The sequence below is a fragment of the Sagittula sp. NFXS13 genome (assembly GCF_040148795.1).
GTDB classification, from domain to species: Bacteria; Pseudomonadota; Alphaproteobacteria; order Rhodobacterales; family Rhodobacteraceae; genus Sagittula; species Sagittula marina.
In genome coordinates this window covers 509,220-566,890 of the sequence record NZ_JAGEMH010000001.1, presented here as the reverse complement: position 1 = coordinate 566,890, position 57,671 = coordinate 509,220, and the positions used below count along the sequence as shown (strand labels likewise).

Genomic DNA, 57,671 nt, shown 5'->3' with positions numbered 1-57,671 from the left:
GGACCAAGCACCACTGCACAAAAGTCGCCCGCGCGCCTCAGCGCTGCTGTGTCACGTCGTGCTGATAAAGCCAGTCAAACTGATGCAGCAGGCGATCCGGCGCCAGCCGACCGATCATGCCCAGCCCCAGATGCGCGACGCCGCGCACCACCGGATCGCTCAGATGGTATTTCCAGGCATTGCCGTTGGCGGCCTCGATCACCTTGACCACGCGCGCGCGTCGCAGTTGCTGGTAGCGCGCAAGATCGCCATCTGCGGCGGCCAGGGTCCAGGCGTCTTCCAGAGCCATGTTTGCCCCTTGCGCCAAAAACGGCAACGTCGGATGCGCCGCGTCCCCAAGCAGCGCCACCCCGTGGTCATGCCAGCGCGCCGCCACCGGATGCCGAAACAACCCCCACAGGCCGGGCGCTTCCACCGCGTCGAGCAATCCGCGCGCCTTGCCGGTAAACATGCGAAACGCGTGGCGCAGGTTGGCCGCATCATCCGTGTGGGCCCACCCTTCTTCGGCCCACTCACGACGCTCCTCCACCGCGACGAGGTTCACGAATTGCCCATCGCGCAGCGGATAGCTGACCATATGTCGCTTTGGCCCCATGTGAACCCAGGCCTGCGCCGGATGATCCACCACGTTGGGCACCACGGCCCGCCACGCCACCTGCCCGGTGAAAAACGGCTGGGCCGGTCCGTTCAGCACAGGCCGAGCAACCGAATGCAACCCGTCAGCTGCGACCACCTGGCTGGCCGTCATCTCGGCTCCGTCCTGCAAGATCACCCGCGACGGTGTGCCGGGTTCGATCTGCGCGACCTTCTGTGACAGGCGGATCTCGACGCCCGCCTCGCGCGCCGCATTCGCCAACAGCTCCACCAGATCGGCGCGATGGACAAAGCGGTAGGACTGCTGGTCGCCCAATCCCCCCACGTCCAGCCGCGTGACCTCGCGCCCGGACAGGCCGTCGCGAAGGCTCACCGCCTCGGCCCGGACACTGATCGCGCGAAACCGCTCTGCCAGCCCCAACGCTTCGAGCACGCGTAACCCGTTCGGGCTGATCTGTAGCCCGGCGCCCACTTCCCGGATCGCATCGGCCTGTTCCAGCACCACGACCGACGACGCGCCCCGCGCGCGCAGTGCAAGCGACACCGCAAGCCCGCCAATACCGCCGCCGACAACAATGGTATCTTCCATCATCTTCATCTCCCGACACGAAAACGCCGGGGAAAACCCCGGCGTAGTCCTTGCGATCGGCCCGCCGAGCAGGCCCCGCGCTGTTTCGGTTTCAGACCCGTAGGGGTCAGTCGTCGCGATGCACCTTCTCGCGGCGCTCGTGACGTTCTTGTGCTTCAAGGCTCATGGTCGCAATCGGGCGCGCGTCCAGCCGCTTCAGGCTGATCGGCTCACCGGTTACTTCGCAGTAGCCATATTCACCTTCGTCGATGCGACGCAGCGCGGCGTCGATCTTGTTCACCAGCTTGCGCTGTCGATCCCGCGTGCGCAACTCCAGCGCGCGGTCGGTTTCCTCGGACGCACGGTCATTCACGTCGGGTATGTTCCGCGTGCTGTCCTGCAATGTCTCGATGGTATCCCGGCTGTCCTCCAGCAGTTCCGACCTCCAGTTGAGCAGCTTGCGACGAAAGTACTCCGTCTGCCGCTCGTTCATGAAAGGTTCATCTTCTGCGGGACGATAGTCATCGGGCAAGAATGTTTCGGCCTTCATGTCCGCTCCCTCATCAACGCCAATATCTGCCATCACGAAATTCCCTAGATATCAGGCACCCCTACGGGCAGCACTTAAACAAATCAGTAGGCATTGTCACTACACTTTAGCATGGTCCAGACGGTCATTTCCCGCTCTGGATGAAACGATTTGTGAGCGATGCCGCGCAGCAGCGTGACGCCTCGACCGGCACAGCCTCTCCCTGCACCCTGTTAGCGCAATCACCGCCAACTGACCGGTAAGAACGCTCCCAAAACTTGCCCTATCCACACGCCCTGCGTGCAAGCCCATGCGAGCCTCAAATAGTTAAAATGCGACTCAACCCGCACAGTTTTGCGTCACACGATTAACCAGTTTGCACCCTTGGTCCCCCGGCGTCACATGGTCGCGCGCTTGCACCCCTTGGCACAGCCCGCTACCTCTGACCTTAACGAACAGGAGTGACCCATGCGCTTTGACGGCACAGACGACTATGTCTCAACCGACGACCTGACCATGGCCGTGAATGCGGCCATCACCCTTGAACGCCCGCTGCTGGTGAAGGGAGAGCCCGGCACCGGCAAGACAGAGCTTGCTCGCCAAGTGGCCAGCTCGCTTGGGGTTCGGATGATCGAATGGAACGTGAAATCCACGACGCGCGCACAGCAGGGTCTTTATGAATACGACGCCGTCAGCCGCCTGCGCGACAGCCAGCTTGGCGAGGAACGCGTGCATGACGTGTCCAACTACATCAAGAAGGGCAAACTCTGGCAGGCCTTTGAGGCCGGCGAAAAGGTTGTTCTGCTGATCGACGAAGTTGACAAGGCCGATATCGAGTTCCCCAACGACCTGTTGCAGGAGTTGGACAAGATGGAGTTTCACGTCTACGAAACTGGTGAGACCATTCGCGCCGAAACGCGCCCCATCGTCATCATCACCTCCAACAATGAAAAAGAGCTGCCCGACGCCTTTTTGCGGCGGTGCTTCTTTCACTATATCAAGTTTCCTGATGCAGAAACGCTGCGCCAGATCGTGCGCGTCCACTTCCCCGATATAAAGGACCAGCTTCTCACCGTGGCTCTGACGCAGTTCTTTGAAATGCGTGATCAGCCGGGGCTGAAGAAAAAGCCCTCCACTTCCGAAGTGCTCGATTGGCTGAAACTTCTGCTGGCAGAGGACCTCACGCCCGAAGATCTGAAACGCGACGGGGCCAACGCCCTGCCAAAGCTGCACGGTGCCCTGCTCAAGAACGAGCAGGACGTGCATTTGTTTGAACGCCTTGCCTTCATGGCCCGCCGCGAGCGGTAGACCACAGGCCGTGGCCCTCAGACCGGGGTTTTGCCCTCGGCCGCGGCCACGGTTTTCATCGCCTCTCGTGCGTCGCGCGTCATCACTTCGGCGGCGTCCGCCGATTTGCCCGCCGCGTTCTCGGCCAGATCACGCGAATGGCCCATGGCCGTCTGCATCATCAACTGCGTGGTGTTGATATATTGCGACCAAATCGCCTGCGAAAACTGGATCTGCGCCATCATCATCTGTTGTGGCAAAAACATCATTCTGGTCATGAGACATCTCCCCTTTAGGTAGATTGACGCACAAGGCGCGGCGGAAGTTCCGTCACAATGTGTCTGATCGCCAGAGGCCCCTTCACTCAGGCGAAATCTCCAGCATCCGCTGCTCCAGCGCCTTGCGCTGACGGCGCGACGAAATCTGTTCGGTCAGAATACGATCCGGCCTGAATGACAGGTTCGCGCTTTCGTCCCCCTCGATGGAAAAACTCTTGTGTGCGCCCAAGATGCGATGCGCCTGCTGGGCGGCGATGGCGACCGTGATTTCCACCTTCGTGCAGTTGTCCAGATCCAGATCCTGACCCAACCGATAGGCCGCCCGGCTGCACAGGTTGCGAAAGCTGCCCACATCCAGGGATTCCCCCGGCGCCAGTGGCCCTTGCAGGGTCTGCCCGCGAAACTCCTTGTCCACTGCCAGCGTATGCTCGGACCTGTCGCTCACAAGGCTGGCGACAGTCTTGTCGCCGTCCGTCAGCTTGACCTGCACGCCCACCACGTAGACCGCTTCCGACCCCATGTTGGCAATGATGCACCGGGCGTCACGCCCGTCCTGCACCGCACTGTCAATGTGGATCATCGCCCGGTTTGCGCGCTGAAAACTCATCAGGAAAACTTGCAGATAGCCGATCCAGACCAGCAACATCGCAATGTTCAGCAGCGTATTCAGTCCTGAGGAATTCGATACGACCCAATCCCACATGTCAGCCTCCTGTTGTCGTGCGTCATCACCCAACAAAACCAGGCGTGCAGAGGTTCCTGGGGCAAGCGGGATGCGGTGATGTCAGGCCGCGCTGTCCAGATCCTTGCGCATGGAGGCCATGCCACCGCGACGGCTCAGCTCCTCGTAGCCTGCCGCTTCGTAAATCCGTAGCGCCGCCGGATTGTCCAGCTCGCATTTCAGCGTCACGGTCAGTGCCCCCAGATCGCGTGCGGCCTCCTCGACCCACTGTACCATCAGATGCCCGGTGCCACCGCGCCATTCCTCGGCCACGAAAACATATGTCAGGTGACGCACCTCAGGCCCGACGCCCACCCGCAGGGCAAAGAACCCGACCTCTCGCCCCTGCCCGTCCAGCAGATAAAAGCTCTCGTCGTCCAGCTCCTGTAGCCATTTCTCCTGCCATTCGCGCGGATCGAACGGATGCCCGGCGCTGGGGTTCACCAGCAAAAGATCATCGGGATCGGACAGCAGCTCGATCAACGGGGTCAGGTCGCGCGCACGGTTCCGGCGCAGGGTCAGCTCGGTCATCTGGGCCTCCTTCGGGGCGGTCAGGGCGTGTTGCGCGCGTCCCACCACAGCATCATGCAACCACGCAACCCAGCCATCGGGCATAGGCGAGAAACCGCTTGCCTCGCAATCCGGGCCAATGGTCGTCGCCCTCATGGGCATCAGACGGACGATCTGAACGAAAACGCATAAGATCACGCGTTCCGGGGCATTGATTGCGCCGAACGCGAAATCGCCCAAGGTAGTCCAAAAGACGCCCCACAACATACCAACAGGCGCGAAAGCCAATTGATTTGGGCCACAACCCTTGGAGTGAAGCGCAGAATGCGCGCGCAGCGCCTAAGCTTCGCCGATGCGACACCTGCCAAACAGAGGCCGAAAGTCCATCGTTTCGAAAATATCCCCAAACTGAAACGTCCAGCTGACAATTGGCCAGTATGTCAAAAAGCCTCCGGTTGGTGAATCAACATGCCTTGGAACAGGAATCGCAACACCAAAAAGCGAGGGGCTGTTGGTGCCTAAAATTGGCCCCGAATTGTCGTAAATTTCCATGCGCGCTCCCGCCCAAACGCCTCAATTCGGACACTATCTGGGCGATTAAACAACCCTAAACAATGGCCGTTCAACCTATGAATGTTGCTTCTGTGCACAGGTTAACAAACTGTTAAACATGCACATTTACCCATAACTCCCGATGGCGGGAATATTTTAACCGCCTCGCCAGATCCATCTGTCCAGAAACCCTGCTTTTGCCCTATAGTGTTCAAACAGAGGACAGAAAAAACTTGGATGCTTAGGACATCCGAGCAACCAAAAGCAGGCAGGCTTACTAGTGTCCCATAAAAAGGCCCCGCTCGTGCGCGCCCTGCGTGCCGAGGATGAACACGTGTGGCGAGAACTCTGGACGGCATATCTCGATTTCTATGAATCGAGCGTCCCGGAAAACGTCTATTCCTCCACGTTCCAGCGTATGCTGGGCGACGATCCACGCGACTTCAACGCGCTGATCGCAGAGCTGGACGGCCGCATCGTCGGGCTGACGCATTATGTCTTTCATCGCCATGCGTGGAAGGTCGAAGACGTCTGTTATCTTCAGGATCTTTATGCCGTTCCGGACGTGCGCGGCCTCGGCATTGGCCGGGCGCTTATTGAGGGCGTCTATGCCGCAGCCGACGCCCATGGCGCCTCGTCGGTCTACTGGTTGACCCAGGAGTTCAACGACACGGCCCGCCGTCTGTACGACCGCGTGGGCGTGCTGACCCCCTTCATCAAGTATCAAAGGTGAGAATGATGCGCAGCAAAGCCCGCCGGTTCATCCTCCCGCTGTATCTCCTGCTTGGCGCGTGCATGCCCGTTGCGCCCAGCAATGAAACCGCCACCCGCGCCGCCACAGCGACTGAAACGTCCTCCAGCCTCCCACCGATGAAAAGCTTCTCGGTGCCGCATCCCTATGCGCCGGTGGCCTCCAACACCGACATGGCCCGCGACTTCCTCGACTTGTCCTTCTCATTGGAATCCGGGCGTCCGTTGCCGATCTTCACCCGGTTCGAGGGACCGATCACCGTCCGTGTCACCGGCACGCCGCCGGCCTCGCTTGCCCCCGATCTCAACCGCCTGATGCATCGGCTGCGCACCGAGGCGGGCATCGACATTTCCGCCACCTCTGGCCAGAACGCCAACATCACGGTGCAGGCTGTCTCCCGCCAGCAGATCCGCGAAACTCTGCCCTCTGCTGCATGCTTCGTGGTGCCGAATGTCTCCTCCCTGAAGGAATACAAGGCCGCCCGCCGCACCAAGCAGACCTCCTGGTCACAGCTCAAGACGCGCGAACGCCTGGCGATCTTCCTCCCCGCAGATGCCGCCCCGCAAGAGGTCCGCGATTGTCTGCATGAGGAACTCGCCCAGGCGCTCGGCCCGCTCAACGACCTCTACCGCCTGCCGGATTCGGTGTTCAACGACGACAATGTCCACACGGTGCTGACCGGCTACGACATGACGATCCTGCGGGCCTACTACGACCCTTCGATAAGAACCGGCATGACCCGCAATCAGGTGGCCGACCGCCTTCCCGCGATCTTTGCCCGGATCAATCCGCGCGGCCAGGGCGGACGCGCGCAGCGTCTGGCCAAGACCCCGCGTGTCTGGATCGACGCCGTGCAAACCGCGCTTGGCCCGGGGATTAATGCCGCGCAGCGCCGTCAAGCCGCAACAAGCGCCTTGAGAACAGCCACCGCGATGGGCTGGACGGATCACCGCCGTGCATTCTCGCATTACGCCATGGGTCGATTGCTGCAATCGGTGGATCCGGCGCAGGCACAGGATCACTTTGTCCTCGCGCAGCGCTATTTCGGCACCCGGCCTGACACCGCCCTGCACCGCGCCTACGTCGCCTCGCAGTTGGCCGCCTATGCGATCAGCGCTGGCCGGGCAAATGATGCCATCTACCTGCTGCAACCCCATCTGGACACGGCCGCGCGGCATGAAAACGCGGCTTTGCTGGCGACGCTCATGATGCTGCGGGCCGAAGCGCTGGATCTCGCCGGTCGCCCAACCGAGGCACGCGCCGTTCGGCTGGACTCCCTGGGCTGGGCGCGATACGGGTTCGGCTCTGACTGGGCTGTCCGCGCCAAGCTGCGCGAGGTCGGGTCACTGAACCCCGCCAGAGGGAGCCTTGGCGCGCTATGATCGTACTACTCGCGGCGCTCGCTGGCGCCATCATCGGCGGGCTGACTGCTGCCCGCCGCAAGGGCAACAAGCTCGATATTCTGCAATACGCGACGATTTACTGCATCGCGTTCTCGCTCGTGGGTCTGATCGTTACGATCATCATTCACCGCATCGCACTGGGGTGATTAACCAATTCTGACGCTACGTCATCCATGCGCGGCATCAAAAGGTTAACAACCGACCGGTTTTTGCCAGAGTTCCGGTCGGTTCACGTCTTTCCAAACCGTAAACGCATGTCTTGCACAGGTTAACGCCTCTGCCGGCAAGGTCTATGCGCACAACATGTGGTGGACCGCGCGCCGCCTTAACCCGGCCGTGCGCAGGATGAACCTGCCATTGCCCCGCCTGTGACGGCACGCTACCACTGAGGCATGTTCGTACCCTTCTTCGATACTCTGCGTCGCGCCGGCGTGCCGGTTTCCTTGCGTGAATACCTGTCCTTCCTCGAAGGCATGCAGGCGGGCCTCGCCACCTATGATGTGGAGGCGTTTTACTATCTGGCGCGAACCGCCATGGTAAAGGATGAGCGTCACCTCGACAGGTTCGACCGCGCGTTTGCGCATTCTTTCAAAGGGTTGGAGGACATTCCCGTCGATCAGGTGATGAACGCCATGGACCTGCCGGACGACTGGCTGCGCAAGATGGCGGAAAAGCATCTCTCGGACGAAGAAAAGGCCGAGATCGAGGCCATGGGCGGCTTTGACAAGCTCATGGAAACATTGAAGAAACGGCTTGAGGAACAAAAGGGCCGTCACCAAGGCGGCTCCAAATGGGTCGGCACCGCTGGCACATCGCCCTTCGGCGCCTACGGCTACAATCCCGAAGGCATACGGATCGGGCAAGATGAATCGCGTCACCAGCGCGCGGTAAAGGTTTGGGATAAAAGAGAATTCAAGAACCTGGATGACGGTGTCGAGCTGGGCACAAGGAACATCAAGGTTGCCCTGAAACGGTTGCGCCGCTGGGTGCGCGACGGCGCTCACGAAGAGCTCGACCTCGATGGCACCATTCGTGCCACGGCACACAATGGCTATCTCGATGTGCAAACCCGGCCAGAGCGCCGAAATGCCGTAAAAGTTCTTTTGTTTCTGGACGTTGGCGGCAGCATGGACCCGCACATTCAGGTCGTCGAAGAGCTTTTCTCCGCCGCCCGTGCGGAATTCAAACACCTCGAACATTTCTACTTCCACAACTGTCTGTACGAGGGCGTCTGGACGGACAACCGACGTCGCTGGGACGCCCAGACCGCCATGTGGGATGTCCTGAACACCTACGGGCCTGATTACAAATGCATTTTTGTTGGTGACGCGTCCATGTCACCCTACGAGGTCGCCTACCCCGGCGGCGCAAGTGAGCATTGGAACAAGGAAGCTGGGCAGGTTTGGCTTCAGCGCGCGCGCGCACAATGGCCCGAGCATCTCTGGATCAACCCCGTGCCGCCAAACCATTGGCAATACACGCAAAGTATCCACATGATCCGAGAGATTTTCGAGGATCGGATGGTGCCCATGACGCTCGACGGCCTCGACCGAGGCATGAAGATGCTTGGCTGACGTCGTCTCGATGAAAAACGCCTAAAATCCTGTACAGCAATCGGATTGTGTTAACCCGATAGGCACCCATCTTGGCCACCCTGCGCCTCAAATGATGGAGATGTCCATGTCGCTGCGTGCCCGAATCATACTCGCGATCCTATTCTGCTCAACCCTGGCCATCGCCTGCGTCGGGACACCACTCTATCTGGGGTCTCAACAGATCGCCAGCGAAGGCGCGGATCGTGAACTGTCAGCACTGTGGGGGCGGGCCCAGAATGTTCTGCAGGCCCGTGTCCAGAGCGCTGAGAGCTTCACCGCCATGGTTGCCGGAATGCCCCGCGTGCAACGCGCCGTGGACAAAGAAGACCGAAAAGGTCTCCAACGGCAATTTCCCAAGGATTTCGATGCATTTTCCGAGGCTACCGGGATTGCGCAATTCCAATTCCATTCGCCAGAGGCAATTTCCATCCTGCGCGTCCACGATCCTAGCACCTACGGTGACGATCTTTCCAGTTTTCGCCCGATTGTGGTCGAGGCGAACGCATCCCGGCTGCCGTTGGCGGGCCTCGAACGTGGCCGCAGCGGGCTTGTGATCCGCGCAATTCACCCAATCGAGGCAGGTGGCGATCATGCCGGCTCAGTCGAAGTTGGTCTGCCGCTCGATCAGAGCTTGCTGGAGCAGATGATCGACGGGACCGACGCCGCCATTGAACTTTACCTTCTGCCGAGCGATCTCTTCACGGATTTTGAAGATCCGGACATGTCCAGCACCCGTCTTCACGCAGGCTATGACGGCGAGGCAATCATTCCTCTTGAGGATGTTCCCGATGCTGTAAACCAGCCCCGCGAACCGCAGAAAATTACTCTAAGCGAAAAGTCTTACATGAGCGACATTCATGTCCTCAAGGACTTCGCCGGAAGGCCTGTGGCCATGGTACATATCCTGTTGCCACGAGCGCCGTATCAGCAAATCGAATCGCAAATTGCGATGGTCACCGGTCTCGCCGTGCTCTGTGCATTGATTGTAGGCGGAGCCTTGGCATGGATCATCGGCCACCGCCTCACATCGTACCTGACGCGCGTTGTGCAACGGATGCGCGTATTGGCGGCGGGGGACACAAACCTCGCGTTCGATGATCTAAAGGGCCACGGGCGAGAGATCACCGAGTTGGCAACTGGTCTCGAAGCGTTCCGCGACAGTTTGGTTGAAGCAGAGCAGCTTCGGGATGCCGATATGATCCGTCAAGCAGAGCAGGGAATGGTGGTGACCAGACTGGCCGAAGGCTTGCAAGAGGTGGCAGCTGGCAATCTCACTATCCGTCTCAACGACGATCTGGGGCAAGGATACGGGCAGCTGGTCGCAGATTTCAATACCGCCGTCGAACAGCTCTCAAATGTTATCTCGGACATCGCCTTTAGTTCGGAAACGGTGAACACTTCCGCCAGCGAAATCGGACGCGCGGCGCAAGACTTGTCAAACCGAACCGAAAACAGCGCCGCTACGCTGGAACAGACCGCCGCCGCGCTTCAGGATATCACCAACGCCGTGCAAGAAAGCACACGCGGCGCCCGCTCCGCAGACAATTCCGGGAAGGCAGCAATAGACAAGGCGCAGGCCGGAAATGGCGTGGTGAGCGCCGCAGTGGACGCAATCAAGGAAGTGGAACGGTCTTCTGAAGAAATTGCGCAAATTATCAGTATGATTGATGACATTGCCTTTCAAACCAACCTTCTGGCGCTCAACGCCGGGGTCGAGGCCGCCCGCGCAGGCGAAGCGGGCTCAGGCTTTGCGGTCGTGGCCGCCGAGGTCCGTGCACTTGCGGCTCGAACAGCTGAATCTGCCCAGCAGATCGGCGGTTTGATCGAACAGTCCGGCGACAAGGTGCAACATGGTGTGTCTCTCGTCATACGAACGGGTGAGGCTCTAAAAGACATCGTCACCGCAATTGACGAGGTTACCGGTCAAGTGGCACGCATCGCAACCTTGGCGGAGGAACAAGAAACCAGTCTCGGCGAGATCAACGTTGCGGTCATGCAGTTGGACAAGGATACTCAGACCAACGCGGGCATGTTCAACCAAACCTCGGCCGCAAGCGACAGCCTCACGGCCGAAGGAAAGCGGCTGGCGCTTCTGGTGGGACGGTTTCAGTCCGGCGAAACGCAGGCCCCGCATGCACGACTTCTCGCTGCTGAATAGCTGCACAACGTCTGATGCAGTAGGAAAACCAATCTATATTTTCCCACACGTGGTCTGGTGTTGAAACACTATCCAAGTCTTTGACTTTATACGCGCAGCATGGCGCTGCTGAAACTTTGCAAGCAGTCTACCCGTTCGCAATGAAGTCATACCACACGAACGATCTCGATCGCGTTCAGTGCTGAGAAGCGGTTCATTCGCGCGATAAGTTTTTATTTCTCCTGTCCAACGGAAGTCATCTCTTGCGGCGATGCGTTTCCGAAGGCTTGCAGGCGGCGCATCAAGTGACCGGTCGTTCACAGGATCGCCATGTCACGAGAGGTTTCGCCTTGCTCCGGCTACGGGCTTCGGTTTCGAACCAGTGTTACCAGAACGCCCTACCATAGCTGTAGTGCGCGCACAGGATTTCGTTTCGGGCGCAGGCCAAGAATAAGTCCGGCGCCTACAAATGACCGATCTTGCAGATAGATATGATAGTGACAGCGTCGCACTATGTGACGGTAAAGTAGCAACTTGGCGTATCGTTCAAGCGCTATTCACTGGCCGTCCGACGATTGCGACGCAATCTACCGAACGGACGCAAGCACCTTGCAGATCTGCTCGCCCTAAAGAATTTGGCTGAACAGGTCCGTCGGGGTCGTACTAACGCCTTCACAGTTGCGGGTGAGTTCTACAGCGCGGATGTCCAACATGGTGCGCTCCACTTCCATGACCCTGTCGGACTTGCACCCAACACTTGCGGGCCCGCCACGCGCCGTCTCCAAGAAATTTGATGCCTGCGCAGTATACGAGCACGTTTGTTGACCATCGGTTCGGCGGCATGGGGCCAGCGTCGCCATACTCCTCCACCGGGTCGAGACGTCAGGCACTGGCCTGACAGCCCAGGCAGCATGTCAGCGGACGCGCAAGTGTGGCTTGAACGAGTTCTGGGTGAAGAGGCACACTCGGATCCCGGCGTCGAAAAAGACCAGCGGACGCTTGGGCTTGCCGCCGTGACGCGTAAGTCAGGCCACCTTCGTAGATCGTTGGATCGAAGTTGGCTCCAAGGCAAGCCGTCGACTTTTCTTTCACCTGAAAGGCAGGTTGCGTCACGAAATCTGAGTGTCTAGTCCGAACCGCGATGTAGGCTCAAGACTTCTGAAGTTTCAGCCGAAACAGGTCGGGTTGCCGCGAGTGTCACGTCTGACAGGAAAACCTTCGAGCATCTGGCGACGCGGCGCCAACCCTTCAGGCGTCCGACCTGTCGCGTCGTTTGTAGCGGAGCTTTTGGGATTTACCAAGCTTGACCAGAGACGTTCGCCTCGGAGTGCAGGGATGATTGTCTTTGTCCGTGAAACCTTCCCGAAACCAGATCGCGTCGTAACCGCGATCTCCCAACGGCCATTCGGCGCATGGCAGGCTGTTCTATCATGGCTCTGCTCCCGGTGTCGTCACTGGCGTGGCCAGCGGCCGGGAAAACGCCGGATCGTGCGGCCCTTGAAGTCCGCGACTGCATGCAACCTGCTATTAATGACACCGATGTTCCGGCCCCTATGGTTTCGACCTGAGGGCAGACTGCGAGGGGGTACGGGGTGTGAAGCGCAGCGGTGCGAAGGGGGCAAGCTCCTGAACCGACCGCAGCGCTCCAAACTTACGTCATTCTGTTCACCGAACATCACCCCCAACCGCGCAAGAGGCTCACGCCCCGATGTCCACCGCCTTCACACCTCTTCAGTCATGCGCAAACGTCGCGCCTGAAGGCCGCGCCGTCTGAGTTTTGTTTTGCAGGGATTCGCGGCTTCTAAAGACCTGAGGTGCGTCAGCGTTTCTTCATCGCGGCCAACAGCGCGTCGCCAAACGCACCTGTGCCACCCGCACTGCCGCCTTTGGGCGCGCTACTCATCGGCCCCTTGTCACGCGGGCCGCCGCCACCGGGACCACGGCCCTTTGGCCCCTGCCCTGCGCCACCGCGCGCTCCACGTGGCCCCGTGTCGCGCGCAGACCGATCTTCCTTGGCCGAAGCACCCCCGTCTTTCTTCATCGTCAGACCGATGCGCTTGCGCGGCACGTCCACTTCGGTCACCGTGACCTTTACCACGTCGCCCGCCTTGACCACCTCGTGGGGATCTTTGACAAAACGATCCGCCAGCTGGCTGACGTGGACAAGGCCGTCCTGATGGACGCCGATGTCCACGAACGCCCCAAAGGCCGCGACGTTGGTCACAGTCCCTTCCAGCACCATCCCGGATTTGAGGTCTTTGATATCCTCAACCCCATCGGCAAAGGTCGCGGTCTTGAACGAGGGGCGCGGGTCACGGCCGGGTTTTTCCAGCTCGCCCAGAATGTCGCGCACTGTCGGCAGGCCAAAACTGTCATCGACGAATTGCTCTGCCCGCACGCCTTTCAGAGCCTCCGGCTGGCCCATTATGTCACGGATGTCGCGCCCACAGGCTTTGACGATGCGGCGCGCGACCGCGTAAGCTTCAGGGTGGACAGAGGAGGCATCAAGCGGTTCGTCACCTTCGCGGATGCGCAGGAACCCCGCGCATTGCTCAAAGGCCTTGGGACCGAGCCCCGGCACCTTGAGCAGCGCCTTGCGGGTAGCGAAAGCGCCGTAGGTGTCGCGGTATGACACGACGGCTTCGGCCAGACGGTCAGACAGGCCCGCCACATGCGAAAGCAGCGGCGCTGAGGCCATGTTCAGGTCCACGCCCACGCCGTTCACCGCGTCTTCGACCACACCTGCCAGGGCCTGGGCCAAACGGCGCTGATCCACGTCGTGTTGATACTGGCCGACGCCGATGCTTTCGGGCGTGATCTTGACCAGCTCGGCCAGCGGATCCTGAAGACGTCGCGCGATCGACACCGCCCCCCGCAGGGAAACATCCAGATCAGGGAATTCCCGTGCCGCAAGTTCCGACGCCGAGTAGACGGAGGCCCCGGCCTCAGACACGACCACCTTCGTCGGTTGCGTGCCTTTCATCAGCTTCATCGTGTCGGCAACCATGCGCTCCGTCTCACGGGACGCGGTTCCGTTGCCGATGGCAATCAGCTCGACCTTATGGCGGGCAACCATCTCTGCGATCTTTGCCTGTGCACCCCGCAGGTCCATCCTGGGTTGAAAGGGATAGAGGGTCGCGGTTTCCAGAACTTTGCCGGTGGCATCCACGACGGCGGCCTTCACACCTGTGCGAATGCCAGGATCAAGGCCAAGCGTTGCCTTGTTGCCCGCAGGTGCCGCGAGTAGCAAGTCCTTCAAATTGCGCGCGAAAACGTTGATTGCTTCCTCGTGAGAGCGGCGGCGCAGCTCTGACAGAAGGTCGACATACATGGACAGCGACAGTTTCACCCGCCAGGTCCAAGCGGCGGCCTCCCGCAACCAATTGTCACCCGGTGCCTGGCCCGGAACGCCAATCGCGGCGGCGACCATGTCTTTGGCGCGCTGCTGACCGGCCTCGGGATCCGGCGCGATCTCGATGGTCACGATCTCTTCCTTGGCCGCGCGCAAGATGGCAAGCGCCCGGTGCGAGGGGATCTTGGACCAGTCTTCCTCATGCTCGAAATAGTCGGAGAACTTGGCACCTTCCTGCTCTTTGCCCGGCACAACCCGGGCCGTGATCTTGGCCTCGCGCATCATGAAATCGCGCAAGCCGCCCAGAAGCTGCGCATTTTCCGACAGCTCCTCGGCCAAGATATCACGCGCACCGTTCAGCGCGTCCTTGACCGTTTCGACCGACGCGCCGGTAAACGCTTCGGCAAGCTGTGCGGGGTCCTTGCCCCGATATTCACGGATCTGCTCCAGCAGGGGCGCAAGGCCATTTTCTCGGGCGATCATCGCCTTGGTCCGGCGTTTGGGCTTGTAGGGCAGATAGATGTCTTCGAGCGTGGCCTTGGTGTCGGCTTGCATGATGGTGCGCGCCAGATCGTCCGTCAGTTTACCCTGCCCCTTGATCGTATCGAGGATGCTGGCACGGCGGGCTTCCATTTCGCGCAGGTAGGTCAGCCGGTCGCCCAGTGTACGAAGCTGAGTGTCGTCCAGCCCGCCGGTGGCTTCCTTGCGGTAACGCGCAATGAAGGGCACGGTTGCGCCCCCGTCCAGCAGGTCCACCGCCGCGACGACCTGCTTCGGGGCGGCAGCGATTTCGGTGGCGATGGTGCGGGCGATACGCTCTGCGGTCTGGTCCAAGACGGGCACTCCTGATCTGCGGGAGGTCCCTCATACCGCCATGCGGATAGGCCGCCAAGCCCCCGCGGACGCATCGGCAAAGGGTCGCGAAACAGCGGCAAGGCAAGTCATCGCGATGCCAAATTCCTCTGTCCCGCAGGGCCACGCCAAGACGCACATACAGGCTTCCGAACAGGGGTTTCAGCACCCTGCCAATTGCAAGCGCCGCGCATCGGTGTGCCCGCGGACCTTTCGCCCGGCACATCCGCGCCGGTCATAGGACAGGGCCAATCGTGGCAATCACGTTATGCCAGATACGCTTGCGTCGAGGCCATGCGGTCACCTGTTCAAGGGTCATGAGGTCTGATCGAGCGATGTATTCCTGCTGACGTTCACGCACGGCATGGGTCACACCGTGATCTTGCAGAAGAATGTTGTTTTCATAATTCAGATCAAAGCTGCGCAAATCGATGTTGGATGAGCCGATCATGGTCACCTTGCCGTCCAGCGTCAGGGTCTTGGCATGCAAAAGCCCATCTTTGAATTCGCGTATTTCGCATCCTGCCGACAAGAGCTTTCGGTAATAGCTGCGGCTCGCAGCTGCGACGATCCAGCTATCGTTCACTTTGGGAAAGATAAGCGTCACTGCGACCCCGCGATGCGCCGCAGAACACAAGGCCTCCAAGACTGTCTCATCCGGCACAAAATACGGGGTCGAAAGCGTCAAAGTCTCCTGCGCACTGGCGATCAGGACCGCAAAAAGCTGCGGCGTCGCCCCCTGACGTTCCGTCGGCCCATCCCCCATCACCTGCGCGGGAAAACCGCCCTCGACAGGATGAGACGTCAGAGTGATGTCATCTATTATGTTTCCCGTCGCCATCATCCAGTCACTGATAAAAAGCAATTCATTCTGCGCCACGACAGAGCCTTCGAACCGCAGCATGATATCGACCCAAGGCGCATACTTGGCTTTGACACGAAATTCCGGGTCGGCGGAATTTCGGCTGCCGCAATAAGTGATCTTGCTGTCGATCACCGTAATCTTGCGGTGATTGCGCAGATCAACGCGGCTTTTCAAGATTGTGCGGATCGGGTTGTCCAACGGCATCGCCACGGCCATCTGCACCCCTGCATCCTTCATCTGTTGCCAGAGGGGCGACTTGATAACACCACGCGACCCCAAACCGTCTGCAATGGCCCGACATGTCACGCCCCGCTGTGCTGCACGGATGAGCGCATGTGCAATGGCCCTGCCAGTGTTGTCGTCCAGCCAGATATAATAAAGCACATGAACATGGCTTTGCGCCGCGTCTATATCCGCAACGAGATGTGTATTCGTGGCCTCAGCATCGGCCATTAATTCAGCGCGGCTTTTGGCGACCGGATAAAACCCGTTGATCGACGCCGCATACAGGAAGGCTGGCCTGTACAGCGGATCGATGAGCCTTTCCGTATCTTCCGGCACCCCCATCAGATGGGACGCCTTCGCTCGAATTTCGTCGAAAACCTCGTTGTGGCGCTTGGTCGCCTTGTTCCAGGGGTCGGTTTCGCCCAGCAGAAAATAGATGATGCTTCCGACATATGGCAGCACCACCAACACGACAAACCACGTCAACCGCGCCTGTGGGGAAAAGTCATCCCGCAACAATATGCGAAGCGTCACCCCTATGACGATCAACACATGGAAAATGAGCAAAAGCGCCTGAATCATGTGATCCCCGTAAAGGCAATGTCGATAACGATAGGCAGATGATCGGAAGCCTTTTTCGCCAAAGCCGATTGATGTACATATGCCGTTTCAGCGCGCAACCCCGGCCCGAGAACAAACCGATCAAACGCAACTTTTGGCCGCTGTGCGTGAAAGCTCAGCCCCGGAGAAACAACAGTTATCGGTGCATCAAACGGGAAACGCGCGGCATTCCATTCATTGAAATCACCCGCCAGCAACACGGGATGATCTCGATCGGCCAATACCTTCTGCAAAGCACACATTTGCTTGCGTCGCATGCCCGGCGTGAGCCCAAGGTGAACACCAATCACTTCAAGATCCGGATGCTCCAACCGAACCGAAACGGCCCCGCGTGGTTCCACCATCGGCAACTCGATCCGCTCGGATAAATGATCGGCAAAGCATGATCGCACAAGTATCGCGTTGCCGTGCCAGCCATGACTGAGCGGGCGAAGCGAAACGTCCGTCATGATGTAGCCAAGTTCACTTTCCAGACGGTCCAAGGGCAAAACGCCGGCACGAGTGCCGATCCGTTTATCTGCTTCTTGCAACACGACAACATCCGCATCGATTTCGCCCAGGATATCGACTATCCTGTTTGGATCCCGTCGCCAATCAAGCCCCACGGCTTTGCGAATATTGTAGCTCGCTATCCGCACACATCCCCCCCGGTTAAAACAATTATAGTCATTCAACCTTGGCTCCCCGGTCACGCCGTATAACCTGATTGTTGGTGGCAAGCCAAACAACCCGGCCGCCAGTCGGATCAACCTTTGCCAAAACAGATTGTGCTCTCACTGAAGAAAAGAAACCCTCCACCGACAAAAAGCACCGCTGCCAATAAATCGACGATATTGCAGGCGATTTCGCACACAGTCTGGCCTGACCCCAAGAACGTCCGCCTAAAATATCGTCTCCGCGAGATCGCGCTCGACCTCGATGATCTGCGACATGACCGTCCTTTTGCGGACCATCGCAGTCTCACCTTGGCACATCGACGTCGCTTGGGCGGTCTCATCATCAGAGCCGATCAAATGCCAGCCGCTGTTTTAAGATATCAAACTCTCTCCATGGCTGAGGGAGGCTTTGAACACAGGTCATCAAGCTCAAGGCTACGTTTCTGCTATTAACTCAGAAATTCCAAGGGGTTCTCGACCGACGCTGGACAGTGAAACAATTGACCGCCTATGCCTGAGGCACCATCTCGTTGATTGTTTTGACCAAATCTGCGCTACGAAATGGCTTGGCTATCCTTTTGGTGTCCGAAAGATTATTGGGCAAAGAGACTGTCGCGTCGGTATATCCGGTCAGGAACACAAACGGGACACCATGACTTTTCAGCTTTTCTGCAACTGTCAGGCTGTTTTTACCATTTCCAAGATTGAAATCTAGAAACGCAGCCATAGGCCTGCACTCGTCAATCCGATTGAGCGCGGACTGAGCATTTGAATGAACTGAAACCTGCTTGAACCCTGCCTCGGCCAAGGTCATTTCAATATCCATCGCGATCAATGCTTCGTCTTCCAGAACAAGTATCTCGGGGTTACTCATTCGTTCCCTCCAGCTCGAAATCTATTTGAAAACAAAGGCCCTCTTCGTTGAATTCTATTTTAACCTCGCCTGAAAGATCACTCCCCAAGACCCTCTCCAGCACGAGGGTGCCAAAACCTTTTTTGTCCGGCGGAGATAAAATCGGCGGGCCGTTAAACTCCTTCCAGACAATGCGCGCTTTGGTTCCAGCTTCGCTTGTATCGCACTGTGTGCCAATAACGATATGACCTCCTTCGACAGACAGTGCTCCATATTTGGCAGCGTTGGTGGTCAACTCATGTAGCGCCATTCCAAGAGCCAGGGCCTCTTTCGAGCTCAACCGAAGGTCGGGGCCTGTAATCCGTATACGTTCAAAGTTTCTCTGTTCATACGGCGCGGCCTCGTTGCGAATGATCTCGGACAATTTGGCCGTTGACCAGTCGGCGTCCGTCAGCAGATCGTGGGTGCGAGAAATTGATCCGAGGCGATCTTCGAGACGCGCCTGATATTCAACTGCGCCAGCCACGCCCTTGAGCAGCAATTTGGAAATCGAACTGATCGTGGCGAGCGTGTTCTTGACGCGGTGTTGCAATTCTCCGAGCAGCAAATTCAGGTGATCGTTTTGCTTTTGAATGCGCTGCATCATGCGCGCCTGGTCCGTCACTTCGCGCACACAGACACCCACAGCAAAGACCTTGCCGTCCTGCCAGACCGGGTAATAATCGCCGATCCAATTGCGTTTGTCCCCGGGCGCGGCGCCGGTTTCACCCTCGATTTCAATCTCCAGCAACGGGTCACCGGACTGGATGACGTGATGGCAGACGTTTTCCAACGTATCCGCGAGGGCCGGCAGCAGATCCTTGAAAGACTTTCCAATATGATCAGCGACGGAGAAACCGTTTATTTCAGCGAGGCATTCGTTTACACGGACCCATTTATAGTCGGTGTCAATCAGCGCCAGTCCGACCGGCGTGGTGTCGTAAAGGTTTTCCAATTCGGCATATTGCCGTGCCATAGCCCGCTCATTCCGCTTGAGGGTTTCTTCGTAGCTCTTGCGATCCGTGATATCGATAAAAGACAGGACATAGCCGTCGAGCCGATTGTCGGTTGTGCGGTAGGGTTTGATCCGCAGCAGAAACACCTGACCGGAGGCGGGTATAGTGACCTCGCGTTCAAACGATTGAAGCGTTTCGTCGACTTTGTGCGCATCGGCTTCCAAGTCGGGGTAATCAATACGTGACGACAAATCGGATATCGGCCGCCCGATATCGCGCTGCCTGATGCCGAACAGTGCCACGGTCGAGGGCGTGAAATTGCGCACACAGAATTCGCGGTCCAAAAACAGCACCGCCAAATCGGTTGCCTCAAACAGGTTCTTCAGGTCCGAGTTCGCTCGGATCAGCAGCCGGTTATTTTCCTGCAGCTCCGCATTTACCGTTTCCAACTCTTCGTTGATCGACTGCAATTCCTCCCGCGAGGTTTCCAATTCCTCGTTGGATGACTGAAGTTCCTCATTCATGCTCATCAGCTCTTCGTTGCTGCTTTTGAGCTCCTGGCCAGAGGATTCATATTCCTGCATCGTTGCCGTCAATTGCTTGCGCAACTTGACGTTTTCGGTCTCCAGGATGTCACGGTCCGCTGTCTCCCTTTCACCGACAGCCTCTCCGATATCGTCGACGTCGAGGGCGCGGACTTCGGTCAACACCAGGATAAAATTCGAGCCGCTGGGGCTGACCTCCACATCGAAAAGGCGGCGCGTATCACCCTGCACAACAACGATGTTCTCGATGCGCATTGGCTCGCCGGTCTTGATCGCTTCGGACAAAGCCGTGCGCACCGGAAGACGCAATTCGTTCGCCAGGTAGGCGTCAACCAAGGTGGAGGGTGCACCCTGCGTCGGCCGCACCAATTCGGTCATCTTCCGGGAAAGGTACAGAACCTCCCCTCTGCTCGATAGGAGCGCAAATGGCGCGGCATGGTTTCGTAAAAATTCCTGCTCGACCGCTGTCTCGCGTGACAGGTCGAGCGCCATGTTCGGCTCCGGTGCAGGTTGCTTGATCTCGACAGGCAGTGCCTTCGGACGGCCCGGTTTTTGAAGCAGCGTCGAAAAGCTGGTCGTGGCCTTGGCATTTCTGCGAAAGATACGATGGGTCTTGTCCACCACATCAAAGAGATTGTCGTCACCGGCAAGCCCCTCGGACGGCCCCAGGAAAAGATGCCCCTCACCGCGCAGCGAAAAATGGAACCGCGGGATCACTTTCTTTTGCAGGTTGGCCGAAAGATAGATCAGCAAATTGCGACACGAAATCAGATCGAGCCGCGAAAACGGCGGGTCCTGCAACAGGTTGTGTGGCGCGAAGACGCAAACTTCGCGCAACTTCGGGTCGGCCCGGTACTCACCGTTCTCGATATGGAAGAAGCGCTCGCGACGCTCCGGGCTGAGTTTCTCAACCGTATCCGCTGAATAGAGACCATAGCGCGCCGACACGAGAGACGGCGTGTCTATGTCCGTGCCAAACGCCTGCAGGACACGCCGGTCACCGCGGGCCTCCATTTCCTCTATGAAAAGCATGGCGAGTGAATAGGCTTCCTCGCCAGTCGAACATCCAGGCACCCAGATGCGGATCGTGCTTTCGGAGTTCGATAAAATAGAGTCGACGACTTTGTCTTTGAGGACCTCGAAGGCTTCGGGATTGCGGAAAAACTGCGTGACCCCGATCAGAAACTCCTGCGCCAGAAGGCGCGCTTCATTGCTGTCCTCCAGGGTCTTGATGAACCGCTCCACATCCAGAATGCGCAGCACCGCCATCCGGCGTTCGATGCGACGGACCAGAGTGCCAGGCTTGTAGTCAGAAAAATCATTGCCAACAACGGCCTGCAATCGCTCGCTGAAACGCGGCAACGCGGCTTCGATTTCTTCCTTCAGACTTTCCTGATTATCGCTACGGCTCAGACGCAGGTGGTGCTGAATAATCTCATCCAGACGCGCGGAGATTTTTTCCACCGGCAAAATAAAGTCGACCAACCCGGTCGCAACCGCACTGTCCGGCATACCCGGGAACCGCGCGCCCTTGCTTTCCTGCACCAGGGCAAACCCGCCCGACCCTTTAACCTCTTTCAGACCGGCCGAACCGTCATTGCCGGTCCCCGACAACACCACGCAATAGGCATTACGGCCACGCGCCGCCGCCAGCGATTTGAAAAACGCGTCGATGGGGCGATGCAACGCGTCTTCGCTGTCGCGCTCTACCAGATACAGGTGATTATCCTTGATGCTCGCGACTGTGCCCGGCGGAACGACGTAAAAATGGTTGGCCTGTATCGCTTCGCCGTCTTCGATCTGGCTGACGGGCATATCGGTTTGCCCCTGAAGAAGCTCATGCAGAATGGATTTCTGGTCCGGCGACAGATGTTGGACAATCACGAAAGCCGCTCCGGTCTGCGGAGAGGTATTTCCGATCATGATTTTCAGGGCTTCCAACCCTCCGGCGGATGCACCGATACCAACAATCGGGATGACTGACATGACCGTGTTCCCCCAAGAACTTTTAATAACTTAATAACAAGAACCAGCTTCAATGAAAGCTATTAGACGGTTCAGCATGCTGTCACGCATCAACATTCGTCGATGTCTCAGGCAAAGACCTTCAATCCATTTCAACACTGCATGCTACCGACATCATCTGATGGTCAGCTGGCAGCTTCACCGCCCTGCGCGGACTGCTTGTCGACCATCCAGAAGACCGCCCGCCGTGGTCGGGACCTTTCAACTTTTTGAGCGCGGGGGAAAGCCGTGCCGCCGATGTGTTGCATGCCAGGACCACACTCCCATTTCCGGGCTGAGGATCGGACGGACACTGGACACGGCCAAATCGTGTTTGCGGACCGCGGTTCACATGATGCAGTCGCCGCGCTTCTTACGTCCATAGGGGGCGCGACAGGCTGCCCTTTGAGGTACGCGCAAGCTCACGCAGCCGCATGGCCTTCGCCTGCTCACTTCCATCACCACCGTCTTTTCCGCGCCGTACTCTTTGGCAACCTCTATCGTCACCCGCGAGAACATGCCCTTGTCAAACCGTCGCATTCAATCGGTATTGATCGCCGTGCAATGGCCATTCCCTCAGCACACCCTGCCATCATAAGGCATTGGAATTGTGAAATATAATTCCACTCAAAAGCCGTCTGTCGTCTAATCTTGGTTTAACGTGAACGTTTGAAAAGCAAGGTAAAAGATGCGCCATCCGCACGAGATCGCTCATCAAAATTCTGATCTTGCGACAGAAAACGGCCCCAACGCCACTGCGAAAATCTTGAGGGGTTTAGCGGGCCAAGGGTTGCCTCGACATGCAAGCTGACCGCGTCCGACCTTAATCCGTTCGGAATACGGTCTATCTTTTCCTGTATACGGCAAGCCGCTGAAACACTGTCCGGATCTCGCCCTGTCCAGCACGTGTTCCAGCAAAAAGGCCGGAACACATACGTGCGCCGGCCTCACAATTTCAAATTGGCAACACGCATTTAGCCAATTCGGTAGTTCGGCGACTCCCGCGTGATCTGCACGTCGTGAACATGGCTTTCCTTCAGTCCCGCCCCGGTGATTTTCACAAAGGTCGCATTTGTGCGCATCTCAGCCACAGTGGCATTGCCCGTATAGCCCATGGCCGCACGCAAGCCGCCGACCAATTGGTGCACGACATTGCCTGCAGGACCTTTGTAAGGCACCTGACCTTCGATGCCCTCCGGCACCAGCTTGTCGCTGGCCGCGTCCTTCTGAAAATACCGATCCGCCGAGCCGCGCGCCATAGCGCCAAGCGACCCCATGCCACGATACGATTTGAAGGAACGCCCCTGGTACAGGATCACCTCACCGGGAGATTCATCGGTGCCTGCGATCATCGACCCAACCATCGCGCAGGACGCGCCAGCCGCGATGGCCTTGGCAAAGTCGCCAGAGAACTTGATGCCGCCATCCGCGATGATCGGGATGTCACCCGCTTCTTTCGAACAGTCCATGACCGCGGTGAGCTGCGGCACGCCAACACCGGCGACCATGCGCGTGGTGCAAATCGAGCCCGGCCCGATCCCAACCTTCACCGCGTCCGCGCCTGCGTCGATCAAGGCGCGCGTAGCAGCGGCGGTGGCCACGTTCCCGGCAATCACCTGAATGCTGCTCGACAAGGTTTTGGCCCGCGTCACCGCTTCCAGCACGCCGGCCGAATGACCATGCGCCGTATCCACCACCAGGATATCGACGCCCGCGTCCACCAGCATGGCAGAGCGTTCAAAGCCCGCATCGCCCACGCCCGTCGCCGCCGCAACACGCAAACGGCCAAGGTCGTCCTTGCATGCCGTCGGGTTCAGAACCGCCTGTTCGGTATCCTTCAGGGTCAGCAGACCGGTCAGCTTGCCCGTGCCATCGGTGACCAGAAGTTTCTCGATCCGGCGCGCCCGCATGAGGGAAATCGCCTCTTCCCGGTCGGCAGGCTCCTGCAGAATAGCAAGGTTTCCCGAGGTCATCATCACCCGAACCGGCGTGTCGTCCTGCTGGGCAAAGCGCATGTCACGGTTGGTGACGATGCCCACAACCTTGCGGTCCTCGTCGACCACCGGAAAGCCGGAAAACCCGTAGCGTTCGGTCAGCGCCTTGGCATCCGCCAACGTCTGATCCGGGCGCAGCGTGACCGGATTGTAGACGATACCGGATTCAAACCGCTTCACCCGGCGCACTTCGCGCGACTGCGTTTCCGCATCAAGGTTCTTGTGGATCACCCCCATGCCACCGGCCTGCGCCATGGAGATCGCCATGCGCGCTTCCGTGACCGTGTCCATCGCAGAGGACAAAAGCGGAATATTGAGGGAAATGCTCTTGGTCACCCAAGTGCGCGTGTCCGCAGTGGACGGCAGCACGCTGGAGGCGGCAGGAACAAGCAGAACGTCATCGAAGGTCAGAGCCTCGCGAATCTCCATGGGGGGTCTCCTTGGGAGGGATCGGTTGGCACGTTCCTTTCTCATGACCGGAGGGAAATGAAAAGCCGTGGAATCGCATATCGGCATCATGCCGGCTGATGCGACAAACGCAGTCAAACCGGTTTGAGCAGCTCATCAACGGTGGCCTGCGCAACCTGTTCCGATTGCGCAACCGGGCGTGTACCCGGGCCGGACACCGGGACAAACTCGCCGCGGGCTTGCTTGCCGGCACGATAGAACGCGAATTCCTGGTCGCTGATCGTGCCATCCCCGTCGGTGTCAAGCTCCTGCACAATCCTGGACGCGTCAAAAACCTCGTCGAACGTGTCGGAGAGCGCCCGCTGCTGTTGTGGCTTTGCGGGCTGCGCCGCGACAGGTGGCAAAGGACCTGAAACGGGTGTCATCGACATATCGGTCTCCTTTCAAGGACGTCATCGGGCCTTTGTACACGTCACGCGTTAATATGATGTGATCCGCGGATAGAATCGGCATCGCATGACAAGGCTTCGCCAACGGGCGATCTCGTTCAGAAAATGCTCGAACCAAAAGGACGTGTATGACCAATCACTACGACACCGGGCGTCTGAACCTGCCCTTCACCGGGATCTGCACCTTTGCGCGCGGGCCCTACCAACCGGATTGGTCGGCTTTGGACACCGATGTTGCGGTGCTCGGCGCGCCGTTCGACGCAGGCACCCAGTGGCGGTCCGGCACCCGCTTCGGCCCGCGCGCCATCCGCGAGGCCTCCACCCTGTTCAGTTTCGGCCACGCCGGGGCCTACGATCACGAAGATGACACCACTTACCTTGACGGCGTGCGGATCACCGATATGGGCGACGCGGACATCATCCACACCGACACCCTGCAAAGCCATGCGAATATCCGCAAAGGTGTCGAAGCCGCGCTGGCCGCTGGCGCCTTGCCCGTCACGCTCGGTGGCGATCATTCGATCAACATCCCCTGCATCGAAGCCTACGAGGATCAGCCGCCCTTCCACCTGCTGCAGATCGACGCGCATCTGGATTTCGTCGATGAACGCCACGGCGTGACTCGCGGTCACGGCAATCCCATGCGCCGCGCCGCAGAGAAGCCCTGGATTACTGGCTTGACCCAGGTTGGCATCCGCAACGTGTCTTCCACCGCACGAGAAGGCTACGAGGACGCCCGACACCGCGGGTCCGACATCCTCTCTGTGCGCCAAACCCGCGCCCTCGGATCCAAGGCGGCCGCCGCGCGTCTCCCGCAAGGTGCCCCTGTCTACATCACGATCGACATCGACGCCTTCTGCCCCTCGATCGCGCCCGGCACAGGCACACCCAGCCACGGCGGCTTCCTTTATTACGAGGTGCTCGAACTGCTGCAACAGGTCGCAAAAACCCATCCAGTCGTCGGCATAGACCTCGTCGAAGTTGCACCGGACTATGATCCGACCGGATCAACTTCGATCCTTGCCGCACAACTCCTGCTCAACCTTCTGGGCTTTGTCTTCCACGCCCGCAACAAAGGCCTGACCCCTCAAACCTCTGGCTAAGCCTTTTCCCCGGAGCCATCCGTCGCCTGAAGACGGACAGGCAGAGGACGGCGCGGCGGGCAAGCACAATTGCCGAGGGGCCCCGGCTTGCCGGGGAGACGGCCATTGTGCTTTCGCGACGTGACGCCCTCTGTCAGGCACGGATGAAGCGATGGATGGCCGCCGCAAGGAAAAGGCGGGCTTTTCCTTGGTGAAGCCCGAGTAACCGAACCCGAAAAACAAAGCGTGCGCAGCACTCATTCGGGCCACGTCCCCTCTCCCACTCTGATCAGGATCAAACGCATCGGCCACACTCTGCCGCAATGCAGCGACGTTGCGCACTCCTCCCTTGCTGTCACGCGCCCTGCACGTTCTTGTGTAAGGCGAGCAGCATCACAGGAGCCCGACCGCATGACCGCCCCCCTCAAAGGCTACACCATCCTTGACCTGACCCACGTGCTGGCGGGCCCGTTTTGCACAATGACCCTCTCGGACCTTGGCGCCGACGTGATCAAGGTTGAGCCTCCCAAAACAGGCGATGACACACGTGCCTTCCCCCCCTTCAAGGACGGAAAATCGGCCTATTTCGCGGCCATAAACCATAGCAAGAAATCCATTGCCCTGAACCTCAAAGAAGACGGCGACAGACAAATCTTCGAGAAGCTGCTGGCGCGGGCCGACGTGGTCGTGGAAAACTATCGCCCCGGCGTGATGGAACGGCTCGGCTACGGCTGGGACGATCTCCACGCTGCGTTTCCCAGGCTGGTCTACGGGGCGGTGTCCGGCTTTGGCCACACAGGGCCCGATGCGAAGCGACCCGCCTACGACATGGTCGTGCAAGCCCGTGGCGGTGTCATGTCGATCACCGGCGAGAAGGACCGCGAACCGGCGCGGGTTGGGGCCTCCATCGGCGATATTGTAGCAGGCATGTATCTGACCCAGGGCATCCTTGCTGCGCTGATGGACCGCGACCGCACCGGCAAGGGCCGAAAGATAGACGTGGCAATGCTGGATTCCATCCTCGCCATCCTGGAACATGCGGTGGCGCTCACCACCACGACCGGAAAGGCACCAGGACCATCGGGCGCACGGCACCCCTCGATCACACCATTCGAAACCTTCCATGCGGCTGACGGACTGTTCGTGATCGCCGCAGGCAACGACAAACTGTTTGAAAAACTCTGCATTTGTCTGAACCTCCCGCTGTCGGACGACGAGCGCTTTGCAACCAACCCGGCGCGCTGCGAAAATGCCCGCCTGCTGAAACGGTTGATCGAGGCCGTGACGCTCGACAACACCTGCGCCTTCTGGATTGCCAAGCTGACCGCGGCCGGCATCCCCACAGGCCCGATCCAGACCATCGATCAGGTTCTCAAGGACCCCCAGATCCTTGCCCGCAACATGGTCGTGGACGTCATGGATAAGAATGGACGACAAGCGTACAAGGCGGCGGGAAATCCCATCAAGATGACCGATGCCCCCGACCCGACCTCGCGCGCGCCAGCACCGGATCTGGATGGCAACCGGGGTGAAATTTTGCGATGGCTCGAACAGGGCTAAGGCGTTCGGTCAGCCTTTGGACTGGCCAAACACCGGCGGGCCAGCCCCTCCGTTCCCCCGGAGTATTTAACCAAGCAGCGAAACATGCAAAGCAAAGGACGGTTTTACGCACCCCCCGGTCGTGAAGCGGCTTTCCCTTGCGTCTCAAACCGCTATGTTCCGCGACGAACGTGCAGGAGCCTCCCATGTCGCAAGACCCACTCGTCATTTTCACCCCCTCCGGCAAGCGCGGGCGCTTTGCGGTTGGCACGCCTGTGCTCACTGCCGCGCGGAAGCTGGGTGTGGACCTGGATTCCGTCTGTGGTGGGCGCGGGATTTGTTCGAAATGTCAGGTACAGCCGTCTTATGGTGACTTTTCGAAACATGGGGTCACTGTTGCCGATGACGCCCTGTCGCAGGTCAACGCCGTTGAAGACCGCTATGACCGTGTGCGGGGACTGAAGCCGGGGCGACGTCTGGGCTGTCAGGCAACGGTACAGCGCGACGTGGTGATCGACGTGCCGGCGGAGAGCCAGGTTCACCGGCAAGTGGTGCGCAAGGCGGCCTCGGCCAAGCCGATCATCATGGATCCGGCAACACGGCTCTATTACATCGAAGTGGCCGAACCGGACATGCATGATCCCACGGGCGATTTGCAGCGCATCAAACACGCGCTGGCCACGCAGTGGGAGATACCAGACGTCACTCTGTCGCCTGCCTTGCTGCCCGTGTTGCAAAAGGTGCTCCGCAAAGGCGGTTTCAAGATCACCGTGGCCTTGCACAAGACAAATGCGACTGCGGCCCCGCAGATCATCGCATTGTGGCCCGGGCTCCATGAAAGCGGCCTGTACGGGCTGGCGATCGACCTGGGGTCGACCACCGTTGCGGCGCATCTGGTGGACCTCGACACCGGGGAAGTGAAGGCATCCGCCGGGATCATGAACCCGCAGATCCGCTTTGGCGAAGACCTCATGTCGCGTGTGTCCTACGCCATGATGAACCCCGGCGGCGAGGTCGAGATGACCCGCGCGGTGCGCGAGGCCATCGACCAATTGGCCCAGGACATCGCGGCTGATGCAGAGGTGGACACCAGCCTCATCCTCGAGACGGTGTTTGTCTGCAACCCCGTCATGCACCACCTGTTGCTGGGCATTGATCCCGTGGAATTGGGTCAGGCGCCCTTTGCCCTGGCGACTTCGGATGCGCTGTCCCTGACCGCACGTGATCTGGCGCTGACCGCCCTGCCCGCGGCCAGCCAGATCTATATCCTGCCCTGCATCGCGGGCCACGTCGGGGCCGATGCGGCTGCCGTAGCCCTGTCCGAGCAGCCCGGGCAACAGGAGGAGCTGACGCTCGTGGTCGACGTGGGCACCAACGCCGAGATCCTGCTTGGCGACACCACACGCGTGCTCGCCTGCTCCTCGCCCACCGGGCCCGCTTTCGAGGGGGCGCAGATCAGCTCTGGCCAGCGGGCCGCACCCGGTGCGATCGAGGCCATTCGCATCGATCCCGCCACCCGCGAACCACGCTTTCGTGTCATCGGCTGCGACCTTTGGTCGGATCAGGAGGGCTTTGCCGAGGCCACCACGGCAACCGGGATCACCGGGATCTGCGGCTCCGGCATCATCGAGGCCGTGGCAGAAATGCGCATTGCCGGGTTGCTCGATCCATCCGGCCTGATCGGCTCGGCGGAGAAGACCGGGTCCGACCGATGCCTCGCCACGGGCCGCACCCACGAATACCTGATCTTCGACGGCACCGCCGAGGGCGGCCCGAAGATCACCGTCACCCAAGGGGACATCCGCGCCATTCAGCTGGCCAAATCGGCGCTCTATGCTGGCGCGCGTCTGCTGATGGACACCCGTGGCACCGATACGGTGGACAAGGTCGTGCTGGCAGGCGCCTTTGGCGCGCATATTTCGCCGCTGCACGCCATGGTGCTGGGCATGATCCCGGATGTGCCGCTTGAAAAAGTGACCAGCGCGGGCAATGCCGCCGGTCACGGCGCCCGCATTGCCCTGTGTTCGCTGGCCGCGCGCCGCGAAGTGGAAACCATGGTGAAGCAGATCACCAAGGTTGAAACGGCGATTGAGCCGAAATTCCAGGAGCATTTTGTCAACGCCAATGCGATTCCGCATGCGACGGACCCGTTTCCGAACCTGCTGACCCATGTGACGCTGCCGGATGTCAGCTTCAACAGCAACGGCGAGGACTCGGGCGGGCGTCGCAGACGGCGGCGTTAACTGTTTTCGAAGCGGGCGGCGCCGCGTAGCTGACGCACCTTGCGCTGCTCGCATCGCGGGCGTGCCGCTGCTCGGGACCACATCCATGTTTCTGGCCAACTGGTTTCCCATATCTCGCCGTTTTGTGCGCGCGCGACTGACCCATTCGGGTCTCGCCCGCGCTCACACCCGCATTGATGCCACGGTTCACGAACTGGCGGATCACCTGATGAACCACCATGCGAATGATATGATCGACGTTCCTATGTCCCCGCTGCCCGCCTTTCACGTGACGGCCTGAAACGCTGCCGTACCAGATCTCAGAATGCGGGTGCGCGCCGAAGCGCCTGCCAACGCTCCCTGCTTTGCCGCGATTTGTCGTCAAAACACGCCTAATGTTTGGCGATCGCGGTGATTGCCCTCAATCTTCGAACAGTTCGGATTGGCCTTCCCCGGCCTCCAGAGCATCTGCGTCGTCTTCGTCCTGTCCCGTTGCGGCCAACGGCGAGGGTCGATTGTCCAGCAACCCAGCCGCGCGCAAATCGGCAAGGCCGGGCAGATCGCGCGCCGATTCCAATCCAAAGTGGTCGAGGAAAGCCTGCGTGACCACAAAGGTCACCGGCCGCCCGGGGGTCATGCGGCGGCGACCAAAACGGATCCAGTCCATCTCCAGCAGTTGATCGACCGTGCCACGAGATACGGCGACACCACGGATTTCCTCGATCTCGGCGCGGGTGACCGGCTGGTGATAGGCGATGATCGCCAGTGTTTCGACCGCCGCACGGGACAGCTTGCGTGTCTCCGTCACTTCGCGCTGCATCAGATAGCCCAGATCGGCTGCGGTGCGGAACGCCCAGGCGTCGCCCACACGCACCACCTGCACCCCGCGTCCCTCGTACCGCTTGCGCAAGGAGACCAGCGCTTCTGCCGGATCGGACCCGTGGGGCATCCGGTCGCCCAACTCCTTGACGGTCACAGGGTCCACCGTCGCAAAGAGGATCGCTTCGACCATGCGCTCCTGCTCCGCCATGACCGGCGGCTCGAACAGGCTGTCGCGTGGGGCATTGTCCGTATCACTCATCGCGTGTCTCCGTCCGGCGCAACTGGATCGGGGCAAACAGATCCTCTTGCCGGATTTCCAGATGCCCTTCCTTTACCAATTGCAGGGAGGCCGCAAAAGTCGCTGCGGTGGCAGACCGCCACATGCCTTCTTCCTCGCCCCAACCAACCGGAAGGTATGAGGAAATATCCGTCCACGTTCCGGCAAACCCGATCATGCCCCGCATCCGCTCCAGCGCTTGTTCCATGGTAAATACCTTGTCGCGATCCATGACAAAGGGCCGAAACTCATCGCGCGTGCGCAGCCGGGCATAGCCTTGCATCAGGTCCAGAAGCGTCGCGGTGTAGACTACCTTGCGGGTGCGCTCCATCTCCTCCGGCAGGCCTCTGGCAAAGAAGTCGCGCCCCATCTGGTCGCGCGCCATCAGCTTGGCGGCTGCCTCGCGCATGGCTTGCAACCGCTCCAGTTGGTAGGCCAGATGCGCGGCAAGCTCTTCGCCGGAGGGGCCGTCTTCTTCCGGATCGGGGGGCAACAGCAGGCGTGATTTCAAAAATGCCAGCCACGCGGCCATCACCAGATAATCCGCCGCCAGTTCGATGCGCAGCGTCTTTGCCTTGTCCACGAACGCCAGATACTGCTGCGCCAACGCCAACACGCTGATCTGCCGCAGGTCAACCTTTTGCGTCCGTGCCATGTTCAGCAGCAGATCCAGCGGACCCTCAAAGCCGTCCACATCCACGACCAAAGCCTCCGCCGCCATCCGATCGGCGACAGAGATAGGCTCTTGCGGCTCTGGCTCTTGATCCTCGGCCATATGGCCCTTTCGCGGGTTGCGAGCGGTCAGGGATCGCTCAGGCGATCAAGCCGTCTAATTCCGCATTGAGCGCGTCAATGTCAACATCGTCGGGCGCGCGCCGGGCCGCCAGCGCGGCCTCTGCGCGGGTCTGCGCCGCATCCGACATCTCTCCACAGCGCTCCCACAGGCCGCGCATCTCGCCCATGTCGCCATGGCAGTGCAAGACCACATCACATCCCGCCGCCAGTGCCGCGGCACCGCGTTCCTGGATAGTGCCGCAGAGCGCTTCCATGTTGATGTCGTCTGTCATCAGAAGCCCGTCAAAGCCGATCTGCTGGCGGATCAGTTCCACCATGACCGGCGAAATCGTCGCCGGACGCGGGTCGATCTGTTCGAACACCAGATGCGCCGACATGGCGAGCGGCACATCCTTCAACGCCCCAAAGGCTGCGAAATCCACCGCGTCCAGATCAGAGCGCGCAGCCCCCACACGCGGCAATTCCTTGTGGCTGTCCAGCGTGCCAAGCCCGTGCCCCGGCATATGTTTCATCACCGGCAGCACGCCCCCGGCCAGCAGTCCATCCACCACCGCGCGCCCGTGCCGAACCACGGTGTCCACGTCCGTGCCGTAACAGCGGTTGCGCAAAATGGCGTGTGTCTCATGGCGGGCCACGTCGAGTGTCGGGATGCAATTGCCATCAATGCCAAGCGCCCGCAGCTCATGCGCGATGATCCGGGCCCGCAGGTAAAACGCCCGCGCGCCGAGCGAGACATCCTCCAGCGGCGGACGAAACTCTCGCGCCAGCGGCGGACGCAGACGCTGCACCCGCCCGCCTTCCTGATCGATGAAAATCGGCGCGTCATGGCCCGCCGCATGCCGCATCTCGTCACACAGCGCGCCGATCTGGTCCGCGTCGCTCAGGTTTCGACCAAACAGGATGAACCCAAACGGCCGCGCCTCGGCAAAAAAGCGTTTTTCGTCTTCGTTCAGCCGCTCCCCGACGCAGCCAAAGATGGCCGCGCCAAAGCGGCTCATCGTGTGACCACCGGGATGCAATCAACCTTTTCCGCCACGAAGGCCGCGCAGAACCGGCGCGCATCGGCCAGGTCGACAAACCCTTCGGCACGAAGACGGAAGAAGGTGCGTCCGCCGGATTGCGCCTTCTGGATCACGCGGCCCTTCCCGTCGAGGAATTGACCAAAGCGCGCCTCCAGCCGGGTCCATTCGCCGCGCGCGGTCTCGGCGCTGTCAAAGGCACCGATCTGCACGAGGCGGGTGCCCGTGGGCAGAGAGGCCGGATCAATCTCGCGCGTGGCGCTGGCCGCTGCCGCGACCGTGGCCGCATCCACCGGCCCCATGGAGGCAACCTGCATCCCCGAAGGACGCACACGCGGCCGCAACGAGCGTCGGATTCCCGGGCCCGCAAACGGTGTGCTGTCGACGATTTCGTCGTCCTCGGCCTCTGCCCCGGCAGAGCTGACATCCTGCGCATCCGCAAAGGGCGAGTCGGCACTCGGTTCATACTCTTTCAACGGCGACAGAGGCTCGTTTTCAGCCGCAATCTGTGCCGCAAGCGTCATGATCGCATCGTCCTCCGGCGATGCCGCCGTGGTGGAGGTCGAGATCTCGACTTGCTCAGATGGCTCTTCGATCGGCTCCATCGAACCGGCGGCCACATCCTCGGCGGCCAATCCGGCAGGAACAGGCGCCAGCAACAACTGGTCCGCCGGTCCTTCGGTTGCGCCCAGGCCCGCCACCACGTTCACCGCCAGACCTTGATGGTCCGCCAGCGTGCCGCCAGGATCCTTGGGCGCCACACGCATGGGGCCGGCAACCGCCTGCACCACGGGCACGCCGCTGACATCCCGCGCCAAGACACCGTAGCCCCAGACGCCAACGCCCACGACCAAAGCCAGCGACGCCGCAGCGCCCGCCACATTCGTCAACGATACAGGTCTTCCGACACTGTGAGATACGGGGGCACGATACCCCCTATCATAGGTGTAATCCGCCATCTCTGCCTCGTCTTCCCCCGTCGGATACATGCCCGAAAGGTGGTTCTGCTCGTGTAGACGCCCCGGGGCGCGCTTTATTTCAGCGCATTTCCTCGACCGGAGTCACGCCCAAGATACCAAGGCCGGCGGAAATCACAACCGCCGTGGCGCGTGCCAGTGCGATTTTTGACTGTGTTGCCTGAGGTGTGTCCTGAATGAACCGCAAGGACGGCGTGTCGTTGCCCGCGTTCCACAGCCCATGCAGGTCTGCGGCGAGTTCCGAGAGGTAAGTCGCGATGCGATGCGGCTCATGGGTGCGCGCCGCGATTTCCACCAGACGCGGCCATTCCGCCAGCTTTCCCACCAGGGCCAGCTCGGAGGCGTGGGTCAGACCTGACAGATCCTGCTGCGCCAATGTGGCGTCCGACACGTCGATGCCCTCGGCGCGTGCCTTGCGCAGCACGGAACAAATCCGCGCATGGGCATATTGCACGTAGAACACCGGGTTTTCCTTGGACTGTTCCACCACCTTGTCAAAGTCGAAGTCCAGCGGCGCATCGGATTTCCGCGTCAGCATGTGAAAGCGCGCGACATCGGGTCCGACCATGTCCACCAGATCCCGCAGGGTGATAAACGTCCCGGCCCGCTTCGACATCTTGAAGGGTTCGCCGTTCTTGAACAGCTTCACCAGCTGGATCAGCTTGATATCCAGCGGCACGCGGTCATCGGACAGCGCCTTGACCACGGCCTTCAGCCGCTTGACGTAGCCGCCGTGATCCGCCCCGAAGACGTCGATCAGCAGGTCATAGCCGCGCTGCACCTTGTCATAGTGGTAGGCGATATCGGGCGCGAAATAGGCCCATGACCCATCGGATTTGGCCACGGGGCGATCCTCGTCATCGCCAAAGTCGGTGGATTTGAACAGCCACTGCTCGCGCTCTTCCCAATCCTCATCGGCCTTGCCCTTCGGCTTGGGCAACGTGCCTCTGTACACCAGTCCGTCTTGCTTGAGCCGGTCAATGATCTCTTCGATCCGGCCGGTGCCATACAGCGACTTCTCGGAAAAGAAGCGGTCCATCTTCACGCCAAGCGCGCCAAGATCGTCACGGATCAGGTCCATCATCGCGTCGGTGGCAAAGACGCGCACATCCGCCAGCCAGACGTCTTCGGGCTGGTCAAGGTAATCCTCCCCGACCTTATTCTTAAGCGCAGCGCCCACGTCTTTCAGGTAGTCGCCGGGATAGGTGCCATCGGGGAATTCCACATCCTGCCCGTGTGCCTCCAGGTAGCGCAAGTAGACCGACCGTGCGAGGACATCGACCTGCGCGCCGCCATCGTTGATGTAATACTCACGCGTCACGTCATAGCCCGCATAGGCCAGCAGCGATGCCATGGCATCGCCAACAATCGCGCCACGCGCGTGCCCCACGTGCATCGGCCCTGTGGGGTTGGCGGAAACATATTCGACGTTGACCTTCTCGCCCTGCCCCATGTCAGAGCGGCCAAAGGCGGTTCCGGCGGTCAGCACCATGCCCGGCACGCCCTGCCAGACGGCCTGCTCCAACCGCAGGTTAAGGAACCCCGGCCCGGCCACCTCTGCCGTTGCAATGCGGTCGTCGGCCACCAGCTTGGCGGCCAACGCCTCGGCAATATCGCGCGGCTTCAGCTTGGCCGGTTTGGCCAATACCATGGCAGCATTGGTCGCCATATCCCCATGCAAGGGATCTCGCGGCGGCTCCGTTGTGACGGCGGCGGTGTTCAAGCCCTCGGGCAAGACACCATCGCGGGTCAGATCAGCAATCGCGTCGAGGACAACGGCACGGATATCGGCAAAGAGGTTCATCGGTCAGCTCCAAAGATTGCGCCTCCTGTACCATGCCCGCCGCCGGATTCAACCGGTCGCAGGCCCGCCCTTGCTGCTGACCGGCGCGGCGTTGCCCTGCCCGGCCACCCTGGCGGCTTTCGCCTCCTTGGCCTCGTCGCCATTCTTGCGTTCGGCGCGGGCCGGTCCGATGGACAGGATCTTCATCCCTTCACGGTCAGACGGATCTTCCCCGGGATCGAGAAAGTGCAAACGCCCGCCCGGTCCCAGCTCGGCAAGTGCAATGGCATCCGGCAGCTGCTTGCGCCACTGCTCCAGCCGCCATTCCTCAGACAGGGTCGACACACGGAACTCATGCTCGCCCGCGATCTGCGCGTTGGCCTCCATGAAGGTCAGCTCCTGCGCCAGGGCCCGACCGCCCAGCGTCGCCGGCAAGGCGTGGCGCGAGCTCGCCTGCTTGACCCGCTTCAACTGAAACACGTTCTCGCGGCCGAACTCCGGCGCAAGGTCGGTGGCCACCAGCGTGTTGTAGGGGTCGTTTTCCGAGGCGCAGATCAGCTTTTCATAGGCCATCAGCTCGACCCGCTCCTCCGCCGCCTCAGACAGGATATCGCCAAAGAAAGTCGGCACGCCTGCATCGCGCGCGTTGCGCAGACGGGCGTGGTTGGTATCGGCGATCATCACCGGCAGTTCCATCTTCTCCAACGCCTTGGCCAGCTCCACCGACCAGCGCGACCCGCCAAGGATCAGCACCCCGGGCTTTTCGCCCGCGCTCAGACCCAAGGCACGGGCGAAGGGAGACAGCGTAAACCCGTGCAGGACCACCGTCGCCGCCACAAGAACAAAGGCCAGCGGCGCAATGCGCTCCGCATCCGTGATGCCAAGCCCCGCAAGACGGTCCCCGAACAATCCCGCAACAGCCACCAGAACCACGCCACGCGGCCCGGTAAAGGCCACGAGAAACCGTTCCTTCCACGGCACATTGGTCAGCGCGAGCGCGATCAACACCGGCAAGGGCCGCGCAATCAGGATCACCGCCGCCACAAAGACCAGCGCGCGCCAGTCCAGGATCATCAGCCGCTCGAACGACATGCCAGCCGCCAGCAGGATGAAGACGCCCGACACCAACAGCACTGTTGCGTGCTCCTTGAAGCGGTAGAGCTCGGTAAAGGACGGCAGCCCGGCGTTTGCGATCCAGATCCCCATCAGCGTCACGGCCAGCAGGCCGCTTTCATGCAGGACCGAATCTGACAGCGCGAAAACGCCAAGCAAAACAACGAACAAGACCGGGACCTTCATGTACTCCGGCACCCAGCCGCGCTTGAACGCCGTGGCCATCCCCCAACCTGCGGCAAGGCCCAGAACCGTCGCAATACCGATCCCGATCGCCAGCTGCTGGACCGCATGGCCCGCGCCGGTGGCGGTCTGCAGGACGACGACCACCTCGAACGCAAGGACGGCGGCCAGCGCGCCGACCGGATCGTTGACGATCGCTTCCCACTGCAACAGCGCGGCGGGGCGGCGCGACAGCTTGGCTTGACGCAGCAGCGGCGCAATCACCGTCGGCCCGGTGACGATCATGATACCGCCAAACACCGCGGAGGATTCCCAGCTCAATCCGGCCACGAAATGCAGTGCACAGGCCGAGGCCAGCCAGCCCAGGGGTCCGCCGATGAACACCAGCCGCCGCACGCCTTTGGCCGCGTCGCTGAGCGAGTGGAAATCCAGCGTCAAACCGCCCTCAAAAAGGATAATGGCCACCGCGATGGCGATCATGGGTTGCAGCATGTCACCGAATTGCGCCGCCGGGTCCAACACGCCAAGAACCGGCCCGACGATCAGCCCCGCCGCCAGCATCAGCACGATGGCCGGCAGCCTTAGCCGCCACGCGATCCACTGCCCGCCGACGCCAAGCGCCCCAACCAGTGCAAAGGCAAGGACCGGGTCCAAAACGCCCGCCGCCGTTTCCGCTGTTGCCATGTCACTCTCCAAAAGTCATCTGACTGCACTTAGGTCTGTTCCGGTGTCCAGTCGACAGCGGAAACGCTTTTAGTGCCACAGCAAACAAGATTACGCGCGGCGCACATCAGATTTACGGCGAGGTCACCGCCGCGAAAGCGGCGTTTCCCCCAATCCGTCAAGAATATCGCGCCCGGTCAGTTCGGCATGGTGTTGCAAGGCAAACCGGTCCGTCATGCCCGCGACATAATCCGCCACCAGCCGTGCAAGCGCCGCCTGCCCCTGCGCCCGCGCCACATCGCCTTGCCAACGCTGCGGCAACAGCGACGGGTCCGCCATGTAGATCGGGAACAGCTCGTTAAGCGCCTGGTTCACCCGCTCCCGCACCGCCATCACGTTGGGCGCACGATACATCCGCGTGAACAGAAAATGCCGGATCTCTTTCAGCTCGGCAAAGCGCCTGTCGGAAAAGGCGATCACCGGTCGCCCGAGGTCGCGGATCTCCTGCGACGATTGTGCGCCGCTCTCCGTCAACAATTGCCGCGACGTGTCGATCAAATCCACGACCATGATCCCGAACACCCGCCGCAGCGCCTCATGCCGGCGCCGATACGGGTCGGTGTCGGGATAGAGCCGGTCCACCTCGGCATAAGATTCCGCCACCATCGGCAGGTCGCGGATCTCCCCCTCGGTGAAAAGCCCTGCGCGAAGACCGTCGTGTAAGTCATGGTTATTGTACGCAATATCGTCAGACAGCGCCGCCACCTGCGCCTCTGCACTCGCATGGGTGTGCAGCTCTAGGTCGTGCTTGCGGTTATATTCCGACAGCGCGTAGGGAATGTCGCCCACCACCGGTCCATTATGCTTTGCGATCCCTTCGAGCGTGTCCCATGTCAGGTTCAGACCGTCGAATTCCGCATAGTGGCGTTCCAGCGAGGTCACGATCCGCACCGTCTGCGCATTGTGATCGAAGCCACCGTAGGGCGTCATCAGCGCATCCAGCGCGTCCTCGCCGGTGTGGCCAAAAGGCGTGTGGCCAAGGTCATGCGCCAGGGCCACGGCCTCCGCCAGATCCACATCCAACCCCAGAGTGTTGGAGATCGTCCGCGCCACCTGTGCCACCTCGATGGAATGGGTCAGCCGCGTGCGGTAGAAATCACCCTCGTGTTCGACAAAGACCTGCGTCTTGTGCTTCAACCGCCGAAAGGCGCTGGAATGGATAATGCGGTCCCGATCCCGTTGAAAACACGACCGATGCGCGCTTTCGTCTTCGGGAAACAGCCGCCCACGCGACTGCGAGGGGTCACATGCGAATGTCTCGCTCATGCGGTGTGCCTTCGGCTGATGTCTTTCGCCGCACCTCATAGCTGTCGCGGGTTAAGGAAACAACCGCAGCGGTTGGAACTGCACGATCCCTTGTCCCGCGCGCCGGGATTCCCTACATAAAGGGTCAGTTGAAAAGGATCACACCCATGAACCTGCCCCCCTCCGTGACACCACGCGCCTTTGAACGCCTCTCCGAAATTGGCGCGGCCGATCAGGGTATGGCCCTGCGCGTCGCAGTCGAAGGCGGCGGCTGCTCCGGCTTTCAATACGACATCAAGCTCGACGCACCGGGCGCCGACGATCTGGTGATCGCCGAAGGCACCGAAAAGGTCGTTGTCGATCCGATCTCCCTGCCCTTCCTCGCCGGTGCCGTGATCGACTTCGCCGACGAGCTGATCGGCGCGCGCTTCACCATCGAGAACCCGAACGCCACCAGCTCCTGCGGCTGCGGCACGTCTTTCTCCATCTGACCGAAGCGAAGGCATCGCGGCGGCTTGACCTTCGTGGCCAAACGCGGTCTCCCTGCGCCGACCTGACAGCGAACCGAGGCCGCCCATGAAAATCGCCACATTCAACATCAACGGCATCAAGGCCCGGCTCGAAACCTTTACCTCGTGGCTCGAATCCGCGCAGCCCGACGTGGTCCTCTGCCAGGAGATCAAGTCCGTTGACGAGGCCTTTCCCCGCCAACCGATCGAAGACCTCGGCTACAACGTGGAAACCCACGGCCAGAAGGGCTTCAACGGCGTGGCCATCGTCTCCAAGCTGCCGTTGGAGGACATTTCCCGCGGCCTGCCCGGTGATGACAGCGACGAACAGGCCCGCTGGATCGAGGCCACCGTGGTTGGAGATCACACCGCCGTGCGCCTGTGCGGCTTGTACCTGCCCAACGGCAACCCGGTCGATTTCGACGCCGACGGTCAGCCGATCCGCGACGGCAAATACGGCTACAAACTCGACTGGATGGACCGTCTGCACGCCCGTGCCAAGGTCCTGATGGACGAAGAAATGCCCGCTCTCATGGGCGGTGATTACAACATCATTCCGCAGTCAGAGGACGCCGCAAATCCCAAAGCATGGGAGAAAGACGCGCTGTTCCTGCCCACCTCGCGGCAAGCCTTTCGCGCCATCCTGAACGAAGGCTTCACCGAAGCCTTCCGCGCCCGCACGCAAGCGCCCGGCCACTATTCCTTCTGGGATTATCAAGCCAACAGCTGGGAGCGCAACAATGGCATCCGCATCGACCATTTCCTGCTGACGCCGCAATGTGCCGACCTGATGACCGACTGCTGGATCGAAAAAGACGTGCGCGCCATGACCAAGCCCTCCGACCACGTGCCGGTCTGGATCGAACTGGACGCCTGACACGCCGCCGCTGCCCGTAAGCGGGACGATTCTCCCGTGGTGCGCGCGGCTGTGCCCGCTTCGCACCTTGAACCCCCGCGCCGAAACCCCTAATTTCTGACCAAAGACCTCAGTAAACAGGGACCTCGCCATATGCCGATCCACGCTCAGGACCTCGAAGCCCTGCTCCGCCAGTCCTTTCCCGACGCCAAGATCGCGGTCGAAGGCGATGACGGAGTTCACATGTCCGCCATGGTGATCGACGAAAGCTTTCGTGGCAAAAACCGTGTGCAGCAACAGCGTGCCGTCTACGCCGCGCTGAAGGGCAAGATGGACGGCAACTCTGCCGAACTCCACGCGCTCGCGCTCACCACCAAAGCGCCGGACTGAGACCACTCATGGGCTTCCTCTCGGACACATGGCCATTTTTCGGGGCAATGGCCCTTGTCGGTGTTATCATATGGGGCGCCCTGCAACCCTACATCCGCCAAGACCGCAAACGGCGGCAGGCTCAGGAGAACCAAGATGACTGACACGAAAACCCGTATCGAAGACACCGTAAAGACCAACGACGTTGTGCTTTTCATGAAGGGCAACAAGCAGATGCCGCAGTGTGGTTTCTCGCAGCGCGTCGCCGGTGTGCTGAACTACATGGGCGTGGATTTCCACGACGTGAACGTGCTCGCGGACGAGGACATCCGCCAGGGAATCAAGACCTATTCCGATTGGCCCACCATCCCGCAGCTTTATGTCAAAGGTGAATTCGTCGGCGGCTGTGACATCATCACGGAGATGACCCTGTCCGGCGAACTCGACACGCTCTTTACCGATAACGGCATCTCCTTCAACCAGGACGCCGCCGACAAGATCCGCGAAGCCAACGGCTAAGCCGGCCTGCGCTGATTTTCCAAAAACGACACGGGGCGGGAGAATTCCCGCCCTTTTCAATTTCGTGGGCCGTCTGGGCGCACAACCTGATTTTCACAGTAAGCGGCCGAATTTTTGCGAAGGCTGGTAAGCGGTTACGCCGGCCTTCACCGCGCAGTTCACGTTTCACTCACATCGTTTTCACGCAGAAGCAGTGCTATTTACGATCTCCCGAATGCAATTTTCGCCTGATCCGTGTAGCGATAGACTCACGTTTCATTCATTCCATTTCAGGATATCGATATGCTTTCATTTGCATTGCGCGGCCTTGGCCGCACCCTCATTCTATTGTCATTTGTGACGGCCATCGCCTCGCCCACATTTGCACAGGACACGCCGGACCCAAAGGATCCGGAAGCCACAAGCCCCTGCGACACCGTCCGCGCCGAATTGACCAAGGTCACCGCCGCAATCGTCGAAAACGAGGCGCAACGATCTACTGTTTGCGGAGAGATGCGTCTGTGCAAGCAGGACGCCAGACTGTCCAAGCGCACGTGCAAGATGGATGCACGCACCGCCAAATTCGCCTGTATCCAGGATTGCAGGACATTGTCCGGACGGGACAAACGCGTGTGCAAGCGCCAGTGCCGCAACGAGAAACGCATGGCCCGCTTCGATTGCCGCAGGATCAAATCCGAAGCAGTGCTGGAGTGCCGCGAAGAAAACACCGAATGCCGCACGCTACGCCGGGAGATGGTGACACTCAGCTTTCAGGCCGCCGCGTTGAGCGAAGACCTTTACGCCTGCATCAATGAACTCCAGGAGCCGGCGAACGAAGCTGACAAAGAAGATATGGAAGACGCACGCTCATTAGACCGATAACAAGCGCGACGACCAAACACGCGAGACCGTCTTTTTTGGCGGTCTCGTTATCATTTGTACGGGCGAAGCCGTCTCAGGCGCGCAGTTTTTCGTCCACGATCTCGGCCAGTGACTCCGTGCGGGCGGCGATATCGGCCAGCGCATCGCTTACGTTGGACGGGATCACCGGGACTTCGACGCGCTCCGGCTCTGGCTTTGGCGCGGATTTCAGCGCCTCGACCTCGGCGCGCAACGCCTGCATCTGCCCCTCGGCCTCGCGCAGCTTTTCTTCCAGACCTGCGGTCTTATCCGCCAGCATCAGTCCCGCCATCAGCAACATGCGACCTTCGGGAATACGGCCGATCTGTTCGACCAAGACCTGCGCCTCGGCATCGAGAAGGGCTGCCGCCGACTGCAAAAAGGCTTGCTCCCCTTCCTGACAGGCGACCTGAAAGACGCGCTCACCGATATGGATGTCCACTTCGATCTGGCTCATGCGTTCACCTCATTGTCACGATTGGCCCCGGCTTCGGCCAGCAGCGGCTCCAGCGTCTGCAGCAGGGCCTCCGCCTCGGCTGCATCCACCGCGCGGCTCGCACGCATGGCCTCCAGCTCCGCGGCCAGGGCTTTGTTGATCAGCTGCGTGTCGCCGACGCCCATGGCGTTGGCCTCGCGCAGGGCTGTGTTGCTTTCGGCAAGCGTGGCATTGGCCGCCCGCAGACGCTGCACCTCGGTGTCCAGCGCCTCGATGACATTTGCATCCGCGGCAACCGGGGCTTCCGCCGGCGCACCTGAGACCATCTTGTCCTTCAGGTGGCGCATCCGTTCCGTCAGTTGCGCATTGGCGAGTTTCTCATCTTCCAATGCCTCGCGCACCAACCTCAATTCATCCTCGATCCGCGCCCACTCTTCGGAGGGGATCTCTGCCGGGGCGGCCTCGGGCGCCTGTGCGGCGCTGGCGGCAATGGCGGCTTGGGCCTCGGCACGCACGGCGGCAAGCGCCGCCTCATGGGCCTCGCCCGCCTGCTCAAGGGCCGTTTCCACGGCCGCGGCAATCGCCTCTTCCTGCGCGGCGGTGGCCTCGTCGCGCGCGTTGGCCAATGCGGCCTCCTGCGCCTCCGCCGCCTCCTGGCGCGCCGCCTCCACGGCAGTCTCCAATGAAGCCACGGCGTTTTCCTGTGCATCGACCAAGGCGGCCTCTGCCGCGGTCAGCTTCTGTTGCAGCGCCTCGATCTCTGCCGTGTCCGCGCCGGGTTGATAGCTTTCCAGCCCCTGCCCGATGCGGTCGAGCGCGCGCATGATCCGCGCCTGCATGTCGTCGATCTGGGTCATGTGCCCTCTCGCCCCTCGTAATGCCTTGACCCTTGCCATCCTGATTCCGGTGCGAATCAGCCCTGGGTCATTTTGCAATAACTTTATCAAGGGACCTTAGCAAATGCGCCCCCTTTTGATCACAACACCTTAGACGGCGGCTTTCATCCGGTTTTGCGCCACATGTGAGCGCAAACCTTGCCTTTCGGCCATTCGCTGTTAAGGAAACTGCAAACATTGCAAACCAAGGAACATCACGGTGGATATCCAAGAGCTTCGCACCCGCAATCCGGAACACTGGATGCGCTCGACCGCGATCCGGGCCCTGGCGCTCGACGCCGTCGCAAACGCCAACTCAGGCCACACCGGCATGCCCATCGGCATGGCCGACGTTGCGACCGTCCTGTTTTCAAAGCACCTCAAGTTCGACGCAAAGACCCCCGGCTGGCACGACCGCGACCGGTTCATCCTGTCCGCGGGCCACGGCTCCATGCTGATCTACTCGCTGCTGTACCTCTGCGGCGACGAAGAAGTCACACTCGACCAGATCAAGAACTTCCGCCAGTCCGGTGCAAAGACCGCCGGCCACCCGGAAAACTTCCTGCTCAAGGCCGTGGAAACCACCACAGGCCCGCTGGGTCAGGGCATCTCCAACTCCGTCGGCTTTGCCATGGCAGAGGAAATGCTGCGCGGCCGGTTCGGCAAGAAGCTTGTCGACCACCACACCTATGTCATCGCCGGTGACGGGTGCCTGATGGAGGGCGTCAGCCAGGAAGCCATTGCCATCGCGGGCCGCCACGAGCTGTCCAAGCTGATCGTCTTCTGGGACAACAACGACATCACCATCGACGGCAAGGTGTCCCTGTCCGACAAGACCGATCAGGTGATGCGCTTCAAAGCGGCTCAATGGCACGTTCAGGAAATCGACGGTCACGATCCCGACGCCATCGACGCCGCCATCGAGGCCGCCAAGAAGTCCAACAAGCCGTCCATGATCGCCTGCAAGACGCACATCGCGTTGGGCCACGCGGCTCAGGACACATCCAAAGGTCACGGCGCGCTCACCAATGAAGAGCAGAACGTCGCCGCCAAGGACGCCTGGGGCTGGACCACAGGCCCGTTCGAGGTGCCCGCAGATGTAAAATCCTGGTGGGAAGAAGTCGGCACCCGTGGCGCGGCGGACCGCACCGAATGGGAAGGCCGTCTGGCCGAGGCCAGCGAATCCCGCCAAAAGGAATTCGAACGCTGCATGACCGGCGAGACGCCCAAGAAGCTGTCGGCCACGATCAAAGCGCTGAAAAAGCAGCTGTCCGAAACCCAGCCAAAGGTTGCGACCCGCAAGGCGTCGGAAACCGCCCTCGAAGTCATCAACCCGATCATGCCGGAAACCATCGGTGGCTCTGCGGACCTGACCGGCTCCAACAATACGCTGACCGGCGACATGGGCGTCTTTGACACCGATAACCGCAAGGGCCGCTACGTCTACTGGGGCATCCGCGAGCACGGCATGGCCGCCGCCATGAACGGCATCGGTCTGCACGGCGGTCTGCGCCCCTACGGCGGCACCTTCATGGCCTTCACCGACTACGCGCGCCCTGCCATGCGCCTGGCCGCACTTATGAAGACCCCGACCATCTTCGTGATGACCCATGATTCCATCGGTCTGGGCGAAGACGGCCCGACACACCAGCCGGTCGAACACCTCGCGATCTCGCGCGCCACGCCGAACACCCTTGTCTTCCGCCCTGCGGACGCCGTGGAAACCGCCGAGGCCTGGGAAGTTGCGCTGAACCAGACGGCGACGCCTTCGGTTCTGTCGCTGACCCGCCAGAACCTGCCCACCGTCCGCACCGAGCACAAGACCGCCAACCTCACCGAGAAAGGCGCCTACGTGCTGGCCGAGGCAGAGGGCAAGCGTCAGGTGATCCTGATGGCGACCGGCTCCGAGGTGGAAATCGCTCTGGCCGCGCGCGACGCCCTGCAGGCCGAAGGCATCGGCACCCGCGTTGTCTCCATGCCCTGCATCGAGCTGTTCGAGCAACAGGACGAAGCTTACCGCCGCAAGGTTCTGCCAGCGGGTCCGGTGCGCGTCGCCGTCGAAGCCGCCGTGCAGTTCGGCTGGGACAAGTGGCTGTTCTCCGAGCGTGGCAAGCGTGACAAGGGCGCCTTTGTCGGTATGCCCGGCTTTGGGGCCTCCGCGCCTGCGGATGAGCTTTACCAAAAGTTCGGCATCACCGCCGAGGCTGTGACCGCCGCCGCCAAGGGTCTTCTCTGACCCACGCGTGACCGCGCAAAGATAATATCAACAGGCCTCCGCCCCGGCGGGGGCCTGTTGCATTTCAAGGACCCCCGGATCGACTGGCTGCCAATCGCACGCCCTGGTGCGGATCGCTGCCACGCCACCCAGCCCTCCGCCTTCGTCAACCGACCAAATTGGCGGCATGGACTCTCACCGGAAACACGACAAGAGTTCACAAATCAGTGTGGTACCTTGAGGGAATATTAACACTTAAGATTGCTTTGCAAGATTAGAAAACAACCCAAGGTGAAGCAACCTCTTGAAATTCTTGGTCAATCCCCGCTTGTTAGTCTTAAATTAATCTTTGTAAGGTGAACTAAGGTGAACGCGGAGAGAATGAATGCCCAAGCAGGATCGGATCATCGACGTTATGGCCGCCAACACACCAGAGTATCCGCGCCGACATCATACGCGCCGCCTCGCCTCGGTCTCCCGACTCAAGATGGAACCGGCCCGACGCAATCTGATCAATTATGCTGAAGTGGGCTTTCGCTCCATCGCCACAAACCCCGGGAACGTCGTCTCTTCTTGCCAGAAACGGAAAGAATATCGACGCGACCAGAAGGGCGAGCGCTGGCTTGAAGAAATTCCGCCGCCATCAGCACCCCTCTTATCGACCGAGCCTGACATGACATCAGGCACCCTCTCTGACACAAACTATACCCCGCCACCTTGTCCAACAGGTGCCGCACGCGCCACGGACACGAACAACGACGATCTGGTTCTCAAAACCTGGTGGGTTTTCCCTTTTGCGATCCTAGGCGGTCTCATCTGGGTGCTTATCGCGGTCTTGCTCACGCGCCTCATCTAAGCTCGCGGCACTTCGCAAGCCTGCAGCCATTTGCTCAGAGGCGATCCAGAACCGCCCGCGCCGCGCGCAGCCCCGGCTCTTCGCCGTCCCGCCCCAACCGCTGCATCGTCAGGTCCATGGCGGCCTGCTGGCGTTCCGGCGCATTCAAAACCTCCAACATGCCTGCGCTGATGGCAGCAGGGTCGCAGTTTTTGCCAATGAACTCCGGTATATCACGGGTTTCGCTGACCAGATTGACCAAAGTCACCGTGTCCACGATCAACAGACGTCCGATGATCTGGCGCGACAGCCACGACATGTCGTAGGCGATCACCATCGGCGTGCCCACCGCCGCAAGCTCCAGCGAGACCGTCCCGCTCGCCGCCAGCGCCACATCCGCCGACCGGAACGCCGCCTGCTTGGCCTGCGAATCCTCCGGGGCGATCACGGTGACAGGCACGCGCCATTCCGGCACAGCCTCGCGCACCATCGGCTCCACCTGTCGACCTGCAGGCAGCACGAAATGCAGATCAGGCCGCGCAGCCTTCAACCGCTCTACGACATCTTGGAACACCGGCATCAGCCGCGACACTTCCGAACGCCGAGACCCCGGCAACAGCAGGCACAAATCGCCCGTCGGGATATGCTCTGCCCGCCATGCCGCCGCGTCTTGTGCGCTGGCCACAGGTTCCATCACGACCGGATGACCGACAAAGTCGCAGTCGATGCCCACGGCCTCCATGTAGGGCGGCTCAAACGGCAGCAGCGCCAGCACCTGGTCCACGACGCCAACCATCTTTTGCGCGCGCCCCGGACGCCACGCCCAGACCGTTGGTGCCACGTAGTGCACGACGCGAATATCGGATTCCGCCTTCACCAGCTTGTTCACACGAAGGGAAAATTCCGGCAGGTCGATGGTCACCAGCACATCCGGGGACCAGGCGATAACGTCATCCGCCGTCTCGCGGATACGGCGCTTCAGCGCCCAGTATTCCTTCAGGATCTCCGTGATCCCCATGATCGAAATTTCATCCATCGGAAAGATCGACTGAAGGCCCTCCGCCTCCATCAGCGGTCCGCCGATGCCGCGAAATTCCACCTCCGGGCACAGCTGGCGGACCCCCTTCATGAAGGCCGCACCGAGTTTGTCGCCAGAGGCCTCTCCCGCCGTTACAAAAACCCGCATCACGCGCCCCTTTTCCGTATCCAGAGGAACAGCCCGGCGGCCGCCAGTGCATCGCCCACCTGCGGCTGTCCCAGGACCATGACCCCGTCTGCTTCGACAATGATCCCGCTCAGACCCGCCTTGGCCGCCCCGTGCACCGTCCCCGGACCAATCGCGGGCAGATCCGCGCGACGATCTTGTCCGGGCTTGGGCGCTTTGTACAACACGCCACCGGAGGCATCCGTCACGCGGTCGAGCATGGCGTCGGTCCCGTCCTCGCCCTCGCGCGCCAAGACCGTAGCGCCATGCAGTACGCAGGCTTGCCCCAAGTCGGCGGCCGCCTGCGCAGCGCTCACCTGATCGCCAAGGCGCGCGGTGGCCTCGAATCCATCGGGCAGAACGCCCCAGACACCCGCCACAGGAAGCAACGAGGGCGCAGCCTCATGCGCGGCCAGCATCCGAAATCCGGCGTCCTCGAAAATCCTCATGGCGATGCGCAAGGCGCCATCATCGCCACGCCTCAAGGCGCGTACCACGCGCGGCACCAAGGGCCAGGTACGCCAGCCGATCCGCCGCAGCGACAACGATGGCCGAGAGATTGCGCCGCAAAAGCAAATGGTTGTTACGCCGCGCCCATGCAGCCAGTGCAGCAGATCGCCCAACCCCTCCAAGGGAAACACGCGATCCACGGACACCCCGTCCGGCCTGTGACCTTCGAGCGCACAGACCACCACCGGACCGTCATGCGCGGCCACCACGGCGGCAGGCAGATCCCCCCGCCCGGCAATCAGCGCCAGCATCAGCCCGGCGTCAGGAAAGAACGGTCGCTGTCGCCCAGAACGAAATCCACGATCTCGCGCACGTAATCGCTTTGGGTCTCGTTCCCCAGGCGGCGCGCACGCTCCTGAAAAGCGCCCTCGCCCTGTGCCAGCATCTGGAACGCAGCCCGCAGCGCGGTGATGTCCTCACGCGCAACGCCACGGCGTTTCAGCCCAACAAGGTTCAGCCCGTCCAGCTTGCCGCGCGGCCCCTGCACCAGACCGTAGGGGATCACGTCGTTGGTCACCATGGTGACAGCCCCGATGATCGCGCCCTTGCCGATGCGCACCCATTGGTGCACGCCCGACAGACCGCCGACGATCACGTCATCCTCGATCACGCAATGCCCGGCGAGCGCCACGTTGTTCACCAGGATCACGTTGTTGCCGACCTTAACGTCATGGGCCACGTGGCAGGCCGCCATGAACAACCCGTCGTTGCCCACTTCGGTCACACCGCCACCGCCTTCGGTGCCGGTATTCATGGTAACATGTTCACGTATGCGGTTGCGTTTACCGATCCTGAGAGAGGTCTTCTCGCCCCGGAACTTCAGATCCTGTGGGATCTCGCCGATCACGGCGAAGGGAAAGATCACCGTCTCTTCGCCAACCTCGGTCGTGCCGGTCACGACAACATGGCTTTTCAGCTCCACGTTGGCGTGCAGTGTCACGTCCGGACCGACGTGGCAAAAGGGACCGATGCGCACCCCCTCGCCCAACTTGGCGCCGGGTTCGATCACCGCAGAAGGATGGATCAGATCACTCAAACCGGAAGCTCCATCATGGCGGTGAATTCGGCCTCTGCCGCAACTTCGCCGTCCACGGTGGCCGTGCCCGCGAATTTCCAGACCTTGCCGCCGGGCTTGCCACGCAGGGTTTCCACCTTCATGCGCAGCTGATCGCCCGGAACAACTTTGCGGCGGAATTTGCACTTGTCGATGGACATGAAGAAAACCTTCAACTCCTTGTCCGCCAGATCGAGCGCAGCGCCCACCATCACGGCCGTGGTCTGGGCCATCGCCTCAACGATGGTCACGCCGGGCATCACAGGCATCCCGGGAAAGTGGCCCTGAAAATGCGGCTCGTTCATGGTGACGTTCTTGATGCCGACCGCGCTGTTGGTGCCGTCGATCTCTTCGACGCGGTCCACCAGAAGGAACGGGTAGCGGTGCGGAATAATCCGCTGGATCAGCTGGATATCAGCAGAAAGAAGATCATCGCTCATCAGGTAGGCTTTCTCTCGTGTCACTTGTATACCGCAGTACCAAGCCCACAGCGCAGGAGCAAGCGCAGGCCGTTCAGGGCTGGTCCGTCGCGGCCTCAGGCGTCGGCGCATCCGGCGTGTCCTCGGGCGTCGTCACCTCGTCGTCGGGCGTCGGCGCATCCTTCGCGTCATCGGACGTCGCCGCCTCCGGTGTCACGCCACCCCCTATATCGTCGTCCTCGGCGCGCGCATCAATCAGCGCAATGGCGCGATCTGTGACGTCCACGGCATCGGCTGTGATGACAACATCGCGCCGCTCGATGATGACCAGCGCGTTTGACGCGCGCATCAGGGTCTCCAACACCGGGCGCGCGGCCTGAAGGAACTCCCGGCGGTTCTCATCACCGCGATTTCGCAGCGACTCTGCCTTGGCGTCCTGCTCCGCGCGCAGCCGCTGGACCTTCTCATCGAACTCTTCGGCCAGCTTGCGAAAGTCTTCGCGCGGCAAAGAGCTCCGCTGGCCCGTCAAGGTCAATTCCTCGGCCGTCAGCTCTGTCTCTATGCGCCGGTTCTGCGCCACGATTTCTGCACTGGCCTGCTCGATCTCGTCGTTCAGCTGCCGCCCATAGGCGCTTTCTGAGAACATCCGGTCGATGTCGACAACAAGGACGTTGCTCTGGATCATGCCCAGATCCGAAGATTGCGCAAAGAGACCGCCGGAACAGGTCCCGGCGGCCGCCAACATCAGGCTGAACACCAGCCCGCGCATCCGATCAGAATTCCGTAGACACGGTCAGGTTGAAGTTCTTGACCTCGTCGTACTTGCTTTTCTTCAGCGGCTCCGAGAAATCAAGCCGAAGCGGACCAAGCGCGCTGTCCCACAGCACGGAGAAGCCGACGACATGCCGCGCCTCGAAATCCGAGGACACGATCTCGCTGCCGGTTGCACCGGTTGCGTTGTCGTTCACACCCCAGACAGAGCCGACGTCGTAGAACAAACCGCCGGCGATGCCATATTCTTCGGGCAGACCCACGGGGAACTCCGCTTCGAACCGGGCAACGGCAAAGTAGTTGCCGCCCAGCGGATCTTCGTCGCCGCCATTGATTTCACGCGGGCCAATGCCGCCATATTCAAAGCCACGCATCAGGTTCGGCGAAATGGTAAACCGGTCAGTCACGCGGCTTTCGCCCTCGCTGTAGTTAAGCGCTCCACCTTCCACCGTGGCGCGCAGTGTGACTTCCTCGCTCCACACCTGGGTCTGGGCAATCGCCTTCAGCGAGGTTTTCACGTAAGACGTATCCCCCCCGACGCCGCCGAAATCCTGCCCGAATTCCAGACGCACCCGGCTGACCGGGGACAGACCTGCCCGCGCGGTATCGTACGTGTACAGGTAGCCAAGCGAACTGCTGGACCGTTCGCCCTCGGCGGCCTCGGTCGCGATAACGCCCATGTCGTTGGTATCGACACCGATCGCGTTACCCGCGCTGATATCAGACAGAAGATACTTGTAGTTCAACTGCAGGCGACCATTGTCGGACACCGGGAACGCGATGGACGGTGAAAAGATCCCGTTTGTCGTGTCATATGTCGACGACCCAAGGCTGTCGGTTTCGGCATAGTTCAGCCGCAAACCGAATGTCAGGTCCCGGCCCATCAACGCCGGTTCAACAAAGTTGATGCCGTACTGCCGCGCAGAAGACGACGTGTTGACCGTAAAGCCGAACGTCTGGCCGCGGCCAAGGAAGTTGCGCTCCGAGAAGGAGATGGCCGCACCGAAACCGCTGGACGACGAATAGTTGCCGCCGAAGGACAGCGACCCGGTGGGCTGTTCTTCCACATCCACATCGACGATGACCTGCTGCGGTGTCGATCCTTCGCGAGCGTTCACGTCCACTGCCGCAAAGAAACCCAGCGCACGAATACGCTCAGCGCTTTCACGGATGGCACGCGGATTGAAAGGGTCGCCCTCTACAACGTCAAACTGACGGCGCACGACGCGGTCCAACGTGGTGGAGTTGCCCTCGATGTCGATCCGCTCAACAAAAATACGCTCGCCGCGCACCAGGTTGAACGACACATCCAGCGACAGATCGCGGTCGTTGCGGTCGATCCGGGGATCAACCCGGACAAAGTTCAAACCTTCGCGGATCGCCAGCTTTTCCAGCCGCGCGATTTCGTTTTCAATGCGCGCCGGATTGTAGACCGCGCCGGAGCGCAGCCGCAGTGCATTCTGAAACTTGTCCGTATCCACCTCGGGCAGGTCGGAATTCACAGAGACATTGCCGACCTTGAACTGCTGGCCTTCTTCGACGTTGAACTGAACGAAATAGCCGTCGCGTTCTTGCGCCAGCTCGCCATTCACACCCTGGATACGGAAATCGACATAACCGCGCGACATGTAGAAATCGCGAAGCAACTGTTTGTCGAATTCGATACGATCCGCGATGAACGTGTCTTTCTTGATGATCGCACGCAGCAGGCCGGCTTGCTTCGTCTCGACCACGCGGCGCAAACGGCGATCGGTATAGATCGTGTTGCCCACGAAGCTGATGCGCTCGACTTCGGACACGCCGCCTTCGAAGATCTCGAACACCAGATCGACGCGGTTGTCGTTGCGGCGAATGACCTTGGGCGTAACGCGCGCGGCCAGACGGCCCTGCACGGTGTAGGCCTCGGCAATGGTCTGCGCATCCTGCTCCGCCAAGCGCGGGCTGAACACCCGGCGCGTCTGGCTTTGCACCATGGGAGCAAGGTCTTCATCCTTGATGCGCTGATTGCCCTCGAACACGATGCGGTTCACGGTGGGATATTCAACGACGCTGATGACCAGGGTGTTACCCTGCGGCGCAATATCGACGCTCTCAAACAGGCCGGAGCCCAGAATGCGCTGATAAGCATCGTTCAATTCCCCGGCGCTGACGCGCTGTCCGCGGGCAATACCGGCGTAGGTCAGGATGGTCCCGTCCTCAACGCGCTGGTTGCCATCGATCTGGACGTTGGAAAAGCTATAGGACTGCGCGTAGGCAGCTTGCGGTGCCACAAGAATACTTGCGCCTGCACCAACTCCAAGCGCCATGGACAGACACACGGCCTGCACTGCGCCATTCAGGCTTTTGTTTTTCATTGTTCCCTGCGCGCCTCGCGCGGAAATGACTTCAGCCATTTTCGCTATCCACTTCGACATCCCTTGCCGATGTGACTAGACGGATTGAGCAGGCTTGTCAAAAGCCGATGGCTGGAAAACGGGCAGATCACGGCAAGCAGTCGCGTCAATCCCCACGCGCGCTACGGGATATTGGAGTGCCTGGGCGCGTAGATCGCGCTGAGCCTGCGCGGCTTACTGCGCCAGCATCCCGACATAAGCGCCAAGGAAGAGGGCGAAGACGACGGTGAAGACATACAACAGTCGATCATAGTTAATGCTCACAAGCAGGCTCATGCTGCGGTATCCGGCTGTGATCGTTGCCATGACAATAGTCCTTGAATGCAGATGTGGAACACGACCTTCGCGTCGGCTCAACCGCTTTATGCACTGAGATTCTGGCCTGAATTGGGCAAAAACGTTAATTTTTACGTCGGACTGCGAAATAATCTCTGCGGGATTGGGTGCTTTGTTCTGTGTGACGCCGCAATCCGCTCACCGAACCTTCAAAATGCAAAAGACCGCCGCGATGGATCGCAGCGGTCAGAATCTCTCCGTCTTCAACGATCGGACGTTACGGGCAGAAGATCAGGTCATTGGTCAGGCCAAAGAGCATCATGGCCAGAACAAGCGTCAGACCGACCGACATCAGCACCTTCAGCGCACCGTCGCTGGGCGGTTTGCCGAAAACAGCCTCGTAGGCGTAGAACACAAGGTGCCCGCCATCCAGAACCGGGATCGGGAACAGGTTCAACATCCCGATGGCCGTGGACAGCACCGCAATCAGCCAGATAAAGCTGACGGTGCCCTGGCTCGCCATATCACCCGCCGTTTCCGCGATGCCAATGGGGCCGGACAGGTTACAGGTGCTGATCGCGCCGGTTGCCATGTGCCACAGGCCGGAGACAGAGCCAGACATGATCGTCCAGACCTGCCGAACGCTGCCCCAAAGCGCATCGAGGAAAGACGGCGTGACCGTCTCCGGCTCAAAGATCTGGCCGCTGCCAAGACCAATGCGATAGACCGTCCGGAAGCCCCCTTCGGGCAGCGGTTCATCCATGCGGCGCGCTTCGAGCGTCTTGTTCAGCACCTCGCCATCGCGCCAGATTTCCAGCTCGACCGGCGCACCTTCGGAGGCTTCGATCACAGCCGGCAACTGCATGAAGGAAAAGACCTCCTGCCCTTCCAGCTTGGTGATCACGTCGCCAACCTGCAGGCCGGCGTCCATCGCGGCCGACCGCGGCACAACGCTGCCGACGATGGGTGCGCGCAGGTATGGACCTTCGACGGTCAGCTCGTTGCCATCGCGCAGCACGGTGTAGTCCAGCAAAGGCTGTTCCGGCAGACCGCTCACGAATTCGGAATAGGCCACGCCGTTTTCCTGACTTGGGATCGGGTTGCCTTCGATGGCGAGCACCTGATCGCCGTTGCGCAGGTTCTGGGTGTAGGGCGTCGGCTTCAGCTCGTCGATGATCAGCGGATCGGCCGCGACACCGCGATACAGGAACACAGCCGTGAAAATGACGATGGACAGGACAAAGTTGAACACAGGACCCGCCGCGACGGTCGCCGCACGCGCCCACAACGGGGCGCCGATCATGGTGGACCGCTTGTCATCCTCCGACAGGCTGTCCATCACACCCTCTTCGGCAATGGCGCCAGAGGCGTTGCCGTCACCGCGGAATTTCACGTAGCCGCCAAAGGGAATCGCGGCCAGCTGCCACTTGGTGCCATCGCCATCGACACGGGAGTAGATCACCGGCCCGAAGCCAAGCGAGAAAACCTCCGGGAAGATCCCGGATTTCTTTCCCACGATGTAATGACCATATTCGTGGATCGCGATGATCACCGACAGGGCGATAACAAAGAACACCGCCGTCCACAGGACACCCCCGAAGGATGAACTCAAAGTCGTCAGATCCAAAATACGCCCCTTCTAGGTCCTGCCAGCAATTATATTTCCCGCCTCTACCCGAGCGAGATGGTCGGCCTCGACAACCATATCAAGGCCAAAGTCGTCATCAATATGTCGCAGTCTGGGCGAAACGCGGGAGAGCACCTCTTCGACCACCTCCGTCATCCGGGTAAAGCTTATGGCCCCGTCAATGAAGCCGTCCAAGGCAACTTCCTTGGCCGCGTTGAAGGCCGCGCCGCACAGGCCCCCGGCTTCCATCACCTCCCGCGCCAGTCGCAGCGCAGGCCAACGTATCTCACATGCGGGCCGAAAGGTCATCTGCCCGAGCTTCACAAGGTCGAGACGCTCCACAGGCAGCGGCTTGCGCTCCGGGTGATGCAGGGAAAAGCCGATCGCATGGCGCATGTCCGGCGGGCCCACATGGGCCATGAGCGCCCCGTCATTGAAACCAACCAGCGCGTGGATCATGCTTTCGGGATGAACGACGGTTTCGATCTTGTCAGCTGACAATCCAAAAAACTCTTTGGTTTCAATCAGCTCCAAAGCCTTGTTAAACATTGAGGCGGAGTCGATAGTGATCCGCTGCCCCATGTCCCAGTTGGGATGGGTGGCGGCCTGCGCCGGCGTGGCCTTGGGCAGATCCTCGATGGGCCAGTCTCGGAAAGCGCCGCCGGAGGCGGTGATGATCACACGCTCCACGGCATCGAGATCCTCGCCGATCAGCGCCTGAAACACCGCCGAATGCTCCGAATCCACCGGCAGAAGCCGCCCGCCGTGCGCCTGCGCCGTGCGCAGCATCAGCTGACCGGCGCAGACCATACTTTCCTTGTTGGCCAGCGCGAGGGTAGCGCCCCGTTGCAGCGCGCGCAGGCCCGGTTCCAGCCCCGCCGCGCCGACAATGGCCGACATCACCCATTCGGCGGGTCGGTCCGCAGCCTCCAGCAAAGCCTCGCGCCCGGCAGCGGCCTCAACCCCGGAGCCTGCAAGCGCCTGGCGCAACTCGTCGAGCCGCGTCTCATCCGCCGTGACCGCAAGGTCCGCGCGCAGACGGATCGCATCCTGTGCAAGCTGTGCGATGTTCTGCCCGCCGGTCAGCGCCACGACATCGTAGGCCTCCGGCTCGCGGGCGATCAGGTCGATGGTGTTCTGACCGATGGATCCGGTCGCGCCAAAGATGGAAACCCGCCGCATGTCGTTCCTGTCCTTCCGCCGTTTGGCCGGTCGCTTACTGTGCGATCAGTCCCGGCGGGAAATCTACGATCTGCGTGGCGAACACAAGGAAAACCGCCGCCCCCAGCATCCCGTCGAAACGGTCCAGCAATCCACCGTGTCCGGGAATCATGTTCGAGCTGTCCTTGACGCCAGCTTTGCGCTTGAGCGCGCTTTCGGCAATGTCCCCGATCTGGCTGGCCATGCTGACCGCGATGGAAATGCCGGCCAGACCAGCGCTCGCACCCGTGATCCATGCAAAAAGCAGGCCCACAATCGCCGCCGCGACCCAGCCCGCCACGGTGCCCGACCATGTTTTCTTGGGCGAAACCTTGGGCCAGAACTTTGGCCCGCCAATGGCGCGTCCCGCGAAGTAGCCAAAGACATCTGTCACAACCACGGTCGTCAGCAACCAGAGGATCCAGACCAGCCCGAGGTCATCGCGCAGGCTCATCATGCCGTATCCGGCAAAGACGATAAGCGTGGTAAACACGCCGTAGCGCGTGGCACCCTGCTCCATCCGTGCAAAGCCCAGCATGGCCGGCACCATCAACAGCGGCAGCGCAAAGCTGCCCGGCAGACGGATGGCCACCAGCGCCACGAGAAAGGTCGCTATGCCCAGAACGTACTGCGACTTGGTCCGGCCCGTGTCGAGCAGGCAGACCAGCTCCCACACCATGATGCCGGAGGCCGCAGCGATCAGCAGGTGGAACACCCAGCCCCCCATCGCGACCCCGAACACGCCCACGGCGAGCATCACCACAGCAGAGGCCAGCCGAACCTTCAGATCATCCCAACGATGCGAACTCATGCCTTCACCGCCCCGAAGCGGCGGTCCCGCTTTCCATAAGCGCCGCAAAGCCTGCCGAATTCTTCGGGGCTGAAATCGGGCCAAAGTGTATCAATGAACTCATATTCCGCATAAGCCGACTGCCAGAGGAGAAAGTTGGACACGCGCGCCTCGCCACTGGTGCGGATCACCAGGTCAGGGTCGGGCAGCACGTGTGTGTCCAGATAGCGCGGCAACGTCTCTTCGCAAATGTCAGCGGGGCACAGTTTGCCATCCGCCACATCCTGCGCCAGCCGTTGCGTGGCGCGGGCGACCTCGTCTCTGCCGCCGTAGTTCAGCGCAATGGTCAGATTCGTCCCGGTGCAATGGGACGTCATGCGTTCCGCCTCGTCCATCAGGCCGCGCAGCTTGGCGTCCAGCCGAGGACGGTCGCCGATGAAACGCACGCGCACGTTTTCTTTTACGAAGGCCTGCATTTCTTTCATGATGTAGCGCCGGAAGAGGCTCATGAGGCCGGCGACCTCGACCTGTGTACGTTTCCAGTTCTCTGTCGAGAAGGCAAAAATGGTGAGATAATCCACACCCACACCGGGGCAGGCCTCAACGATTTCGCGCACGCGACGTGCCCCTGCGTGGTGGCCGAACAGGCGGGGCCGTCCGCGCATGGTGGCCCAGCGGCCATTGCCATCCATGATGATTGCCACGTGGCGTGGTCCACCCCGATCAGGACGAGTCTTGGATGTCATGAAGGGCCCTCCGGCGCGGCAATCTCTTTTGGCTGTGGTCGTCATAGACCAAAGCATAGGCGTTGCCAAAGAGTTAGTCGTGCATAGTTTGTGCAGCCGGCTTTTTACGCATGCTTCTGCCAGTGGCGCGCATGCAAAAAGGGGCGGTCACCCGCCCCCTGTTCGCCGTCATCGGTGTCCCGAAGGGTCACACCTGCATGATTTCTTCTTGTTTGTTTTCGAGCGACGAGTCGATTTTCTTGATGTAGCTGTCGGTCAGCTCCTGGACTTCGCTTTCCCAGAGCTTGGCGTCATCCTCGGACATGTTGTCCTTGTTCTTGCGGATCTGTTCCATGCCATCGCGGCGCACGTTGCGTACGGAGACGCGGGCGTGTTCGGCGTATTGGCCCGCAACCTTGGTCAGATCCCGGCGGCGTTCCTCGTTCAGCTCGGGGATCGGCAGCATGATGATGGTGCCGTTGAGCTGCGGGTTGATGCCAAGGCCGCTTTCACGGATGGCCTTTTCCACCTTGCCGACCAGCCCCTTGTCCCACACGTTGATGGTCACCATGCGCGGTTCCGGCACGTTGACCGTGCCCACCTGGTTGATCGGTGTCATCTGCCCGTAGGCGTCCACCTGCACCGGTTCCAGCATGGAGGCAGAGCCGCGCCCGGTCCGCAGCGA

The 57,671-nt window shown here is 60.7% G+C and carries 51 protein-coding genes (1 of these 51 only partly in view); 17 read left to right on the top strand and 34 right to left on the bottom strand.

Annotated elements, in window-relative coordinates:
• Window positions 1–37 precede the first annotated feature (37 nt).
• The gene (locus J4E08_RS02670; protein WP_502949233.1) at window positions 38–1,186 is read right to left on the bottom strand and encodes an FAD-dependent monooxygenase; all 1,149 of its coding nucleotides are present in this window, start codon (window positions 1,184–1,186) and stop codon (window positions 38–40) included.
• 103 nt (window positions 1,187–1,289) lie between these two features.
• Window positions 1,290–1,712 carry an RNA polymerase-binding protein DksA gene (dksA, locus tag J4E08_RS02665; protein WP_183964936.1) on the bottom strand — a complete coding sequence of 141 codons (423 nt, stop codon included), beginning with the start codon at window positions 1,710–1,712 and terminating at the stop codon, window positions 1,290–1,292.
• Between the two features lie 447 nt (window positions 1,713–2,159).
• On the opposite strand from dksA, the gene J4E08_RS02660 reads away from it, so the two are divergent.
• A complete protein-coding gene (locus J4E08_RS02660) occupies window positions 2,160–2,999 on the top strand; it encodes an AAA family ATPase (protein WP_183964323.1) in 840 nt (279 codons plus the stop codon).
• A 17-nt stretch (window positions 3,000–3,016) separates the two neighbouring features.
• Here J4E08_RS02660 and J4E08_RS02655 read toward each other — a convergent pair whose 3' ends face one another.
• The 4 genes from J4E08_RS02655 to J4E08_RS02640 form a co-directional block, all read right to left on the bottom strand.
• Window positions 3,017–3,256 carry a hypothetical protein gene (locus tag J4E08_RS02655; RefSeq protein ID WP_349537183.1) on the bottom strand — a complete coding sequence of 80 codons (240 nt, stop codon included), beginning with the start codon at window positions 3,254–3,256 and terminating at the stop codon, window positions 3,017–3,019.
• Between the two features lie 82 nt (window positions 3,257–3,338).
• Window positions 3,339–3,959, bottom strand: a complete 621-nt coding sequence (locus J4E08_RS02650) for a hypothetical protein (protein ID WP_349537182.1) — start codon at window positions 3,957–3,959, stop codon at window positions 3,339–3,341.
• Between the two features lie 81 nt (window positions 3,960–4,040).
• Window positions 4,041–4,508 (bottom strand): GNAT family N-acetyltransferase, encoded by a 468-nt coding sequence (locus J4E08_RS02645; protein WP_183964317.1) that lies wholly within the window; start codon window positions 4,506–4,508, stop codon window positions 4,041–4,043.
• Window positions 4,509–4,826: 318 nt separating this feature from the next.
• Window positions 4,827–5,039, bottom strand: coding sequence for a hypothetical protein (locus J4E08_RS02640; RefSeq protein WP_349537181.1), 213 nt, complete (start codon window positions 5,037–5,039; stop codon window positions 4,827–4,829).
• Between the two features lie 304 nt (window positions 5,040–5,343).
• On the opposite strand from J4E08_RS02640, the gene J4E08_RS02635 reads away from it, so the two are divergent.
• The 5 genes from J4E08_RS02635 to J4E08_RS02615 all read left to right on the top strand — a co-directional run bounded on the left by J4E08_RS02635 (window position 5,344) and on the right by J4E08_RS02615 (window position 10,946).
• Entirely contained in the window at window positions 5,344–5,772 is a 429-nt protein-coding gene (locus J4E08_RS02635) for a GNAT family N-acetyltransferase (protein ID WP_349537180.1), read from the top strand.
• 2 nt (window positions 5,773–5,774) lie between these two features.
• Window positions 5,775–7,172, top strand: a complete 1,398-nt coding sequence (locus J4E08_RS02630; RefSeq protein ID WP_502949232.1) for a DUF2927 domain-containing protein — start codon at window positions 5,775–5,777, stop codon at window positions 7,170–7,172.
• The gene (locus J4E08_RS02625) at window positions 7,169–7,339 is read left to right on the top strand and encodes an apolipoprotein acyltransferase (RefSeq protein ID WP_183964313.1); all 171 of its coding nucleotides are present in this window, start codon (window positions 7,169–7,171) and stop codon (window positions 7,337–7,339) included. Before J4E08_RS02630 ends, J4E08_RS02625 begins: the two co-directional genes overlap by 4 nt.
• Window positions 7,340–7,585: 246 nt before the next feature.
• Window positions 7,586–8,767 (top strand): vWA domain-containing protein, encoded by a 1,182-nt coding sequence (locus J4E08_RS02620; protein WP_349537178.1) that lies wholly within the window; start codon window positions 7,586–7,588, stop codon window positions 8,765–8,767.
• 91 nt (window positions 8,768–8,858) lie between these two features.
• On the top strand, window positions 8,859–10,946 hold the full coding sequence (locus J4E08_RS02615) for a methyl-accepting chemotaxis protein (RefSeq protein WP_349537177.1): 2,088 nt from the start codon (window positions 8,859–8,861) through the stop codon (window positions 10,944–10,946).
• A gap of 1,798 nt (window positions 10,947–12,744) precedes the next feature.
• On the opposite strand, the gene J4E08_RS02605 is transcribed toward J4E08_RS02615, so the two are convergent.
• The 7 genes from J4E08_RS02605 to J4E08_RS02570 all read right to left on the bottom strand — a co-directional run bounded on the left by J4E08_RS02605 (window position 12,745) and on the right by J4E08_RS02570 (window position 24,726).
• On the bottom strand, window positions 12,745–15,111 hold the full coding sequence (locus J4E08_RS02605; protein ID WP_349537176.1) for a Tex family protein: 2,367 nt from the start codon (window positions 15,109–15,111) through the stop codon (window positions 12,745–12,747).
• 253 nt (window positions 15,112–15,364) lie between these two features.
• Entirely contained in the window at window positions 15,365–16,801 is a 1,437-nt protein-coding gene (gene cls, locus J4E08_RS02600; RefSeq protein WP_349537175.1) for a cardiolipin synthase, read from the bottom strand.
• Window positions 16,798–17,514: an endonuclease/exonuclease/phosphatase family protein gene (locus tag J4E08_RS02595; RefSeq protein ID WP_349537174.1), complete on the bottom strand. Its 717-nt coding sequence runs from the start codon at window positions 17,512–17,514 to the stop codon at window positions 16,798–16,800. The genes cls and J4E08_RS02595 overlap by 4 nt, the downstream gene beginning before the upstream one ends.
• 490 nt (window positions 17,515–18,004) lie before the next feature.
• Window positions 18,005–18,370 carry a response regulator gene (locus tag J4E08_RS02590; protein ID WP_349537173.1) on the bottom strand — a complete coding sequence of 122 codons (366 nt, stop codon included), beginning with the start codon at window positions 18,368–18,370 and terminating at the stop codon, window positions 18,005–18,007.
• Entirely contained in the window at window positions 18,363–21,812 is a 3,450-nt protein-coding gene (locus J4E08_RS02585) for a CheR family methyltransferase (protein WP_349537451.1), read from the bottom strand. The genes J4E08_RS02590 and J4E08_RS02585 overlap by 8 nt, the downstream gene beginning before the upstream one ends.
• Window positions 21,813–22,867: 1,055 nt before the next feature.
• Window positions 22,868–24,316 (bottom strand): IMP dehydrogenase, encoded by a 1,449-nt coding sequence (gene guaB / locus J4E08_RS02575; protein ID WP_183964299.1) that lies wholly within the window; start codon window positions 24,314–24,316, stop codon window positions 22,868–22,870.
• Between the two features lie 113 nt (window positions 24,317–24,429).
• Window positions 24,430–24,726 carry an EF-hand domain-containing protein gene (locus tag J4E08_RS02570; RefSeq protein WP_349537172.1) on the bottom strand — a complete coding sequence of 99 codons (297 nt, stop codon included), beginning with the start codon at window positions 24,724–24,726 and terminating at the stop codon, window positions 24,430–24,432.
• A gap of 146 nt (window positions 24,727–24,872) precedes the next feature.
• On the opposite strand from J4E08_RS02570, the gene speB reads away from it, so the two are divergent.
• The 4 genes from speB (at window position 24,873) to J4E08_RS02550 (ending at window position 29,888) form a co-directional block, all read left to right on the top strand.
• Complete coding sequence (speB, locus tag J4E08_RS02565) at window positions 24,873–25,847, top strand: agmatinase (protein WP_349537171.1); 975 nt, start codon at window positions 24,873–24,875, stop codon at window positions 25,845–25,847.
• Window positions 25,848–26,237: 390 nt separating this feature from the next.
• Window positions 26,238–27,386 (top strand): CaiB/BaiF CoA transferase family protein, encoded by a 1,149-nt coding sequence (locus J4E08_RS02560; protein ID WP_349537170.1) that lies wholly within the window; start codon window positions 26,238–26,240, stop codon window positions 27,384–27,386.
• A 185-nt stretch (window positions 27,387–27,571) separates the two neighbouring features.
• Window positions 27,572–29,608, top strand: coding sequence for an ASKHA domain-containing protein (locus J4E08_RS02555; RefSeq protein WP_349537169.1), 2,037 nt, complete (start codon window positions 27,572–27,574; stop codon window positions 29,606–29,608).
• 85 nt (window positions 29,609–29,693) lie between these two features.
• The gene (locus tag J4E08_RS02550; RefSeq protein ID WP_349537168.1) at window positions 29,694–29,888 is read left to right on the top strand and encodes a hypothetical protein; all 195 of its coding nucleotides are present in this window, start codon (window positions 29,694–29,696) and stop codon (window positions 29,886–29,888) included.
• 120 nt (window positions 29,889–30,008) lie between these two features.
• Here the strand turns inward: J4E08_RS02550 and scpB are convergent, their stop codons facing one another.
• From scpB to J4E08_RS02515, 7 genes are all read right to left on the bottom strand, one after another.
• On the bottom strand, window positions 30,009–30,668 hold the full coding sequence (scpB, locus tag J4E08_RS02545) for an SMC-Scp complex subunit ScpB (protein WP_349537167.1): 660 nt from the start codon (window positions 30,666–30,668) through the stop codon (window positions 30,009–30,011).
• Window positions 30,661–31,461: a segregation and condensation protein A gene (locus tag J4E08_RS02540; RefSeq protein ID WP_349537166.1), complete on the bottom strand. Its 801-nt coding sequence runs from the start codon at window positions 31,459–31,461 to the stop codon at window positions 30,661–30,663. Before J4E08_RS02540 ends, scpB begins: the two co-directional genes overlap by 8 nt.
• Before the next feature lie 37 nt (window positions 31,462–31,498).
• On the bottom strand, window positions 31,499–32,479 hold the full coding sequence (locus tag J4E08_RS02535) for a glycoside hydrolase family 3 N-terminal domain-containing protein (RefSeq protein WP_349537165.1): 981 nt from the start codon (window positions 32,477–32,479) through the stop codon (window positions 31,499–31,501).
• Window positions 32,476–33,381, bottom strand: a complete 906-nt coding sequence (locus J4E08_RS02530; RefSeq protein WP_349537450.1) for an SPOR domain-containing protein — start codon at window positions 33,379–33,381, stop codon at window positions 32,476–32,478. Before J4E08_RS02530 ends, J4E08_RS02535 begins: the two co-directional genes overlap by 4 nt.
• A gap of 157 nt (window positions 33,382–33,538) precedes the next feature.
• Window positions 33,539–35,281 (bottom strand): arginine--tRNA ligase, encoded by a 1,743-nt coding sequence (gene argS / locus J4E08_RS02525; RefSeq protein ID WP_349537164.1) that lies wholly within the window; start codon window positions 35,279–35,281, stop codon window positions 33,539–33,541.
• Between the two features lie 48 nt (window positions 35,282–35,329).
• Entirely contained in the window at window positions 35,330–37,240 is a 1,911-nt protein-coding gene (locus J4E08_RS02520) for a cation:proton antiporter (RefSeq protein ID WP_349537163.1), read from the bottom strand.
• 123 nt (window positions 37,241–37,363) lie between these two features.
• Window positions 37,364–38,545 carry a deoxyguanosinetriphosphate triphosphohydrolase gene (locus tag J4E08_RS02515; RefSeq protein ID WP_349537162.1) on the bottom strand — a complete coding sequence of 394 codons (1,182 nt, stop codon included), beginning with the start codon at window positions 38,543–38,545 and terminating at the stop codon, window positions 37,364–37,366.
• 146 nt (window positions 38,546–38,691) lie between these two features.
• Here J4E08_RS02515 and J4E08_RS02510 point away from each other — a divergent pair, with 146 nt between their 5' ends.
• The 5 genes from J4E08_RS02510 (at window position 38,692) to J4E08_RS02490 (ending at window position 41,638) form a co-directional block, all read left to right on the top strand.
• Entirely contained in the window at window positions 38,692–39,015 is a 324-nt protein-coding gene (locus J4E08_RS02510; protein WP_183964277.1) for a HesB/IscA family protein, read from the top strand.
• A gap of 85 nt (window positions 39,016–39,100) precedes the next feature.
• Window positions 39,101–39,910 carry an exodeoxyribonuclease III gene (xth, locus tag J4E08_RS02505; RefSeq protein ID WP_349537161.1) on the top strand — a complete coding sequence of 270 codons (810 nt, stop codon included), beginning with the start codon at window positions 39,101–39,103 and terminating at the stop codon, window positions 39,908–39,910.
• Between the two features lie 132 nt (window positions 39,911–40,042).
• The gene (locus J4E08_RS02500) at window positions 40,043–40,279 is read left to right on the top strand and encodes a BolA/IbaG family iron-sulfur metabolism protein (RefSeq protein ID WP_183964275.1); all 237 of its coding nucleotides are present in this window, start codon (window positions 40,043–40,045) and stop codon (window positions 40,277–40,279) included.
• 135 nt (window positions 40,280–40,414) lie between these two features.
• Window positions 40,415–40,777 carry a Grx4 family monothiol glutaredoxin gene (grxD, locus tag J4E08_RS02495; RefSeq protein WP_183964274.1) on the top strand — a complete coding sequence of 121 codons (363 nt, stop codon included), beginning with the start codon at window positions 40,415–40,417 and terminating at the stop codon, window positions 40,775–40,777.
• 282 nt (window positions 40,778–41,059) lie between these two features.
• On the top strand, window positions 41,060–41,638 hold the full coding sequence (locus J4E08_RS02490; RefSeq protein WP_349537160.1) for a hypothetical protein: 579 nt from the start codon (window positions 41,060–41,062) through the stop codon (window positions 41,636–41,638).
• A gap of 73 nt (window positions 41,639–41,711) precedes the next feature.
• On the opposite strand, the gene J4E08_RS02485 is transcribed toward J4E08_RS02490, so the two are convergent.
• Window positions 41,712–42,113 (bottom strand): cell division protein ZapA, encoded by a 402-nt coding sequence (locus J4E08_RS02485; protein ID WP_349537159.1) that lies wholly within the window; start codon window positions 42,111–42,113, stop codon window positions 41,712–41,714.
• Complete coding sequence (locus J4E08_RS02480) at window positions 42,110–42,949, bottom strand: hypothetical protein (RefSeq protein WP_349537158.1); 840 nt, start codon at window positions 42,947–42,949, stop codon at window positions 42,110–42,112. The genes J4E08_RS02485 and J4E08_RS02480 overlap by 4 nt, the downstream gene beginning before the upstream one ends.
• A gap of 238 nt (window positions 42,950–43,187) precedes the next feature.
• On the opposite strand from J4E08_RS02480, the gene tkt reads away from it, so the two are divergent.
• Both tkt and J4E08_RS02470 read left to right on the top strand, forming a co-directional pair.
• Window positions 43,188–45,203, top strand: a complete 2,016-nt coding sequence (gene tkt / locus J4E08_RS02475) for a transketolase (RefSeq protein ID WP_349537157.1) — start codon at window positions 43,188–43,190, stop codon at window positions 45,201–45,203.
• A gap of 364 nt (window positions 45,204–45,567) precedes the next feature.
• Window positions 45,568–46,038, top strand: coding sequence for a hypothetical protein (locus J4E08_RS02470; protein WP_349537156.1), 471 nt, complete (start codon window positions 45,568–45,570; stop codon window positions 46,036–46,038).
• 34 nt (window positions 46,039–46,072) lie between these two features.
• Here the strand turns inward: J4E08_RS02470 and lpxB are convergent, their stop codons facing one another.
• The 12 genes from lpxB to frr form a co-directional block, all read right to left on the bottom strand.
• On the bottom strand, window positions 46,073–47,203 hold the full coding sequence (lpxB, locus tag J4E08_RS02465; RefSeq protein ID WP_349537155.1) for a lipid-A-disaccharide synthase: 1,131 nt from the start codon (window positions 47,201–47,203) through the stop codon (window positions 46,073–46,075).
• On the bottom strand, window positions 47,203–47,982 hold the full coding sequence (locus J4E08_RS02460; protein WP_349537154.1) for an LpxI family protein: 780 nt from the start codon (window positions 47,980–47,982) through the stop codon (window positions 47,203–47,205). Before J4E08_RS02460 ends, lpxB begins: the two co-directional genes overlap by 1 nt.
• Window positions 47,982–48,767, bottom strand: coding sequence for an acyl-ACP--UDP-N-acetylglucosamine O-acyltransferase (gene lpxA, locus J4E08_RS02455; protein ID WP_349537153.1), 786 nt, complete (start codon window positions 48,765–48,767; stop codon window positions 47,982–47,984). The genes J4E08_RS02460 and lpxA overlap by 1 nt, the downstream gene beginning before the upstream one ends.
• Window positions 48,764–49,225, bottom strand: coding sequence for a 3-hydroxyacyl-ACP dehydratase FabZ (gene fabZ, locus J4E08_RS02450; protein ID WP_183964259.1), 462 nt, complete (start codon window positions 49,223–49,225; stop codon window positions 48,764–48,766). Before fabZ ends, lpxA begins: the two co-directional genes overlap by 4 nt.
• A 73-nt stretch (window positions 49,226–49,298) precedes the next feature.
• On the bottom strand, window positions 49,299–49,973 hold the full coding sequence (locus J4E08_RS02445) for an OmpH/Skp family outer membrane protein (RefSeq protein WP_349537152.1): 675 nt from the start codon (window positions 49,971–49,973) through the stop codon (window positions 49,299–49,301).
• Between the two features lie 4 nt (window positions 49,974–49,977).
• Window positions 49,978–52,329 carry an outer membrane protein assembly factor BamA gene (gene bamA, locus J4E08_RS02440; RefSeq protein ID WP_502949231.1) on the bottom strand — a complete coding sequence of 784 codons (2,352 nt, stop codon included), beginning with the start codon at window positions 52,327–52,329 and terminating at the stop codon, window positions 49,978–49,980.
• Between the two features lie 213 nt (window positions 52,330–52,542).
• Window positions 52,543–52,674: a hypothetical protein gene (locus J4E08_RS02435; protein ID WP_349537151.1), complete on the bottom strand. Its 132-nt coding sequence runs from the start codon at window positions 52,672–52,674 to the stop codon at window positions 52,543–52,545.
• A 247-nt stretch (window positions 52,675–52,921) separates the two neighbouring features.
• Window positions 52,922–54,271, bottom strand: a complete 1,350-nt coding sequence (gene rseP, locus J4E08_RS02430; protein WP_349537150.1) for an RIP metalloprotease RseP — start codon at window positions 54,269–54,271, stop codon at window positions 52,922–52,924.
• A gap of 12 nt (window positions 54,272–54,283) precedes the next feature.
• Entirely contained in the window at window positions 54,284–55,453 is a 1,170-nt protein-coding gene (gene dxr, locus J4E08_RS02425) for a 1-deoxy-D-xylulose-5-phosphate reductoisomerase (RefSeq protein WP_349537149.1), read from the bottom strand.
• 34 nt (window positions 55,454–55,487) lie between these two features.
• Entirely contained in the window at window positions 55,488–56,282 is a 795-nt protein-coding gene (locus tag J4E08_RS02420; RefSeq protein WP_349537148.1) for a phosphatidate cytidylyltransferase, read from the bottom strand.
• Window positions 56,279–57,007, bottom strand: a complete 729-nt coding sequence (gene uppS / locus J4E08_RS02415; RefSeq protein WP_183964249.1) for a polyprenyl diphosphate synthase — start codon at window positions 57,005–57,007, stop codon at window positions 56,279–56,281. The genes J4E08_RS02420 and uppS overlap by 4 nt, the downstream gene beginning before the upstream one ends.
• A gap of 187 nt (window positions 57,008–57,194) precedes the next feature.
• Window positions 57,195–57,671, bottom strand: the 3' portion of a protein-coding gene (gene frr / locus J4E08_RS02410; RefSeq protein ID WP_183964247.1) for a ribosome recycling factor. The gene runs 84 nt beyond the window's last position; only the last 477 of its 561 coding nucleotides appear in the window; its start codon lies off the right edge, out of view; it ends in the stop codon at window positions 57,195–57,197.

What these genes read in the sequence shown, in the direction of transcription:
- xth (WP_349537161.1), top strand. Translation starts at nt 39,101, where the DNA reads ATGAAAATCGCCACATTCAACATCAACGGCATCAAGGCCCGGCTCGAA.
- J4E08_RS02515 (WP_349537162.1), bottom strand. Translation starts at nt 38,545, where the DNA reads ATGAGCGAGACATTCGCATGTGACCCCTCGCAGTCGCGTGGGCGGCTG.
- J4E08_RS02560 (WP_349537170.1), top strand. Translation starts at nt 26,238, where the DNA reads ATGACCGCCCCCCTCAAAGGCTACACCATCCTTGACCTGACCCACGTG.
- dksA (WP_183964936.1), bottom strand. Translation starts at nt 1,712, where the DNA reads ATGAAGGCCGAAACATTCTTGCCCGATGACTATCGTCCCGCAGAAGAT.
- J4E08_RS02615 (WP_349537177.1), top strand. Translation starts at nt 8,859, where the DNA reads ATGATGGAGATGTCCATGTCGCTGCGTGCCCGAATCATACTCGCGATC.
- bamA (WP_502949231.1), bottom strand. Translation starts at nt 52,329, where the DNA reads ATGAAAAACAAAAGCCTGAATGGCGCAGTGCAGGCCGTGTGTCTGTCC.
- scpB (WP_349537167.1), bottom strand. Translation starts at nt 30,668, where the DNA reads ATGAGTGATACGGACAATGCCCCACGCGACAGCCTGTTCGAGCCGCCG.
- fabZ (WP_183964259.1), bottom strand. Translation starts at nt 49,225, where the DNA reads ATGAGCGATGATCTTCTTTCTGCTGATATCCAGCTGATCCAGCGGATT.
- J4E08_RS02445 (WP_349537152.1), bottom strand. Translation starts at nt 49,973, where the DNA reads ATGCGCGGGCTGGTGTTCAGCCTGATGTTGGCGGCCGCCGGGACCTGT.
- J4E08_RS02510 (WP_183964277.1), top strand. Translation starts at nt 38,692, where the DNA reads ATGAACCTGCCCCCCTCCGTGACACCACGCGCCTTTGAACGCCTCTCC.
- J4E08_RS02535 (WP_349537165.1), bottom strand. Translation starts at nt 32,479, where the DNA reads ATGAGCCGCTTTGGCGCGGCCATCTTTGGCTGCGTCGGGGAGCGGCTG.
- J4E08_RS02655 (WP_349537183.1), bottom strand. Translation starts at nt 3,256, where the DNA reads ATGACCAGAATGATGTTTTTGCCACAACAGATGATGATGGCGCAGATC.
- J4E08_RS02630 (WP_502949232.1), top strand. Translation starts at nt 5,775, where the DNA reads ATGATGCGCAGCAAAGCCCGCCGGTTCATCCTCCCGCTGTATCTCCTG.
- J4E08_RS02435 (WP_349537151.1), bottom strand. Translation starts at nt 52,674, where the DNA reads ATGGCAACGATCACAGCCGGATACCGCAGCATGAGCCTGCTTGTGAGC.
- J4E08_RS02620 (WP_349537178.1), top strand. Translation starts at nt 7,586, where the DNA reads ATGTTCGTACCCTTCTTCGATACTCTGCGTCGCGCCGGCGTGCCGGTT.
- J4E08_RS02460 (WP_349537154.1), bottom strand. Translation starts at nt 47,982, where the DNA reads ATGCTGGCGCTGATTGCCGGGCGGGGGGATCTGCCTGCCGCCGTGGTG.
- speB (WP_349537171.1), top strand. Translation starts at nt 24,873, where the DNA reads ATGACCAATCACTACGACACCGGGCGTCTGAACCTGCCCTTCACCGGG.
- J4E08_RS02660 (WP_183964323.1), top strand. Translation starts at nt 2,160, where the DNA reads ATGCGCTTTGACGGCACAGACGACTATGTCTCAACCGACGACCTGACC.
- J4E08_RS02470 (WP_349537156.1), top strand. Translation starts at nt 45,568, where the DNA reads ATGCCCAAGCAGGATCGGATCATCGACGTTATGGCCGCCAACACACCA.
- J4E08_RS02555 (WP_349537169.1), top strand. Translation starts at nt 27,572, where the DNA reads ATGTCGCAAGACCCACTCGTCATTTTCACCCCCTCCGGCAAGCGCGGG.
- J4E08_RS02500 (WP_183964275.1), top strand. Translation starts at nt 40,043, where the DNA reads ATGCCGATCCACGCTCAGGACCTCGAAGCCCTGCTCCGCCAGTCCTTT.
- guaB (WP_183964299.1), bottom strand. Translation starts at nt 24,316, where the DNA reads ATGGAGATTCGCGAGGCTCTGACCTTCGATGACGTTCTGCTTGTTCCT.
- J4E08_RS02540 (WP_349537166.1), bottom strand. Translation starts at nt 31,461, where the DNA reads ATGGCCGAGGATCAAGAGCCAGAGCCGCAAGAGCCTATCTCTGTCGCC.
- uppS (WP_183964249.1), bottom strand. Translation starts at nt 57,007, where the DNA reads ATGACATCCAAGACTCGTCCTGATCGGGGTGGACCACGCCACGTGGCA.
- lpxB (WP_349537155.1), bottom strand. Translation starts at nt 47,203, where the DNA reads ATGCGGGTTTTTGTAACGGCGGGAGAGGCCTCTGGCGACAAACTCGGT.
- cls (WP_349537175.1), bottom strand. Translation starts at nt 16,801, where the DNA reads ATGATTCAGGCGCTTTTGCTCATTTTCCATGTGTTGATCGTCATAGGG.
- argS (WP_349537164.1), bottom strand. Translation starts at nt 35,281, where the DNA reads ATGAACCTCTTTGCCGATATCCGTGCCGTTGTCCTCGACGCGATTGCT.
- J4E08_RS02650 (WP_349537182.1), bottom strand. Translation starts at nt 3,959, where the DNA reads ATGTGGGATTGGGTCGTATCGAATTCCTCAGGACTGAATACGCTGCTG.
- J4E08_RS02420 (WP_349537148.1), bottom strand. Translation starts at nt 56,282, where the DNA reads ATGAGTTCGCATCGTTGGGATGATCTGAAGGTTCGGCTGGCCTCTGCT.
- J4E08_RS02670 (WP_502949233.1), bottom strand. Translation starts at nt 1,186, where the DNA reads ATGATGGAAGATACCATTGTTGTCGGCGGCGGTATTGGCGGGCTTGCG.
- dxr (WP_349537149.1), bottom strand. Translation starts at nt 55,453, where the DNA reads ATGCGGCGGGTTTCCATCTTTGGCGCGACCGGATCCATCGGTCAGAAC.
- J4E08_RS02550 (WP_349537168.1), top strand. Translation starts at nt 29,694, where the DNA reads ATGTTTCTGGCCAACTGGTTTCCCATATCTCGCCGTTTTGTGCGCGCG.
- J4E08_RS02590 (WP_349537173.1), bottom strand. Translation starts at nt 18,370, where the DNA reads ATGAGTAACCCCGAGATACTTGTTCTGGAAGACGAAGCATTGATCGCG.
- J4E08_RS02490 (WP_349537160.1), top strand. Translation starts at nt 41,060, where the DNA reads ATGCTTTCATTTGCATTGCGCGGCCTTGGCCGCACCCTCATTCTATTG.
- J4E08_RS02485 (WP_349537159.1), bottom strand. Translation starts at nt 42,113, where the DNA reads ATGAGCCAGATCGAAGTGGACATCCATATCGGTGAGCGCGTCTTTCAG.
- J4E08_RS02570 (WP_349537172.1), bottom strand. Translation starts at nt 24,726, where the DNA reads ATGTCGATGACACCCGTTTCAGGTCCTTTGCCACCTGTCGCGGCGCAG.
- J4E08_RS02585 (WP_349537451.1), bottom strand. Translation starts at nt 21,812, where the DNA reads ATGATCGGAAATACCTCTCCGCAGACCGGAGCGGCTTTCGTGATTGTC.
- J4E08_RS02640 (WP_349537181.1), bottom strand. Translation starts at nt 5,039, where the DNA reads ATGGAAATTTACGACAATTCGGGGCCAATTTTAGGCACCAACAGCCCC.
- J4E08_RS02480 (WP_349537158.1), bottom strand. Translation starts at nt 42,949, where the DNA reads ATGACCCAGATCGACGACATGCAGGCGCGGATCATGCGCGCGCTCGAC.
- J4E08_RS02520 (WP_349537163.1), bottom strand. Translation starts at nt 37,240, where the DNA reads ATGGCAACAGCGGAAACGGCGGCGGGCGTTTTGGACCCGGTCCTTGCC.
- J4E08_RS02625 (WP_183964313.1), top strand. Translation starts at nt 7,169, where the DNA reads ATGATCGTACTACTCGCGGCGCTCGCTGGCGCCATCATCGGCGGGCTG.
- J4E08_RS02645 (WP_183964317.1), bottom strand. Translation starts at nt 4,508, where the DNA reads ATGACCGAGCTGACCCTGCGCCGGAACCGTGCGCGCGACCTGACCCCG.
- grxD (WP_183964274.1), top strand. Translation starts at nt 40,415, where the DNA reads ATGACTGACACGAAAACCCGTATCGAAGACACCGTAAAGACCAACGAC.